At 36.3% G+C, this 57,671-nt stretch carries 50 protein-coding genes, 1 tRNA gene and 1 pseudogene (1 of these 52 running past the window's edge); 13 read left to right on the top strand and 39 right to left on the bottom strand.

Going from position 1 to position 57,671, the window contains the following annotated elements:
- Nucleotides 1–1,082: 1,082 nt before the first annotated feature.
- The 7 genes from BW946_RS14320 to BW946_RS14350 form a co-directional block, all read right to left on the bottom strand.
- Entirely contained in the window at nucleotides 1,083–1,409 is a 327-nt protein-coding gene (locus BW946_RS14320) for a VanZ family protein (protein WP_076596928.1), read from the bottom strand.
- A gap of 25 nt (nucleotides 1,410–1,434) precedes the next feature.
- The gene (gene gcvH, locus BW946_RS14325) at nucleotides 1,435–1,812 is read right to left on the bottom strand and encodes a glycine cleavage system protein GcvH (RefSeq protein ID WP_034695881.1); all 378 of its coding nucleotides are present in this window, start codon (nucleotides 1,810–1,812) and stop codon (nucleotides 1,435–1,437) included.
- A 107-nt stretch (nucleotides 1,813–1,919) separates the two neighbouring features.
- Nucleotides 1,920–8,951 (bottom strand): T9SS outer membrane translocon Sov/SprA, encoded by a 7,032-nt coding sequence (gene sprA, locus BW946_RS14330; protein WP_076596832.1) that lies wholly within the window; start codon nucleotides 8,949–8,951, stop codon nucleotides 1,920–1,922.
- Between the two features lie 57 nt (nucleotides 8,952–9,008).
- Nucleotides 9,009–9,593 carry a Holliday junction branch migration protein RuvA gene (gene ruvA / locus BW946_RS14335; RefSeq protein ID WP_076596833.1) on the bottom strand — a complete coding sequence of 195 codons (585 nt, stop codon included), beginning with the start codon at nucleotides 9,591–9,593 and terminating at the stop codon, nucleotides 9,009–9,011.
- Between the two features lie 226 nt (nucleotides 9,594–9,819).
- Complete coding sequence (locus BW946_RS14340) at nucleotides 9,820–12,108, bottom strand: NADP-dependent malic enzyme (protein ID WP_076596834.1); 2,289 nt, start codon at nucleotides 12,106–12,108, stop codon at nucleotides 9,820–9,822.
- Nucleotides 12,109–12,124: 16 nt separating this feature from the next.
- On the bottom strand, nucleotides 12,125–12,976 hold the full coding sequence (locus tag BW946_RS14345; protein WP_076596835.1) for an ATPase: 852 nt from the start codon (nucleotides 12,974–12,976) through the stop codon (nucleotides 12,125–12,127).
- A gap of 85 nt (nucleotides 12,977–13,061) precedes the next feature.
- Nucleotides 13,062–13,325: a hypothetical protein gene (locus tag BW946_RS14350; protein ID WP_076596836.1), complete on the bottom strand. Its 264-nt coding sequence runs from the start codon at nucleotides 13,323–13,325 to the stop codon at nucleotides 13,062–13,064.
- A gap of 362 nt (nucleotides 13,326–13,687) precedes the next feature.
- Here BW946_RS14350 and BW946_RS14355 point away from each other — a divergent pair, with 362 nt between their 5' ends.
- From BW946_RS14355 to BW946_RS21700, 8 genes and pseudogenes are all read left to right on the top strand, one after another.
- Nucleotides 13,688–14,146 carry a GtrA family protein gene (locus BW946_RS14355; RefSeq protein ID WP_076596837.1) on the top strand — a complete coding sequence of 153 codons (459 nt, stop codon included), beginning with the start codon at nucleotides 13,688–13,690 and terminating at the stop codon, nucleotides 14,144–14,146.
- A 3-nt stretch (nucleotides 14,147–14,149) separates the two neighbouring features.
- Nucleotides 14,150–14,887 carry a lysophospholipid acyltransferase family protein gene (locus tag BW946_RS14360; protein ID WP_083688885.1) on the top strand — a complete coding sequence of 246 codons (738 nt, stop codon included), beginning with the start codon at nucleotides 14,150–14,152 and terminating at the stop codon, nucleotides 14,885–14,887.
- A gap of 30 nt (nucleotides 14,888–14,917) precedes the next feature.
- Nucleotides 14,918–16,363 carry an MFS transporter gene (locus BW946_RS14365; RefSeq protein ID WP_076596838.1) on the top strand — a complete coding sequence of 482 codons (1,446 nt, stop codon included), beginning with the start codon at nucleotides 14,918–14,920 and terminating at the stop codon, nucleotides 16,361–16,363.
- A gap of 94 nt (nucleotides 16,364–16,457) precedes the next feature.
- The gene (locus BW946_RS14370) at nucleotides 16,458–17,417 is read left to right on the top strand and encodes a DUF3810 domain-containing protein (RefSeq protein WP_317043157.1); all 960 of its coding nucleotides are present in this window, start codon (nucleotides 16,458–16,460) and stop codon (nucleotides 17,415–17,417) included.
- Nucleotides 17,418–18,187: 770 nt separating this feature from the next.
- Nucleotides 18,188–19,702 (top strand): thioredoxin domain-containing protein, encoded by a 1,515-nt coding sequence (locus tag BW946_RS14375; RefSeq protein WP_076596840.1) that lies wholly within the window; start codon nucleotides 18,188–18,190, stop codon nucleotides 19,700–19,702.
- A 191-nt stretch (nucleotides 19,703–19,893) separates the two neighbouring features.
- Nucleotides 19,894–22,089 carry a peptidase domain-containing ABC transporter gene (locus tag BW946_RS14380; RefSeq protein WP_076596841.1) on the top strand — a complete coding sequence of 732 codons (2,196 nt, stop codon included), beginning with the start codon at nucleotides 19,894–19,896 and terminating at the stop codon, nucleotides 22,087–22,089.
- 163 nt (nucleotides 22,090–22,252) lie between these two features.
- The gene (locus BW946_RS14385) at nucleotides 22,253–23,551 is read left to right on the top strand and encodes an HlyD family secretion protein (RefSeq protein WP_076596842.1); all 1,299 of its coding nucleotides are present in this window, start codon (nucleotides 22,253–22,255) and stop codon (nucleotides 23,549–23,551) included.
- Between the two features lie 242 nt (nucleotides 23,552–23,793).
- A pseudogene (locus BW946_RS21700) lies at nucleotides 23,794–23,889 on the top strand (DDE transposase); the annotation flags it as partial.
- Nucleotides 23,890–23,999: 110 nt separating this feature from the next.
- Here the strand turns inward: BW946_RS21700 and BW946_RS14390 are convergent.
- From BW946_RS14390 to greA, 7 genes are all read right to left on the bottom strand, one after another.
- Nucleotides 24,000–24,073 (bottom strand) — tRNA-Met (locus BW946_RS14390).
- Between the two features lie 44 nt (nucleotides 24,074–24,117).
- Nucleotides 24,118–25,410: a TlpA family protein disulfide reductase gene (locus BW946_RS14395; RefSeq protein ID WP_076596843.1), complete on the bottom strand. Its 1,293-nt coding sequence runs from the start codon at nucleotides 25,408–25,410 to the stop codon at nucleotides 24,118–24,120.
- Nucleotides 25,411–25,471: 61 nt separating this feature from the next.
- Entirely contained in the window at nucleotides 25,472–25,702 is a 231-nt protein-coding gene (locus BW946_RS14400) for a signal peptidase (RefSeq protein WP_076596844.1), read from the bottom strand.
- Between the two features lie 5 nt (nucleotides 25,703–25,707).
- Complete coding sequence (locus tag BW946_RS14405; RefSeq protein WP_083688886.1) at nucleotides 25,708–27,675, bottom strand: T9SS type A sorting domain-containing protein; 1,968 nt, start codon at nucleotides 27,673–27,675, stop codon at nucleotides 25,708–25,710.
- 74 nt (nucleotides 27,676–27,749) lie between these two features.
- The gene (clpX, locus tag BW946_RS14410; protein ID WP_076596845.1) at nucleotides 27,750–28,937 is read right to left on the bottom strand and encodes an ATP-dependent Clp protease ATP-binding subunit ClpX; all 1,188 of its coding nucleotides are present in this window, start codon (nucleotides 28,935–28,937) and stop codon (nucleotides 27,750–27,752) included.
- A 66-nt stretch (nucleotides 28,938–29,003) separates the two neighbouring features.
- The gene (locus BW946_RS14415; RefSeq protein WP_076596846.1) at nucleotides 29,004–29,393 is read right to left on the bottom strand and encodes an HIT family protein; all 390 of its coding nucleotides are present in this window, start codon (nucleotides 29,391–29,393) and stop codon (nucleotides 29,004–29,006) included.
- Between the two features lie 57 nt (nucleotides 29,394–29,450).
- Nucleotides 29,451–29,921 carry a transcription elongation factor GreA gene (gene greA / locus BW946_RS14420; protein WP_076596847.1) on the bottom strand — a complete coding sequence of 157 codons (471 nt, stop codon included), beginning with the start codon at nucleotides 29,919–29,921 and terminating at the stop codon, nucleotides 29,451–29,453.
- A 109-nt stretch (nucleotides 29,922–30,030) separates the two neighbouring features.
- Here greA and BW946_RS14425 point away from each other — a divergent pair, with 109 nt between their 5' ends.
- The 3 genes from BW946_RS14425 (at nucleotide 30,031) to BW946_RS14435 (ending at nucleotide 32,873) form a co-directional block, all read left to right on the top strand.
- Nucleotides 30,031–30,486, top strand: a complete 456-nt coding sequence (locus tag BW946_RS14425) for a hypothetical protein (RefSeq protein ID WP_076596848.1) — start codon at nucleotides 30,031–30,033, stop codon at nucleotides 30,484–30,486.
- 9 nt (nucleotides 30,487–30,495) lie between these two features.
- Nucleotides 30,496–30,945: a D-aminoacyl-tRNA deacylase gene (gene dtd, locus BW946_RS14430; RefSeq protein WP_076596849.1), complete on the top strand. Its 450-nt coding sequence runs from the start codon at nucleotides 30,496–30,498 to the stop codon at nucleotides 30,943–30,945.
- Between the two features lie 269 nt (nucleotides 30,946–31,214).
- Complete coding sequence (locus BW946_RS14435) at nucleotides 31,215–32,873, top strand: S8 family peptidase (RefSeq protein ID WP_076596850.1); 1,659 nt, start codon at nucleotides 31,215–31,217, stop codon at nucleotides 32,871–32,873.
- A gap of 87 nt (nucleotides 32,874–32,960) precedes the next feature.
- Here the strand turns inward: BW946_RS14435 and BW946_RS14440 are convergent, their stop codons facing one another.
- From BW946_RS14440 to BW946_RS14505, 14 genes are all read right to left on the bottom strand, one after another.
- Nucleotides 32,961–33,473, bottom strand: coding sequence for a hypothetical protein (locus BW946_RS14440; protein WP_076596851.1), 513 nt, complete (start codon nucleotides 33,471–33,473; stop codon nucleotides 32,961–32,963).
- A gap of 60 nt (nucleotides 33,474–33,533) precedes the next feature.
- Nucleotides 33,534–34,073: a hypothetical protein gene (locus BW946_RS14445; protein WP_076596852.1), complete on the bottom strand. Its 540-nt coding sequence runs from the start codon at nucleotides 34,071–34,073 to the stop codon at nucleotides 33,534–33,536.
- 53 nt (nucleotides 34,074–34,126) lie between these two features.
- On the bottom strand, nucleotides 34,127–34,831 hold the full coding sequence (locus BW946_RS14450; RefSeq protein ID WP_076596853.1) for a DUF1361 domain-containing protein: 705 nt from the start codon (nucleotides 34,829–34,831) through the stop codon (nucleotides 34,127–34,129).
- A complete protein-coding gene (locus BW946_RS14455; RefSeq protein ID WP_076596854.1) occupies nucleotides 34,815–36,209 on the bottom strand; it encodes a DUF4153 domain-containing protein in 1,395 nt (464 codons plus the stop codon). Before BW946_RS14455 ends, BW946_RS14450 begins: the two co-directional genes overlap by 17 nt.
- A 20-nt stretch (nucleotides 36,210–36,229) precedes the next feature.
- Complete coding sequence (locus BW946_RS14460) at nucleotides 36,230–36,553, bottom strand: hypothetical protein (RefSeq protein WP_076596855.1); 324 nt, start codon at nucleotides 36,551–36,553, stop codon at nucleotides 36,230–36,232.
- A 9-nt stretch (nucleotides 36,554–36,562) separates the two neighbouring features.
- Nucleotides 36,563–37,048 carry a Coq4 family protein gene (locus BW946_RS14465; RefSeq protein ID WP_076596856.1) on the bottom strand — a complete coding sequence of 162 codons (486 nt, stop codon included), beginning with the start codon at nucleotides 37,046–37,048 and terminating at the stop codon, nucleotides 36,563–36,565.
- Between the two features lie 25 nt (nucleotides 37,049–37,073).
- Complete coding sequence (locus BW946_RS14470) at nucleotides 37,074–37,373, bottom strand: hypothetical protein (RefSeq protein WP_083688887.1); 300 nt, start codon at nucleotides 37,371–37,373, stop codon at nucleotides 37,074–37,076.
- A gap of 2 nt (nucleotides 37,374–37,375) precedes the next feature.
- Entirely contained in the window at nucleotides 37,376–38,215 is an 840-nt protein-coding gene (locus BW946_RS14475) for a metallophosphoesterase (protein ID WP_076596857.1), read from the bottom strand.
- A gap of 24 nt (nucleotides 38,216–38,239) precedes the next feature.
- A complete protein-coding gene (locus BW946_RS14480) occupies nucleotides 38,240–38,530 on the bottom strand; it encodes a hypothetical protein (protein ID WP_083688888.1) in 291 nt (96 codons plus the stop codon).
- A gap of 64 nt (nucleotides 38,531–38,594) precedes the next feature.
- On the bottom strand, nucleotides 38,595–38,885 hold the full coding sequence (locus BW946_RS14485; protein WP_076596858.1) for a winged helix-turn-helix domain-containing protein: 291 nt from the start codon (nucleotides 38,883–38,885) through the stop codon (nucleotides 38,595–38,597).
- 90 nt (nucleotides 38,886–38,975) lie between these two features.
- Entirely contained in the window at nucleotides 38,976–39,593 is a 618-nt protein-coding gene (locus BW946_RS14490; RefSeq protein WP_076596859.1) for a hypothetical protein, read from the bottom strand.
- A gap of 172 nt (nucleotides 39,594–39,765) precedes the next feature.
- On the bottom strand, nucleotides 39,766–41,265 hold the full coding sequence (locus BW946_RS14495) for a RagB/SusD family nutrient uptake outer membrane protein (protein WP_076596860.1): 1,500 nt from the start codon (nucleotides 41,263–41,265) through the stop codon (nucleotides 39,766–39,768).
- A gap of 11 nt (nucleotides 41,266–41,276) precedes the next feature.
- Nucleotides 41,277–44,225 carry a SusC/RagA family TonB-linked outer membrane protein gene (locus BW946_RS14500; RefSeq protein WP_076596933.1) on the bottom strand — a complete coding sequence of 983 codons (2,949 nt, stop codon included), beginning with the start codon at nucleotides 44,223–44,225 and terminating at the stop codon, nucleotides 41,277–41,279.
- Between the two features lie 421 nt (nucleotides 44,226–44,646).
- Nucleotides 44,647–45,411, bottom strand: a complete 765-nt coding sequence (locus BW946_RS14505) for an enoyl-CoA hydratase/isomerase family protein (RefSeq protein WP_076596861.1) — start codon at nucleotides 45,409–45,411, stop codon at nucleotides 44,647–44,649.
- A 255-nt stretch (nucleotides 45,412–45,666) separates the two neighbouring features.
- Here BW946_RS14505 and BW946_RS14510 point away from each other — a divergent pair, with 255 nt between their 5' ends.
- Nucleotides 45,667–46,218 carry a phage tail protein gene (locus tag BW946_RS14510; protein ID WP_076596862.1) on the top strand — a complete coding sequence of 184 codons (552 nt, stop codon included), beginning with the start codon at nucleotides 45,667–45,669 and terminating at the stop codon, nucleotides 46,216–46,218.
- A 36-nt stretch (nucleotides 46,219–46,254) separates the two neighbouring features.
- On the top strand, nucleotides 46,255–47,076 hold the full coding sequence (locus BW946_RS14515) for a T9SS type A sorting domain-containing protein (RefSeq protein ID WP_076596863.1): 822 nt from the start codon (nucleotides 46,255–46,257) through the stop codon (nucleotides 47,074–47,076).
- A gap of 89 nt (nucleotides 47,077–47,165) precedes the next feature.
- Here BW946_RS14515 and BW946_RS21085 read toward each other — a convergent pair whose 3' ends face one another.
- The 11 genes from BW946_RS21085 to BW946_RS14565 all read right to left on the bottom strand — a co-directional run.
- On the bottom strand, nucleotides 47,166–47,864 hold the full coding sequence (locus BW946_RS21085) for a hypothetical protein (protein WP_139326013.1): 699 nt from the start codon (nucleotides 47,862–47,864) through the stop codon (nucleotides 47,166–47,168).
- The gene (locus BW946_RS14520) at nucleotides 47,833–49,854 is read right to left on the bottom strand and encodes a DEAD/DEAH box helicase family protein (protein ID WP_083688890.1); all 2,022 of its coding nucleotides are present in this window, start codon (nucleotides 49,852–49,854) and stop codon (nucleotides 47,833–47,835) included. The genes BW946_RS21085 and BW946_RS14520 overlap by 32 nt, the downstream gene beginning before the upstream one ends.
- Nucleotides 49,855–49,974: 120 nt before the next feature.
- Nucleotides 49,975–50,601 (bottom strand): SMUG2 DNA glycosylase family protein, encoded by a 627-nt coding sequence (locus BW946_RS14525; RefSeq protein WP_076596864.1) that lies wholly within the window; start codon nucleotides 50,599–50,601, stop codon nucleotides 49,975–49,977.
- Nucleotides 50,602–50,742: 141 nt separating this feature from the next.
- Nucleotides 50,743–53,238, bottom strand: a complete 2,496-nt coding sequence (gene paaZ / locus BW946_RS14530) for a phenylacetic acid degradation bifunctional protein PaaZ (protein WP_076596865.1) — start codon at nucleotides 53,236–53,238, stop codon at nucleotides 50,743–50,745.
- An 8-nt stretch (nucleotides 53,239–53,246) separates the two neighbouring features.
- A complete protein-coding gene (locus BW946_RS14535; protein ID WP_076596866.1) occupies nucleotides 53,247–53,486 on the bottom strand; it encodes a hypothetical protein in 240 nt (79 codons plus the stop codon).
- A 47-nt stretch (nucleotides 53,487–53,533) separates the two neighbouring features.
- On the bottom strand, nucleotides 53,534–54,361 hold the full coding sequence (locus BW946_RS14540; RefSeq protein ID WP_076596867.1) for an alpha/beta hydrolase: 828 nt from the start codon (nucleotides 54,359–54,361) through the stop codon (nucleotides 53,534–53,536).
- Between the two features lie 68 nt (nucleotides 54,362–54,429).
- Nucleotides 54,430–54,996, bottom strand: coding sequence for a transposase (locus BW946_RS14545; protein ID WP_076596868.1), 567 nt, complete (start codon nucleotides 54,994–54,996; stop codon nucleotides 54,430–54,432).
- A gap of 91 nt (nucleotides 54,997–55,087) precedes the next feature.
- Entirely contained in the window at nucleotides 55,088–55,681 is a 594-nt protein-coding gene (locus BW946_RS14550; protein ID WP_076596869.1) for an acyltransferase, read from the bottom strand.
- Nucleotides 55,682–55,777: 96 nt separating this feature from the next.
- Complete coding sequence (pcaF, locus tag BW946_RS14555; RefSeq protein WP_076596870.1) at nucleotides 55,778–56,983, bottom strand: 3-oxoadipyl-CoA thiolase; 1,206 nt, start codon at nucleotides 56,981–56,983, stop codon at nucleotides 55,778–55,780.
- 89 nt (nucleotides 56,984–57,072) lie between these two features.
- Complete coding sequence (locus BW946_RS14560; protein WP_076596871.1) at nucleotides 57,073–57,486, bottom strand: PaaI family thioesterase; 414 nt, start codon at nucleotides 57,484–57,486, stop codon at nucleotides 57,073–57,075.
- A 9-nt stretch (nucleotides 57,487–57,495) separates the two neighbouring features.
- On the bottom strand, nucleotides 57,496–57,671 hold the 3' portion of the coding sequence (locus tag BW946_RS14565; protein ID WP_076596872.1) for a hypothetical protein. 133 nt of this gene lie beyond the right edge of the window; only the last 176 of its 309 coding nucleotides appear in the window; the start codon falls outside the window, past its right edge; it ends in the stop codon at nucleotides 57,496–57,498.

Here is a 57,671-nt window from a genome sequence, read left to right on the forward strand (position 1 = left end):
TTTTGAAGTAATATCGTTTATGCCCACCTAAAGGCTCTTCTGCGCTACTGATTCTCTCTCGTTTTCAGTGGGGCAAAGATAATAACTTATTACAACGCAAAACAAGTTTAGTTAACATAAATTTTACCGTTTCGTAATATTTAAACCTAAACAGCTGGATAGCAGGGAGAAAAATTTTAAACATTTGTTTGGAAGATCAGGTGGGTGGGTTGGAGGGTGGGAGCGTTGGAGGCTGGGAGACCCTTCGACTTCGCTCAGGGTGACAGAAGATGAGTTTAAGAGTAAGGAGTAAAGATATAGGATGCAGGATGGCGGGATTCGGGATATGAGATGTGGTTTTTTTGCGGTGTGGAAGATCAAATAAGGTATCTATAATAATAAGGTGCAGGTTGGAATTGAATTCAAATGGAGGGAGTATCTTTATTAAATGGGATTCATTAGACTAAGCTCAGGATTTTAGCCCACTCCTATTGAATAGTTATAATGAACCACAGATGACACAGATGGACACAGATAAGATGTTTGCTTTTATATTATATATAGAGTAATAGGATTTAGCTCCTATACCCATAATTAATTAAAATGCTTAGCCTCAGCTCTGCAGGACACGGCTAATACTAACTGCTAAAAAAAGTCTTAGATATTATCCTGTCATATTACTTCCTTTAAGGACTATCGTAAAGAAGTTGGGATTCCTGCAAAATGACACAATAGGAATAGGGATTCTTACTCATTACCCCGAAACCCACAACATTCATCATCCATCATCCATCATTTATCATTTATCATTTATAACTCCTCCCCTAGCCCTGATAGAAATGGTTACCCCGCAGCTTGCGTGGGAGAGTCGGTGGGTCGGAACGTGGGAGAACCTTCGACTTCGCTCAGGGCGACAGCCTGGGAGAGCGCTGGCGCGAGGAATAGGAATGGAGAGCAGGAAAAAGCTCCTAAAAAAAAAAGTTCGAGAGTAAGAGAGTAAGAGAGTAAGAGAGTGAGAGGGTTGAAGATAAAAGAGGGTAAGACGCCTGGTGATGGAAGAATAAAAAAAGAAATAGGAAATAGTGAGAGTGTTGAAAGGTGCTTTAAAAGAAACGTTTGATTAATAACTTATAGGTATAGTATCCTAATAAGCATCCAATGGTATCTGCTACGATATCCAGTGTTTCCATAGATCTGCCCAATCCCATTTCTTCCTGCAGGATTTCGGTAAGGAACGCATAGAGAAGGATGATCTGAAAAAAGTATGAGAATTTTATTTTGGGAAATGCGGCAATGAAAGAGAAACCCAAGGCTGCAAATATACTAAGATGCAATACCTTGTCAATACCGCTGAACATGAACCAGTATTCATGATTCTCTTCTCCTGGTTTGAGAAGCATATAAGTAAGAAATGCCCAATAAATGGGCAGTATCTTACTAAATATTTTTGAAATCTTATCCAATGATCGCTTTGTAATCATCCGCAGAAAGTAATTCTGACTGGTCTGCCCCATCAGCAATTTCCAATTTGATGATCCATCCGTCTCCATAAGGATCTGTATTTAACAGTTCAGGCTGATCTTCTAATTCTGAATTAAACTCGATAACCTTTCCTGCGATAGGTAAGAACAGATCCGAAACAGTTTTTACTGCTTCTACACTTCCGAAAACGTCTCCTCCATTAAGATCATCATCTACAGTATCTACATCAACGTAAACGATGTCTCCAAGTTCTCCTTGTGCGAAGTCTGTAATACCGATTGTAGCTACATTACCTTCGATCTTGATCCATTCGTGATCTTTCGTGTACTTTAATTCTGATGGTGTATTCATTTTTAAATTTTTATTTTGTACAAATGTATTCAAAAATATAGTAGCTTCAAATATCGGATATAAAAAAAGTCCTTCAAAACTGAAGGACTTTTATGTTTGTATTATTTTTAGAATCCACCTCCGGAATCTCCGAATGTAAATGTGGCTGAAATACCTGCTCTTACTGTAGACAGCGGGAATGCTGTGGAGATCTTGTATTTTGAGGTCATCTGTTCGTAGAACACTCTCAGATTCAGATTCTCGGAAACATTGTAGTCTGCTGAAAGTTTAATGTTCATCAATCTTTGTCCTCCGGTAACCTGTGCATCATTTAGCAGAATATTCATAATAGATGTTTTACTGTCTCTTAATGAAATATCTCCTCTGATGTTAAGGTCACTTCCTTTTCCTCTTGTTCCTCTTCCCCGGATATTGGCTGTTCCTAATCTGAAGTTTCGGACAATATATCCAAGCCTTACTACATATTCTGTATTGGCATCTTCGGTAAGCGTCTGGTTGACTAATCCCAGTACCATCATTCTGGTTTTGTTATACTGTATCCCGAACTGCATATTGTTTCTCATGGTAACATCTATCCCGAAAAGCGGTGAGAATGATTCTACATATCCAACCTGTGCGAATGTATACGGGTTAATCTTATCCCCTCCATCTTTGATCACATTACCTGCATTATCTACTGTCTGATAATATCCGTTCGGGTTACCGTGATAATCTACGTTACTCTGAATACCTGTTGCCGTATAGGTGGCGGTATAGGCATGTAAGATATCAAACTTCGTGAACTGCCCGCTGATCATCGGGATATTTTTCAATCCGGAATAGGTAATTCTCCAGTTTGGTAACGGGAATCCTGATTTTTTAGGATTGCCCATAGGCGTCACTGATTTTCCTTCCATCGCTGCTCTAAAGGCAGGAATCAATACATAGGCATTTCCAATGCTGTAATGCTTAGCAAATCCGTTGTTATCCAATACTGCTCCCGGATCTCCCAGTTGTTGAGAAAGCGCTCTCGCATTTTCTCTGATCGCCTGGTAAACTGCCTGCCCATCTTTAAATGATGTGCTAAGAAGCATCGTCGTATTGGAATACGTTGTCATCTCACTAGCAAATGTAAAGTCAGGATCAGAAACCCCACCATTGATATAGTTAAATCCTGTATGTGAGAAGTTACTGTTAAAGGTATGCAACACATTAAGATCTACTCTTAAATCGTTCATTGGCATCACCTGTAGGTCGGCTCTCAATTCTTTGGTCGACATTCTTACATAAGGATCTGTCATGTATTTAGAATCACTCACCCATCCGTTTTCCATTACTGTTCTTCTGATGTCAGCCTGTGATCCTAAAAGGAATCCTAGAGTTGGGCCACCCAATGTCTGTCCGTATCCATACCAGTTTGGCGCTGATATTAATCCCGGAAGTACTGTTCCATTCGTTTCGTTATAACTTACGTTTAACTGTTTGAAAGAAGTTAAGAAGAATGCAGCACTTTGGAGTGGAGTAAGCTTATTCTTAAATTTATATTTCTTATATCTGTATCTGTTTTTCTCCCACTGTTTGGCATACACATTATTCAGAGAGTCCATCTCCTGTTTGCGTTTCTGAAGTTTGGCATTTATATTCTTGAAATAGCTAAACTGCCCAAAAAACTTAGGAAGATCTGCTGAAGCTGTTGCCTGAATCACATTGGTATTCTGCCCCACAGATCCTAAACTTGTTGTTTGATTCTTGTTAGGGTCAAAAAATCCAGTCAACGAAGTAGATCTTGCAGCCCAGTTGTAAGTAAATCCATATCCTACTTCTGCATCAATGAAATCCAGATAAGGCAGGTACTGGAACGGCAGTTTATAATTCAGCTGTGCTCTGTGATTATACAATACCGGTCTTCCGGCTCTGAATACATTTCCGAAAATCGATTTGCTGTCCATCGAATTTACATCCAGATTGTCATTCAACGTTCTGGTTGCGGAGTTGATCTCCAGTTTTAATGATTTTGTGAAATTAAACCCTAAACCATACTGCCATCCAAAGAAGAAGTTTCTGTTTCTGATGGCATCGAAATTACTGTTCATATCACCATTAAGGATTGCTTCCACATTTCTGAACTCAAGCTCGTTGTAGTTTCTGTCGATTTCAGTTCTGAAAGAGATTCTTGTAGGAATTGGATTAATATTGAATTCTTTTACCCATCTCAGATACTTTGTCGATTTCGCCGTATCGCTGATCATCTTGTTGAAAGGCTTAAGTACCCACGGTTTAAAGGTGTAGTTATAATCAATATACCCTCTCAGATACTGTCTGTAATTTCTCTTGGTATAGATATCTCTGAAATAGTCATCGTTATATACTGCCGTTACTGAAACGTTTTCAATATCATAAAACTTAGGCTTTTTATTTGGATTTACTCTTTCTTTGTGCATGTTAACCACTCCTATACTTCTCTGCTGGGTATACGTTCTCGCTACTTTTTTCAACTGATCTTTGTTTGGAGCCTTATTGAATTCTACGTCGGTATCCAGAGGATTGTACTTTGGATCTTCAATCGTCTGCGAGTAAGAATAGTTTAAAGGAATTTTCACCCCTGTTTTTTCCGGAAGGAATTTATCTACATTAATCGCAGTATTAATACTGAATGCGGATTGTGTAGACTGTGTTCTTTCTGCCGGTTTTGAATCGATATTTCCAAAACCAACTGATGTATAGGAAGCATTAGCATTCACTGTTGCCAGATCTCCCATGTTAAAGTTTAAGCTGGCATTACCTGCATATCCTCCATCATTCTCAATTTCAGAAAGACGGATTTCGTTTACCCAAAGAACTCTTGTTATGGTAGAGCTTGTTCTTGGATCTGCATTCCTTACCCCAATCATAATGGTGGTAATATTTCCTAAACTTGGTCTCCCTTTAATATAAATATTTTTATAAGGTTCCTGATAGACAAGATCCATTGTTCTATTCGTGATTGCAACACCAGATTTGTCTCTTCTGATTTTAGCATCTACAAAGTTCTGAACATCAAAATCGACCTCATTTTCCATTGGCCAGATCTCCATAGGAGCAGTGGCTGTAGTAGGAGTCATTTTTAAAGATGATTCATACTCATAATAGTTATCTGTAGCATCACTTCCGAAACGAATAAAGAATTTTGTTTTCTCATCAATTCCAGTAATAACATTGGATGGATCGTGAGCGTGTACAAACAGCTTCAGCTTTTTGTACCTTCTCATATCCAATGTTGTATTTTTGAATACTCCTCTTGCCTCAGTTTTAAGCTCTTTCACTTTCATGTAAAGTGACGCCTCATTCTGTCTCTGCGCTCCTGCATTTCCACTCAATACCTGTCTGTCAATTCCCGGAGGCAATACATATGGAGGCTGGTTCAATGCATTTTCTTCAATATTTACACTTCCTATTTCAAAATTAGGATCTGTTACAGTTCCCGTTCCTTCGTCGGAATTCGGAACATTTGCACTGGCAATTTTGCTGGTATATTTTCTCCAGTCTGATCTTACAAGATCCATTGTTCCGAATCTCAACGTAGAGGTCTGATCAAATCCTGCCAGCATTAATCTTGCAAATCTTACATTATTCAATACAGATGGATCCGCTGTCCCTTCAGCTTTATCATAATTCGCCACAGGGATTCTAAACAGGTACCATTTCACATCTGCAGACTGTCCGTTCTGGAATGTTGCTTTTACTGTTTTTACATCTACAATATTATTCGACCCAAGTGACAAACTTGGCTGGTCAAGCTTTATAACATATTGGTTATAGTTTTCAGTCTGATCCAGGTTGTAATCTTTGTTGATATCTTCAGCATCCGGAGTTTGCGAAGCTACATTCAGAGAGTTTGCTTCTGAGTTTCCTTCAGGGTTTCTGAAATATTTATAACGTTCCACCACTGAAGCAGCCTGACTTCCTGTAAATTTATCAGAAAGATAGAATACGAAGTCATCCACTGCAGGGTCAGCAATATTGGTTACCGGGTTTACAAATGTATTTCCGAATCTCATCGCTTCCTGATCAGAAGTAAGACCATCATATCCGGCATCCTGTACTTTTCTATCCTCTCCTTCTGTAGAGAATGCATATAAGATTGGCGGCTGTTTTGGCTGTACTCCCCAGTTTGAGTTGGTTGTAGAAGATGGTGTACCTGGCGTTGGAAGCCCGTTTTCATACTGCATTTTTCCATCTTTCAATACATCTTCTGAAACGTTTCCTAAGTGAAGTAAAAGTTTTGGATCAGTACCCAGGGTTTTACCATCTGCGTAAGGGTCCATCATCCAGAATTCAACGTATTCAATGTTTGAAGTAACAAAGTTCGGAACGCTGATTGATCTCATAATTCCCGCCCATCTGCTTTGCGCCTGCTCTGTTAAAGGGTTAACATTATAAGGTCCTTTTTCTTTAGGGAAATAAGAGATATCAAAAGTATTGGTGAAAGTTTGTTCTCCTGCTACGAAATCTCTGTTATTATAAATCTCTGAATATTGTACTCTTCTGGAAGCGTGATTGGATACAGACTGCGGTGTAATTCCTGCAGGTGCTTTTCCTCCGACACCCCAGAATCTAGGGTCAATATTATACCATGTTAATAGTCCTCTTCCATATCCGCTTGTTAGATCATCATTGCCAGGTACTGTGTTAAATGGCGGTAATTTATTTTTTTCCGGTTTTGAAGCAAGGCTCCATGCTGCCGGTTCTTTTAATGATATTTTAGAAGTGGTTTGTTCAAAATCATCAATGTAAGACTGATTATTTGTCCCTTTATTCAAGCCAGGTAATAAGTATGCAGCTTCCATCTTGAAGTTTAAGTTGGATGGAGCTTCGGTTTTTACCATCGGAAGTTTATTGGTAAGTCTTGTCAGATAAGGAGCCTGATTGTTGTACATCAGGTTGATCCCTGCCATGGTATTGTTTACCGCTTCCTGCCCGAAGTTTACTTTCTGAGTTAATGGAGATTCTGAGTAATTGATCACCGTTCCTCCTAAGATAAAGTTTTCACTAAATCTTCTTTCTAAATTTAATCCTAAGAATCTTTTTCTTTGGGTATTAAATGTCAATTGGTTTTCCAGTGAAATATTGATTGCCTGTCCGGACTGTTTTACATTTTCATTAATGATCGTAACTGTACCAAGCATATAGTCTACCGTATAGTCTACACCTTCTGTAAGCTGTACTCCATTTGCAGCTACTTTTACTGATCCCTGAGGAACGTTTACTGCACCTAAAGATATACCCTGACCCTGAACACCTTTATAACGGCCTTCCATGGTATACCTCTGTGAAAGGTTACTGGCGGACGCTTGTAGTTTTTGTTTGGTATAAAGATCCTGAAAAACATATTGAGGATCACTTGTCCCTAATTTTGACTCCAGATACTTACCGAAAGGCTGCACTTTGGTAAAGATAACTCTTCCTGTTTCAGGTCTGATAGTAATCCCATTAACAAAGTCGAAAATACCATCTCCTTTGCTTCCGTCTTTATTATTCTGTATATCGCCGTTCATATTCAGACGGTCCCAATTGAATAATTTCAGTAAATTCTGATCTTTTACAGAAGTGTCCGGAAGATAGTTTACTTTACCTCCTGTTTTTGGATCTCTGTAATATACGTTAAGGATAAAGCCATCCGGAGATACCTGTCCCGCATCCATAGAATAGATATTTTTCATCATCAGATCCCACATCGGAGACTGAGTGTTCACTTTATTATTTACTCTCAATACCTTGGTGACCAGTACAGGGCTTTCTTCAGAAAATTCTCCTACTTTGTATACTTTATTACTGCCGTTAACCGTATAAGAGTAGGAAACGGCTAAAAGCTGCTGGTCATTAAGTTTCTGATTCAATGAAATATATCCCAACTGCGGCTGGTAGGTAAATTCATTACTGTTCAGCTTTCTGGCTTTTGTATTGTAAATGAATTGTTCTCCGTTATCGTAAGGAACGGGATCCCCAGGAAGCACCTGCCCCTGGAAAATAGTTCCATAGTTCTTACCTGCTTCTCTTGTTCCGGCTATTTTTGATACTTCATCATATAATCCGTTCAGTGAGTTATCCGGCAGCGTTACTCCGCCGGGGCCTTCGCCCAGATCCCTGATCCCAATGATACTTTTCTGGTAAGCCAGGTTACTGTTTCCCTGATCCAATACCCAGACTTCCATTCTGGTAATATTGATCGTGGAATTGATCTGCGGATAATTAAGCAGGGCATCATCATATTTGTTCAGGAAATAATGTCCTATAAAAAAGTGCTGGTTTTCTTCATAGTCAATGGCATTGATTTTAAAATTGTTCATCACACCACCTCCCTGTACTACAATATTACGAGCCTCTCCCTGTTGCTGGGAAAGGACTACCGTTCCAAATGTTTTTCCTAACTGGAATTCTGTTTTTACCCCGAACAGTGATTGTGAACCACGGATAAGGTTGGTTGAAAGCGGCATATTTACATTACCAAATTCAACTCTTTTGATGATTTTATCTTCTCCTCCTTCGTTGGGTTTATCTACATCTCCAAGACCTTTACTCTGAAGATCTTTCCAGCTTCCTTTGGCCTGCCATACAAGGTTCATTCTGTTTTCAAAAGCAAAGCCGCTCTGGGTATCATAATTGGCTTTTAACTGAAGATTTTCCCCTACTTTCCCTAATAATCCAAGCTGAATTCTCTGGTCGATATCAAAGGTAAAACTGGTCCTGTTCTGAGGCAGGATCATTGGGTTATCTATTTTCTGGTAAAGTCCTGCAAAATCCAGCGATGCGTATCCTGAAGGGATAATTTCAATTTTGTTGCCTCCGAAAATCGTCTCAAAAAGTTTGTTATTAATTAACAATGAAGGAATTAACCCCTTCTTCCTTGCATCAGATTTGTCTTTTCTGAAGAGAAGATTATATTTATCGGATTTCTCCTTATAATAAGCTTTTGTCTGGCTGGCGAGCATATATTCTTTATACTCTTCCGGAGACATGGCTGTAGGAGGACCTGTGATGGTATTTCCAATTTTAGGATATACATAGTACATCCCGGTTTTTATGTCGTAATAGGCTTCATACCTCGTAGGGTCGGCCACTTCATATTGTTTTCTTATGATCGCTGTATCTTTCTGTGCCTGTGCAAAAGCACTTACAGACATACACAGGAAAGACAGGAACAAAAATATGTTAAGATGCTTACTATTTGCCACCAAATGTTAAATGTTTTTTAAGATTTGTTTCACCAATTCTTCTACCGAGATGTTTGGATTTTGTTTTATGATTTTATCCGCAATCTTCTCGCTCGTTCGTTTAGGAATGCCTAAAACTTCTAATGCAGATAACGATTCTTCCTTGATTTTATTATCCGCCATCACAGAAATGTTAGCGTTTGGATCACTGTATTTCTGTACTTTATCTTTAAGATCTACGATAATCCTTTCGGCAGTTTTTGCACCAATTCCCTTTGCTTTTTGAATCAATGCACTGTTTCGGGAAAGGATCGCAGAAGCAATCTCATCAAGGCTCAATGTTGACAACAGAATCAATGCTGAAACGGCTCCTACTCCATTAACGCTTATTAACAGATTGAACATTTCTTTTTCTGAACGTGTGTTAAATCCAAAGAGAAGATGAGCATCTTCACGAATGATCTGCTGAATAAATAAAAAGGTCTGCTGATTCAAAACCAGCGTCTGTGAGGTCATCAAACTGATTCCCACGTAGTAACCAACTCCCTGAACATTGATAACAGCGTAAGTAGGCGTAAGTTCTTGAACAGTGCCTTGTAAAGAAAATATCATTATTAATTTTTAAAACTCCCAAATATAGCAATTTAAACTAATTAATGTTTTCATTTGATGTAGGAATGATTTTTAACTTAAATTTTAAATAAGAATTCAAGGAATTAACAGAAAAACAAAAGACTCCAAAATATGGAGTCTTTTTACTATCTGAACACGGTTTACAGTGTCATTTTTTAAATAAGAGAGATGGATTACTGTTTCCAGTTATGCCGCCCATTCTATATTACGATTTCTTTTCTCTTCTTTGGGCATCAAGAACAGCAATAGTAGCAAGGTTCACAATCTCATCAACGCTTGAACGCATCTGAAGTACATGTACCGGCTGCTTCAGTCCCATTAAGATCGGTCCGATTACCTGTGCTACTTTCATTCCTCTCAGAATTTTGTAAGAAAGGTTGGCACTTTCCAGATTCGGGAAGATGAAGGTATTGGCAGGAGTAGTTCCCAATTTAGAGAATGGATAATCGCTCAGATGATCTGCGTCCATAGCAAAATCCGGCTGAATTTCACCATCCACAATCATTTTAGGGAATTTTTCGTGAAGGATATTTACTGCTTTTGCTACTTTTTTAGAAGTTTCAGAAATGGCAGCAAAGTTTTCAAATCCAAGCATTGCAATTCTCGGTTCAATAGCAAAAGATTTTACTGTAAATTCTGCCATTTTAGCAATATTAACAAGATCTTCCGCGGTAGGATTCTGATTGATGGAAGTATCTGCAAAGAAAATAGGTTTCTTTTCAGACAGGATCATCATCATTGCCGCTACTTTATCTACTCCTTTATCTTTTTCGATCACTTCTAAAACAGGACGTAAAACGGAAGTATAGTTTTTAGAGAATCCTATAATAAGTCCATCCGTATCACCATGTTTCAGCATCAAAGGTCCGAAGTAATCTCTCTGGCGTACGTATCTTTTTGCTTTGTACTCGTTCATTCCTTTTCTCTGACGAAGTTTCCAAAGGGTTTCTCTGTATTTCTTTCTGTTTTCTTTCTGATCGTCATCACTTGGATCAATGATTGGAACATCCAGGGTAATTCCGTAACGCTCCATCTGCGCCTTGATGTATTTTTTATCACCCAAAAGGCTTGGATAGGCAATTCCTTCTTCATAAAGAATCTGAGCTGCTTTCAATACATTATATTCTTCAGCATTTCCAAGGGTAATTCTTTTCGGATTGGATTTCGCACGGCTCTGCATCATTCTTACCAACCTCTCATCTCTACCCATTCTGTCTAAAAGCTGGTGTTCGTATTCTTCAAAATCCGTAATGGTTTTTCTGGCCACACCACTTTCAATAGCTGCTTTTGCTACAGCACTTGATACTTTTGTGATCAGTCTGTTATCAAATGGTTTCGGAATGAAATATTCTCTTCCAAACTGAAGATTCTGAACATTGTATGCTAAAATTACAGCTTCCGGCACCGGTTCTTTTGCAAGATCAGCAATGGCGTGTACGGCAGCCAGTTTCATTTCTTCATTAATTGCGGTAGCCTGTACATCCAACGCACCACGGAAAATATAAGGGAATCCTAATACGTTGTTTACCTGATTAGGATAATCACTTCTTCCTGTAGCCATGATCACATCTTTACGGGTTTCAAGAGCAAGATCATAAGCAATTTCCGGATCAGGGTTAGCTAAAGCGAACACAATAGGGTTTTCGTTCATGTTCAACAGCATTTCCGGAGTCATCACGTTTCCTTTTGACAATCCAACAAAAACATCAGATCCTTTTAAAGCATCTTCCAATGTTTCAATATCTGTCTGAGCAATGAAATCTAATTTTTCCGGAGTAAGATTTTCTCTCTTATGGTTGATTACTCCTTTACTGTCACACATCAGTACGTTTTCTTTTTTCAATCCTAATGAAATATAAAGCTTGGTACATGCAATAGCTGCCGCACCCGCTCCGTTGACCACCATTTTCACTTTGGCAATATCTTTATTGGCAATCTGCAGAGCGTTGATCAATGCAGCCGCTGAGATAATGGCTGTTCCATGCTGGTCATCGTGCATCAAAGGAATATTTAATTCCTCTTTCAGTCTTTGTTCTATATAAAAAGCTTCAGGCGCTTTAATATCTTCAAGATTGATCCCACCAAAAGTAGGAGCAATGCCTTTTACGATTTCAATAAATTTGTCCGGATCTTTTTCATCGATCTCAATATCAAAAACGTTGATATCAGCAAAGATCTTAAATAATAGTCCTTTTCCTTCCATTACCGGTTTTGAAGCTTCAGCACCAATGTCTCCCAGACCAAGTACGGCAGTACCGTTAGAAATTACTGCTACCAGGTTTCCTTTTCCCGTATAATCATATACTGTTTCCGGCTTATCATGAATTTCCATACAAGGAACCGCTACTCCCGGAGAGTAAGCCAATGACAGATCTCTTTGAGAAGAGTGTGGCTTTGATGGGATTACTTCAATTTTTCCTTTGGGTTCTGCTTTATGATAATCCAGCGCGGCCTGGCTAAAGTTCTTTTCGTCACGATTGTTGTTACTTGACATAAAATTTTGTTTTTTGTTAAAGTATATATTTAATGTGGTAATCTACTAAGCTTTCAATTGGTTTCTGCACAACATGTCCCACATTTAAATTAAGTTCTGCAGCTACAGAACGTAGTGTATTTTCATAATAATAAGCGATGGAACCGATAAAATTAATCTCGGCGTCATGCGCTTCCTTATAAGGAAGAACCTGATATTCGAAGAAACTTTTCATTTCTTCAAACACCATGTCTTTGAAATAAGGATGGTCTTTTCTTTCGATTACAAATTTGGTAAAATTCGCCAGATATGCGTTGGGCCTTGGAGTATGATACATGTTTTTCAATGCATCTTCAACGGTAAGATGATAATCTGCTTCAAATTCTTTATGAAGATCTGCAGGCAGTTTTTTCATAAAGTATCTGCGTACCAACTGCTTTCCGATAGCACTGCCACTTCCTTCATCTCCGATCAGGAATCCCAGCGAAGGCAATTCTATCTTTACATTTTCACCGTCAAAAAAACAGGAATTAGATCCTGTGCCAAGAATGCACACGATTGCAGGTTTTCCGCTGTACGCTGCATAGGCTGCAGCCATCAGGTCTTCCTTTACTATAATCTCTGCTTTTCCAAAAACCTTTTTCAGCTCTTCTTCTATGGTTTCGCAGTTTTTTTTCACACCGCATCCTGAACCATAAAAAAAGACTTTGGTAATTGAATTCTTAACCGATATCAGATTGCTATTCTTCTGTATTTCAGGAGCGATCAGTTCTCTGTTGATAAAATTCGGATTGAACCCAATTGTTTCTGTTTTCAGAAAAACTTTCTTAAAGTCATCAAGTATTACCCAATCCGATTTAGTAGAACCACTATCTACAATAGCAACCATATTTTAGATTTTAATTTAAGCTTGCTAAATTATGAATTTATCTTCAATTAGCGTTTAAAAACAACCTGGAAGCTGTCTAAAATCATTAATGTTTGATTTGTGTTTTTTTTTCGTTGAATTGCAAAAGCCAGTCTTCTATTTCGTCTTCCAGATAGGAAGTCTGTAATACCATTGCATTGATAAAATCATCAGGTACTGCTTCTCCATTGGAGTTTTCAAGATTCCACAATTCGTTTGACATATTTTCATATTCTGAATACACTCTTTTGAAGCGGGAATTTTCTTTCTCAAGAGCCTCAATATTTTTCTGTTGAAGCTGGAATTTTCTGTATTTGTTTTGACGTTTCATACAAATATTATTATTAATTGGGTCATAAAAAATTGGAGTATATGCTCTTAACCGCGCACTACAAGATAGAAAAACCATCAACACAAAGAGTTGAAAATGAATTTATTATCAGGTCTTAATTACATCATTCTGAATATTAAAATTAGACATATTTTTTATTAAAAAAAATATTTTAACAACTTTTTTCAGTGTTTAACATATAGTTATAAATTTGCATATTCATATTGTGAAGCTATATAACTGTTGGGATTTCAAAACCATTATGAACAGAAGAAATTTTCTAAGATGTTTATCTGGTGAAAGATAAATCAACCCGGCAGGCTGCCCGATATGTACAAAGATTTTAGTTTTATACTTATTAAATGAAAGAAATACTCTTACGCCAGAAACAGGTTTTGTTCTTCATCATTGCAGGAGGGCTGAGTGCCATTGTAGAAATAGGCAGCTTTAAGATTTTCAGCACCTATCTTCCGCACTTCTTTGTAAAGGAGACCAACTTCTATGGAGTACATTATCCTTTAAGTAACATTTTTTCTACGAGCTGCGGGATTATTACCAATTACTTTCTGAGCATCTGGTTTGTATTTGAAAGAGGAAAACATTCCAAGAGAAAAGAGTTTGCTTATTTCATGGTAGTCTCTTTTTTTTCAACAGTACTCAGCTTAGGTTTTTTCCAAATATTTTACAGCTTCATATTTAAAGATAATATCAATTTATTTTTTTATACCTTAAGCCCGGAAATGATTAGTAAAATTGCAGCAATATTGCTGGTTTCCATTCTGAATTATTCGATAAAAAAGAAAGTAATTTTTAACGGTTAAGCTGTGACAAAAATTTTAAATTATCTCTGGAGATTCTGGCTGCTGCTGTTGGCATTTTTTCTGACGGTAAGTATCGGGATTCCGGTTTATATTTTATCCTTTAATAAAAAGCATTATAAATACGGCTATAAACTAGTCAGGGTCTGGTGTTTCGGTATGTTCTACGGAATGGGCTTCAGATATGACCTGATTAAGCTTTCGGAACAGGAAAAAGACAAAAATATCCCTTATGTTTTTATCTCCAACCATACATCCATCATGGATATTATGCTTGTATGCATTTTGTTTCCAGACCACCCGATATGTTTTGTAGGAAAAAAAGAGCTGGTGAAGATTCCTATTTTCGGAACCATATATAAAAGAATATGTGTAATGGTAGACAGAGCAAGTGCAAAAAGCCGTGCAGATGTATACCGCAGATGCGCCGAGAAGATGGAGGAAGGCAACAGTATTGCCATTTTTCCTGAAGGCGGTGTGCCTGACGACACTTCTATTATCCTGGATGATTTTAAGGACGGTGCATTTATGCTGTCTTCAAAACATCATTCTCCTATAGCTGTTTATACCTTTGTGGGACTCAAGGAAATGTTCCCTTTTGAAAACTCAAAAGGCTATCCGGGAAGAGTAAAGGTATACTTCAATGGAATCATTGAGCCTACGGATTCGCCAAAAGACTTAAAGGCAGAGGCTTATGATAAAATAAAAAAAAACTTAATCAGGTATTCCGTTGAAAGGAAATAGCTATATTTGTTTGTGAAATCTATAATAAATATGTCAAATTATTCTAAACAAACCAATTGGGCCCAATTCATTCCGTTGGTTACTGTATTCTTCTTTTGGGGATTTGTAGCAGCCAGTAATGATATTCTGATCCCTGTTTTTCAAAAAGCCTTCAATCTATCCCAAACGGAAAGTATGCTGGTACAGATATGCTTTTATGTAGCGTATACTGTAGGTTCTTTAATTTATATGCTTGTATCAAAGAGCCTTAAACAGGACTTGATTAATAAAATCGGATATAAAAACGGGCTTATTGTGGGGCTTCTGATTTCCGCATTGGGAACGTTATTATTCTATCCTGCCGCCAATATGCATTCTTTCCCTTTAATGATCTCCGGATTATTTATTGTAGGTTTAGGATTCTCTCTCCAGCAGATTGTTGCCAACCCACTTGCTATTGAAGTAGGTCCTACAGAAACAGGATCTCAGAGATTAACAATGGCTGGAGGAATCAACAACTTAGGAACTACCATTGGACCGCTTATTGTTGCATTTGCTATTTTCGGTTCTGCAAGTGCCGCCAATACAGAGGCGAGTATAGAAAGTGTAAAAATACCTTACCTTATATTAGGAGCAGCTTTTGCTTTGGTGGCTTTAATGCTTAAGTTTTCTTCACTTCCCGCAGTAACCCCAACGAATACTGAGAATACCGATGATACAACTCCGGGAGAGCACAGAACTTCGGCTTTCCAGTATCCTCAATTGGTTATGGGAATGATCGCCATTTTCGTCTATGTAGGAGTGGAAGTATCCACAGCGAGTAACCTTCCTGCTTATATGGAAAAAAATCTAGGATTTGAGACAAAAGATGTAGCACCTTATATCTCTTTATACTGGGCCTCCATGATGATTGGCCGTTGGACAGGTGCTGTAGAAGCATTTGACGTAAATGCAGGATTCAAAAAGATATTAAGATTCTTAGCTCCTTATCTTGCGTTCTGTCTATTTTTATTCGTAAACGCTATTGCGAACCACGATCTTTCTCCTTTCTATGTTTATGGATTTATCATCATTGCGATGATTATCTGTGATATCTTAAGTAAAGGAAACCCGGCAAGAATGCTTCTGATCTTCTCTCTGGCAGGGATTACAGCATTGGTTATCGGGATGTTCACTACCGGAATGGTATCTGTGTATGCATTTACGAGTGTGGGTCTTTTCTGTTCTACGCTATGGCCATGTATCTTTGCACTGGCTATCAACGGACTTGGAAAGCACACCAACCAGGGTTCAGGATACCTTATTATGATGATTATGGGTGGAGGTATTGTAAGCTTTATACAAGGTTATATTGCGGATATTACCAATATTCATTTCAGTTATATCGTAGGAGTTATTTGTTTTGCTTATCTTGCATTCTATGCGATCCGTGTAAGTGGGATTCTGAAAGCCCAGGGCATTGATCTGGATAAAGTATCTAAAGGTAATGGTCATTAATATAACAACAAACATATATAAGAAAAAGAGATTTTGGGCAGGTGTATTACTTGCCCAATTTCTTTTGTTTTATGGATTCTCAAAATCCAAAGTAATGATTTCTTTTTTTGAAATTTTTTTTGAACTTCAGAAAGAAGCTCATCAGATACTTTTCAGCTGGATTCCGTTTTCTATTGGAGATTTGATTTATATTATATTGGGAGGCTTTCTTCTATATTATTTAATTTCTATATTCAGGAAGCAGCGAAGAAACAATTCCATGATAAAGCTCCTGATCATCATTAATGTCTTTTATTTCATTTATCAGGTATTCTGGGGAATGCTCTATTTCCAGACTCCTATTATTAAAAAACTTTCGAGCCAGAAAGAACCGGATGTAGAAAAAGCAAGAAAACTGGCTCTTGTTTATCTTGAAAAATGCAAGGCGACACGACAGTTTGTACAGGAAGACAGCAAGGGAGTATTTATCATTACTAACCTCACCTCTATTGAAAAGGAAATTCTGTATCAACAGAAAAAGCTTCCTTCTTATATTTCGGATAAAAAAGCTCCTCAGATCCTGAACATTAAACCTAGTACCTTCAAAAATGTAATGAGTTTTACCGGAATTCTCGGATATTATAATCCTTTTACTGCAGAAGCTCAGTATAACTCTGAATTGCCTCATAGTTTCATTCCTTTCACTACTGCCCATGAAAGCTCTCACCAATTGGGTTTTGCCAGAGAACAGGAGGCCAATTTTGTAGGGTATTTATTAGGTATTCATTCCAGCAATCCGGAATTAAGATACAGTACTGAATTTTTCACTTTAAAAAGTCTTTTAAGATTTATTGCAGAGGAAGATCCTCATTTTGTAAAGAAGATCCTTCATCAGTATTCCCCTGCCATGAAAAGAGACCGTGCTTATGAAAAAAGTTTCGTTCTTCAGCATCAGGGATGGCTGGATGAGTTCTTTGGGTTTACTAATAATCTGTTTCTGAAAAGTAATCAGCAGGAAGGTTCTGTTACCTATTCTTACTTTATTGATCTGCTCTTAAATTACGAAAAAACATAAAAAAAGAATCGTATCAGGCGATACGATTCTAAAAACACAAATGATGAAAAAAAATTTATTACCTTGACTTGTTCCCTCATTCAAGGCGATGTAAAAGTACGACATATTTTATAAATACAAAAACATTTCTATCCTTTTTTAAAACTTTATGAAAAATTTATGATTTTTTAAGTTTTTTTGAGTTCATTTTATCTTGTCACAAATCATACAAAATAGCGGTATCCTATACTCAAAACAAGGTTAAAAGTCGTATAAGCTATGAAAAATTAAAAAAATAAAACATTTGTTTAAATAAAAAACATTTCAATTCCATCCCGTTTTACCTATTTTAAAAATTAGAGTTATCCCCTATATTGTATGAGATATTTCTAAAATTTCAAATTCAAAAAATCAAAATATATCCATCATTTTTTTAACTACTATTAAACCTGTTTTTATTCCAAAATTCGCAAAAGGAAGCTAAAGATATATTTCACCCCCGAAAACTCTCAAATATCATAATATTGAAATCAAAACAAGAGAATCTGTAATTCACATCAAAAAAGGTGGTTCCAGCTTGTAATAATACAAACAAACTCATACTTGGGAGATGAGATAAGACTGCTCATTATTAATATCAGTACTATACTACATCGTAAAACTCTAAATCTAATACAATAAAATACTGAAGATCAAATAAAATCTACCAATACCCGTTCATATCTCACTAATAAAGGAAAATATTTTTTGTATATTTAAAACATCTGTGTATTTTAGATAAAAATATTAATATGATTTTTGACAAACTAATTAACCATTTAAAACTCGATAAACAGGAATTTATCTTCCAGTTCAATTCCCATCCCAATTACCCATCTGCACTGGCATTTAGTGATACTCTGAACTTTATGGGAGTAAAAAATGATGCTTACGAACTAGACAAAGAATATTGGGACGAACTTCCGGAAGAATTTATTGCCATTGTTGAAAATTCATTTTCCCTGGTAAAAAAGTCAGGAAGCAATTATTCAGTATATTCAGAAAAAGCAAAGACCTTTGGTAAAGAAGAACTTTATAATAAGTCAACAGATTTCGTGCTTCTGTTTGAGAAAACAGAAAGTGCAGAAAGCAAACTGGTTTTCAATTTCAAACCGGTACTTTATATCATTTTTGCAGTTGTTCTTGCTTATTCTTTTATTAGCCAAACCATTTACGAAGCTCTATTTAACATTCTTTCATTAGCAGGAGTCTATATTTCTCTTGAAATTTTCAACCAGAAATTCGGAAATACTTCTACTGTGATCGGTAGTATATGTGGAGGCGGAGGTGCAGCAGCAAATCAGACAGCCAACTCATGTGATAAGATTATAAAACAGGATAAAACCAGTATTCTAGGGTTAAAATTTGCAGATTTTTCTCTGATCTATTTCGCAGGGCTTGCGGTATTGGGTCTTTTCTTACCAGCTACAGCGTATATCGTAAAAGGTTTTACATTCGTTTCCGTACTGGCAATAGGATATTCTCTGTATATCCAGGCATTTGTAGAAAAAACATTTTGCAGGGTATGTCTTTTAATTATTTCAATCCTTGCAGGACAAATTGTAATAAGCAGTTTATTTTTTGAGAATCTGTCTTTCAGTGTGGGAACTCTCTTATTAACTGTCATTCTGTGGACTCTTGTATTTTCTGCAGTTATTTATTTCAACACTCTTCTTGAGCAAAAAGAGGCACTGCAAAAATCAAATGCAAAAAATCTCAGATTCAAAAGAAACTATGAACTTTTCAAAAATCAGATGGAACAAAATCCAAAAATAGAATTTCAGGATACTGAAACTTTCGCCGTTGGAAAAAGAGATGCCAAGCTCCGTATTTCTATCGTTTCCAATCCATATTGTGGTTTCTGTAAAGATGCACATAAACTGATGGAAGGTCTTCTGGAAAAATATCCTGATGACATTTCATTGCAGATGAGATTCAATTACAGCCCGGACAGAGCTCCTGAAAAATACACGCAGCTTATTTCAGATTTAACTTATATTTACCATAATAAACCTGAAAAAGAATTTTTACATGCTGTAGAAGAATGGTTTGAGACTAAGGATGAAAGCAAAATCAATGCCCTTTCCGGCGGAAAAATAAACTCAGAAAATCTGAATCCGCTGGTAGAGATGTCTGTAGAAAACAGTAACGCAGGATTAAGCTTTACTCCTATCTTTATCATCAATGGATATCAGTTCCCGGATAAGTATGACCGTGAAGATATATCGTTCTTTATTGATGAATTAATAGAGGATGATGAGATTTAGTAAATAAATCTTCTTCATCTAAAAATTTCACTATCTTAGGAAAAACAAAATAACCATCTGAAAAGATGTAAAAGAATAGAAAAAACGGTGATCAATGGGACTATTTCCAGTTTACCATTTCATTGAATTATAATTGAATTAAAGCAAAAATGTCGTCATTCATTGACGGCATTTTATAATGAGTAGTAGTTTTGAAAAAAAAGTTTCCTTTTTATAAGCAACCAGATACCAAAGACTGTGGTCCTACATGCCTCAGAATCGTAAGTAAGTATTATGGTAAAAGTATATCCCTGCAGCAGATTCGTAACCTTTCCGAAACAACCCGTGAAGGAAGCAGCCTTCTTGGCCTTAGCGATGCCGCAGAAAATCTTGGATTCCGGTCCATGGGAGTCCAGATCGATTTCAATACCCTCGCAGAAGAAGTTCCTTTCCCATGTGTAGCGCATTGGAACAAAAATCATTTTGTTGTTGTATACAAAATCGACAAAAACAACAAAGTATATATTTCAGATCCCAGCTATGGACTGATCACTTATACCAGAGAAGAATTCATCAAATCCTGGATTGGAGAAAATGCCAAAGAAAATACAGAAGAAGGAATTGTCCTGATTCTTGAAACAACTCCTGCATTTTTCCAGACAGAGTTTGATGCTGAAGAAAGTAAGGCCAGCTTTACATTCCTTTCCAAGTATCTTTTCAAGTACAAGACACTAGTTATACAGCTTGCTATAGGACTTTTAGGAGGAAGTTTACTTTCCCTGATATTTCCTTTTCTTACCCAAAGTATTGTAGACGTTGGAATCCAGAACCAGGATATTAATTTTATCTATGTGGTTTTACTTGCACAGATCATGCTTTTTCTGGGAAGAATGGGAATTGAGACAATCCGAAGCTGGATTCTTCTTCACCTTTCAGCAAGAATTAATATTTCGATCATCTCCGATTTCTTTATCAAACTGATGAAACTTCCGATAAGTTTCTTTGATACCAGGATGACAGGAGATATTATGCAGAGAATTAATGATCATCACAGAATTGAACAGCTTCTTACCAGTTCTTCACTGAATACATTATTCTCACTGGTGAATCTTATTATTTTCAGTATTGTATTATTATTTTATGATTACAGACTTTTTATTGTTTATCTTGTAGGAGCTGTATTATATATCGGCTGGATTAGTTTTTTCCTGAAAAAAAGAAAAGAACTTGACTATAAGAGATTCTCTCAGGTATCTCAGGAACAGAGTAAAGTAATTGAGCTTATCAACGGTATGCAGGAAATCAAAATGCATAATGCTGAAAAACAAAAACGATGGGACTGGGAATTTCTACAGGTAAAACTTTTTAAAATCCGGATAAAATCCCTTTCATTAGAACAATGGCAATCTGTGGGAGGAAACTTTATCAATCAGATGAAAGATATTCTGGTGAGTTTTCTTTCTGCTAAACTTGTTTTAAGCGGAAACCTTACTTTGGGGATGATGCTTTCTGTTCAATATATCATTGGACAGTTAAACAGCCCGCTTCTTCAGCTTATCGACTTTATCAAGCAGACTCAGGATGCTAAGATTTCCCTTGAAAGGTTAGGAGAAATTCATGATAAAGATGATGAAGAAGATAAAAATGAACAGTATGCCACAGATGTTCCGAAACAAGATATCGAAATCAAAGATATGTCATTCAGATACATTGGTTCTGATGTCCCGGTTTTTGAAAATTTAAGCCTTACAATTCCTTATCAGCAGACAACAGCTATTGTTGGAGCCAGCGGAAGTGGAAAAACCACTTTATTGAAACTGTTGATGAAATTTTATGATCCTGACCAGGGTGAAATCAGAATCGGAAATACCAATATGAAAAATATTTCTCCAAGGTACTGGAGAGATCATTGCGGTGTAGTAATGCAGGAAGGATATGTTTTCAATGATACCATTGCCAATAATATTGCTGTAGGTGAAGATCATATCGATAAACAAAAACTGAGACGTGCTGTAGAAATCGCCAATATCAAGGATTTTATTGAAAGTCTTCCATTAAGTTATAATACGAAGATTGGAAATGAAGGAGTTGGAGTAAGTGGAGGCCAGAAGCAGAGACTTTTCATTGCAAGAGCAGTTTACAAATCTCCTGAATATATTTTATTTGATGAAGCCACCTCTGCATTGGATGCCAACAATGAGAAAGTAATTATGGAAAATCTTGAACAGTTCTTTAAAGGCAAAACAGCAGTAGTGATTGCCCACAGGCTTTCTACGGTAAGACATGCTGATAAAATCATTGTACTGGATCAGGGGAAAGTGGTAGAAGAAGGAAGTCACGCTGACCTGGTAGATTTAAGAGGAGAATATTACAGACTTGTAAGAAACCAGCTTGAATTAGGAAGTTAATGGTATATGCAAAATTTGAAAGTTTAAATTAAAATTAATAGTGAGAAATCCCAAATACCTACTGACTCAAGTATTTCAGCACTGGAATAGGTATGATGGAGGTTTTTCAATTATTTAAATTACATTCCCCCTGAAAAATGGGTGGAAATTTTACTACAGAACAATGAAAGAAGACGTTTTAGACAATATTGAACTGCGCTCAGAAAGCGTACAGGATATTCTTACCCAGCCACCGCATTGGATGATCCGCTGGGGAAACACTGTAATATTTATTATCCTCCTGTTGATTCTCTTAATGAGCTACATTATAAAATATCCGGAATTTGTACCGGCTCCTATTATTGTGACTTCCCAGAATCCGCCTGAGAAAATAGAAGCTCGAACCAGCTCCAAAATTGAAAAAATATTTATAAAAGATCATCAGCAAGTTAAAAAGAACGATGTTCTCATGGTGATGCAGTCTGCTGCTAATTATAAAGATATTTTAGAGCTTAAAAAACTGGTAGACTCAATCACACCTGATCAATTATATACCTTTCCAATTGCCCAGGCTTCAAGATTTAAACTGGGTGAATTGCAGGGTGAATATAACAGTTTCGCAAAAGCATTTCAGGATGAAGCTCTTTTTACAAGACTACAGCCTTACGCTCCTGAAAACCTCGCCGCCAATCAGAGCATTTCAGAATATAAAATAAGAATTGCTACTTTGAAACAGCAGAAAAGTCTGGAATCTATAAAATATGACCTGACAAAGAAAAACTTCAACAGATCTCAGGAACTATTTAATCAAGGGGTTATTTCAGCAATGGAACTTGAAAACGAAAAGATCAAATATCTTCAGGCTCAGCAAAATCTTGAGAATATTAAAATCTCCATATCACAAATGGATGAAGGAATCTCCAATCTGAATAAAACAAAAAGCGGAACTGCCATTAATACAGAAAAAGACAGAATTACCTACTCTTCACAAACCCTTCAGCTTCTTGAACAGCTTCGAAAATCTCTAAAGCAGTGGGAACTGAACTATCTTGTTATCTCATCCACGGATGGTGTTGCCAGCTTCCAGCAGTTCTTTGGTGAAAATCAGTTTGTAAAGGTAGGTGAACCCATCCTTTCTATTCTTCCTGAAAATAAAGAACAATTAGTGGGCAGAATGTCTGTTCCTACAACAAATTCAGGAAAAATAACTCCGGGTGAAAAAGTTCTGATTAAACTGGATAACTACCGATTCCAGGAATATGGTATCATCGAAGGAAAAGTACAAAACATATCTCTGATTCCTGATGATAAAGGAAATTACTATGTAGATGTAATTTTACCAAAAGGATTAAAAACAAGCTACAACAAGACACTTACATTTGACAAAGAATTGAGAGGCAGCGCAGAAATTGTAACACAGGATCTGCGACTGATTGAAAGATTCTTCTATCAGATCAGAAAGCTGCTTGGATATCAGGTTTAATAAACTTTTATGAAAAATTAAAACCGTTTTACAGATTTGTAAGCGGTTTTTTTATGCCTATATTCTAAAAATTGTTACTCAAAATTTATAAGACAGAAAAGTATACTTATTTACACATTTAATCCCTCATTAAAAGGGTTTTCACTGCTCAGACAGGTTGTCAACTGTTTCTTCAAAGAAAGGTATTAAAAAAGCCACTGCTGAAAAATAATAACCAAGTTTTTTCACGCCTGATCCCTTAATCCTTCAATGCGAAAATAAAAAACTTCAGAATGCAGCTCCGCGGTGTAAAAGACAAAGCATTCTTCTTATTCAGATTAGCTAAACTTTTTGCCTAGTCCCCAACTTTTGCGCTTGATCCCTTTTAAGCTTGATCCTTAAAAGATAAAGTGGCAATTTTTTTAAAAGTAAAAACCGCAATCATTAAATCAATGATTGCGGTTTATTGTAGCGAAGACGGGAATTGAACCCGTGACCTCAGGGTTATGAATCCTGCGCTCTAACCAACTGAGCTACCTCGCCGTTTTGGTGGTGCAAATATAGAAAATATTTCTTTACCTCCAAAATTATTTTAGCTTAAAATATTCTAAAACATCACCAACATGATCTGGTTTACTGATTATCTTATTGTTAGCATCTAAAATAAAATACGTGGGAGTTGCATGAATATTATACAAATCTGTGTAACTACTGTTCCATCCTCTCAATTCGGAATCATTCACCCAAGGAAATGCAGCAATTTTTTGGGTATATGAATTCTTATCCACATCTAAAGACAGCCCTATAATCTGAATATTTTTTGATTTCAGATCATTATATTTTTCCAAAAGTTTAGGAAGTTCACTTTCACAGTGTGAGCATGTAGATGACCAAAAGACAACCACCTTTTTATCTGCTTTAATATCGTGTAATGATTTTGCAGTGGTATTAACGGGTGACTGGAACTTATAATTAGGAAAAACAGCCCCCATTTCAATATTCGCATTGGATTTCAATGTGGAAGCAAGCCTATCAGTGATGGTACATTTAAGATTTTTGGCAAGAGACAGATATTTACTCTTATATTCATCCATCTGATAGACATCAAAAATATCAATCAATTCTGACAATACAGTCTGTCCTCTTGGAGTCTCTACTTTTAAACGATCTAACAACTTATCAACAGAAGCCGTAACATTGGTATTCCCCCCTGAATTCAGATATGCTACCAATACAGGTCTCAATAATGATGAGCTTTCAAGCATATCACCTGATTTATCCAGAAAGTTGATTATTTCTTCCTGATCTGCCTTTTTAGCTGAATCCGGTGAATTGGAAAGAAACTTGCTGTAATTCGTATTATAATAAGCAATAAACGGATGTTGTGCTGCATCAATTGAACCTGAAGTACCGGAAAGTCTTTCAATTTCTGTTTTCAAAGCTTTTCCAAAATCAGTATTGTCTTTGTAATATTCTTTGATCTGTGCTAAAGCCGGCAAAATAAGCTCTTTCTTTTGTGAACCTTCTTGTTGTTTACTCATCAGATTATTGGCTTCATCCAGATATGTAACATCCTTTACTTTACTATTCTGGATATCCAGTTTAATGCTGACATTTTTATTTTCAGAAATAAAGCTTACGGTATTATTAGAACCTGGAAAATAAACTTTCATCATCCCCATATAATGGTTGGGATATTTAAAAGTCCACGTACTATTCTTACTCTGTTCTTTGGTAACAATAATATCTTTTGATCCGTTTAGTGTATATAGAATGGCATCCTGGTCTTTAAAATCTGACGGAGTCTGAATTGTAACAGTAAATTGAGCCTGCAAAGCAAATGCAGCCAAAACCGCTGATAGCGTATAAATCTTTTTCATAGAGTAAAAATAAAAAAACTCTCCGACTAATCAGAGAGTTTAATATTATTTTAATAAAATTTTATGCTTTTACGCTCTTGTACTTTTTTGTAAAGTAAACAATAAATCCTATTGCCATGATACCCAGTACATATACATACATATCGATTGAGGATGCTGGTGCTCCCGGACCTCCACCTCCGGTTCCTGCCCTAGCTGCTGTTGCACCAGGTGTAGGCGGTATTTTCTCTGCATATGCAAATGATATCACAAAAAGCAAAAGAGCCGATACTAGTTTATTAATAGTTTTCATAGTTGTTATTTTAAGATTTTAGTGTTAATAATTACTCCTTTTTCAGAAACCACTTTTACAACATATGAACTTTTCACTGAACTATCAAGTTCAAGTACAAAATCCGTAGATGTATTTACTGCTTTCTTAGAGATAATAAGCTTACCACTCATATCATAAACTTCAATATCTGCTTTTTTCCAGCTTGGATCAAATCTAACTATATAATTGCTAATTGTAGGATTATAAACAACCACTGTTTTAGACAATGTACTATTAGTATCTTTAGTTATTAGCGTGCCTCTGTTAGGCTCTCCATAGTATAAGTTATAAATCTTAGAACCTACAGGAACTACAGCTCCTTGTTTAGCTTCTTGCGGGGTTCCGTTAGCAGATTTATAGTAGAAACCAATTCCTGAAGATAACTGATGTACTCCTGCAGGAATCAATTCAGCATTTTCTCTGATTTCAAATTTATAAGATGTAATTTTCTGACCTGCAGTACCATAATCAAAATTATCCATTACGATATCCTTTCCTAAAAAGTTATTTTCATTAGCTTCGTTAATGTATAACTTATATTGGCCAGAGTAATTAGGATCTTGTCCGCCATTTAAGGCTTCTTCATATGTAACAAGACTATTGCTGTTATCTGTAGCCGCCTGTATTGATGTTGCATTAGAAACCTGGTGACCTGTTGTAGCGTTTGGAGTAACTACGTAATATACTCTTGCTACTTCTTTACCATTAGCATCTAAACCAATTACACCTAATTGTTTTACAGTACCGCTATTAGTTTTAAATGCCGATTTACTTGCATTTACATTATAATCCGTACCAGCTGCTCTAGCGGTATTACTAAATCTTCTGAGAGTGTTAAAATTTAAGGTTTGAGGAGTATTATCTCTTAATTTCATAATGAAAACCCCCATCGGTTTTACGATCAAATTATTAACATCTCCTACCGGAATATGTGTGCTCACATCAAAGGTCATCGTAAGAGGATTCGTAAATGTACTTCCCACACCGGCAACATACTGAACAGTTCCGGGAGAATACTGAATTCCCCAAATATTACTGATAGCATTACCATCAGTAACTCCCCCATTTTCAACATATCCGATTCTTGACAAATCTAAATTCGTTAAAAAAGGATTTCCAAATTCGTAAATGTTCTTACCAAAGGTTCCAGCCCATAGACTGTTAGTTTCTTCAAACTGATCCCAAAGATAAGTATTGTACTTCTCATTATATGAGTTGGTGAAATTACCGTTTGTACCAAAGTTAACTCCATTACCTGCGTTAACTAGGTTGGCAGTCGCTAAAGTAGAATACGGCTTACCATTAATTGTGTAGACTCCACTTGCTGCAGGAGGATTACTAAGATCTAAATTATTGTTTTTTGATCCCAGCATATAATAACCATGAGCAGTAGCTACATTAGTAGTTGTTGCAACAGGTTTTGTATCTGATACAACTGTAGCATTATTCCACATAAAAATAGCATTACCAGAATATCTTACCCCACTGAAAGTTTTGTTTAATTCCGGAGAAAGAGATGATAATACTTTATCATTAAAAGGCAAAGCCATTTGCTGGTAAAAATCACCATTACCATGCTTAGCATTTCTATACTCTTTACTAACAATACCTGTAACATTAGATTGGGATAATCCGTCAACGTATAGCTGACCATACGTAGAAGTAGCAAAGGAAGCAGGGGTATTAAGTCTTAAGATTATATTTCCGCCATCAGTCTTATCAGCACCACTGGCATCAATTGTTTTTAAGAGATCCGTACCAGATCCTACAACCATGATATTTCCATGTACGTCCAAAAGACCATTACCTTTTGTTTGTACACCTCCACCACTATAAACTAGGGTGCCTTCGCTCACATACATATTAGCATTAGTGTCAACATGACATAATATCTGCGCCTGAACAGAATAACCAATTGCTAAAAGACCTATAGCAAATAAACTTTTTCTCATTGTATAAATTATTTGTGTGTTAATACAATCTTCACCCGCAAAGGTATTATTATTTTTCTTAAAAAAAAAATTTTTTATCTATTAATCAAAACATTATCTTCAGTTAGGATAATTTCTTTCTCCTCTCCTATTGAAAACATATAGTCTTCTAGAACTTTTTCGGTGGTACCTCTAAGGCCTCTAGCACCTAATCCTTTTTCAATAGTTTCCTCTACGATTCTTTCAATTGCTCCGTCTGTAATTACCAAATCTGTGCCATCCATTTTAAAAAGTTCCACAAATTGATTCACGATAGAGTTTTTAGGTTCCTTCATAATTCTTACCAACGTCTCTTTCGTGAGTTTATCAAGGTAAGTAATGATTGGAAATCTTCCTAAAAGTTCCGGAATTAATCCGAAAGTACGAAGATCAATCGCATTAATATTTGTTAATATATATTCGTCCTCGTCAGTTTTATTGATTTTTTCAGAGCTGAAACCAATTGCCTGCTTGTTCATTCTTCTTTCGATGATCTCCTTGATTCCGTCAAAAGCTCCTCCTGCAATAAATAAGATGTTCTGAGTATTGACCTGGATATATTTCTGATCCGGATGTTTTCTTCCTCCTTGTGGCGGAACATTCACAATACTTCCTTCCAGCAATTTCAGTAATCCCTGCTGTACGCCTTCTCCTGAAACGTCTCTTGTAATACTTGGATTGTCTGATTTTCTGGCAATCTTATCAATCTCATCAATGAAAACAATTCCTTTTTCAGCTTTTTCCACATCATAATCTGCTACCATCAGAAGTCTTGAAAGGATACTTTCGACATCTTCTCCTACATATCCTGCTTCTGTTAAAATAGTAGCATCCACAATACAGAAAGGAACATTAAGTTCTCTGGCAATTGTCTTTGCCAAAAGAGTTTTACCTGTTCCCGTCTCTCCTATCATGATAATATTTGACTTTTCAAGCTCCACTTCTCTGTTTTCGTCCTGAGCATGAAGCAATCTTTTATAGTGGTTATAAACAGCAATTGATAGCTGCTTTTTCGCCTGATCCTGTCCAATCACATACTGATCAAGGAATTCTTTGATCTCTTTCGGCTTTTTAAGCTCATCCATGCTGTTTGCAGGTGAATATCCTGTTTTTGATGCACCATCTTTTACAATAGCATGTGCCTGCTCTATACAATTTTCACAAATAAAACCATTCTGCCCAGAAATCAGCATCTGTACTTCATTTCTTTTTCTGCCACAGAAAGAACATTGGTTGGAATTCATATGATATAATATATGTATATGTTAAAGAAAATCGTAAAAAATTACTTTTTTACGATTTTCTGGTTGTTAAGAATTAATTATTGAGTGTTGAATCTCTGTATATTCTTCGTTCGTTAATTTTAATCTTTCATTTCTGAAATTCATGTCTTCCATCTTATTTAAAGGAATCAGATGGATGTGTGCATGAGGAACTTCAAGCCCAACCACTGCTACTCCTACTCTCACACATGGAACTGCAGTTTTGATCTTCTTGGCTACCTCTTGGGCAAATCCCCAAAGGTTTTTGTATTCTTCACTTTCAAGATCAAAAATCAAATCCACTTCTTTTTTAGGTACTACTAAAGTATGTCCCTTCACCAAAGGCATTGCGTCTAAGAATGCAATGAAGTCTTCATTTTCTGCAATCTTATAAGAGGGAATTTCGCCATTGATGATTTTTGTGAATATAGTGCTCATTTTATCAGAAGTTTGGGTTAGATATTTAGAAGGTTAGAAATAAAAGGGAATATCAGACTATAATGAGATGTCTAATACTTCAAAAGACAGTTTGTTTCCGTTTGGTAAAGTAATTTCAGCAACTTCACCAATAGCTTTTCCTAACAGCCCCTTTGCAATAGGTGTGTTCACAGAAATCTTTCCTGTCTTCAGATCGCTTTCGTTATCTGGTACCAATGTAAATACCTGCTCTTGCTTGGTAGCATTGTTTTTAAGTTTCACTGTCGTTAAGATGGAAACTTTTGAAGTATCTAATTGGCTTTCGTCTATAATTTTAGAAGTAGAAATTACGTCTTTCAGCTTGGAAATTCTCATTTCAAGCATCCCCTGAGCCTCTTTAGCCGCATCGTATTCTGCATTTTCAGACAAATCTCCTTTATCTCTTGCTTCTGCGATCTGCTGAGTAATTTTTGGTCTCTCTACAGTTTCCAACTGTTCCAGCTCAGCTTTCATTTTCTCCAGGCCCTCCTTAGTTACATAGCTTGCCATAATTTTCAAAATTTAGTTTTAGTATAAAAAAATAATCCGACATTTGCCGGACAATGTTTTCGTGTTGTAATCGTTTAACTTTTACAAATATATAAAAATTTAAATTGAAATGAAAAAAACTTTCTCAATCTTATCCATTTTCATTTTATTGATTTTCAGTAATTTAACCATAAACTCTTGTGGAAGCAGAGAAGATACGGTGAACTGCTTCCCCAATGTTCCTATCAATGTATCACTTAATCTAAACCTTCCTGCTTACTACGTTTTGAACAATATCAACGGCTGGATTTATGTGAATGAACAGCAATCTGGAACGAGAGGACTTATTATTGTTCGAACCGCAAACGGATTTAAAGTCTATGACAGGAATGCTCCACATATATGTCCTGATAATAACACCACTCTTGAGGTAAAAGACAATATTGCCATCATATGTCCGCAGGATGATACAAGATGGATCTTAAGTACGGGACAGCCGGAATCGGGAGCCAAAACTTCTCTGCCGCCTAAAACTTATCCTTACAGTTACGATGCCGCAAGTAAAATCTTAAATGTTTATTATTAAAAATATAAGATGAAGATCGTTATACAAAGAGTTTCTGAAGCCAGTGTAAGAGTAGAAGGAAAAATTGTTGGAGAAATCGGAAAAGGACTAATGCTGCTTGTAGGCATAGATGAAAATGATGAAAAGACAGATGCTGACTGGCTTGTACAAAAAGTTTTAAACCTGAGAATCTTTGGAGATGAAGATGACAAGCTTAATCTTTCTGTGAAAGATATTTCAGGAGAAATCCTTTGCATCAGTCAGTTTACATTGATTGCAGATTATAAAAAAGGCAACAGACCTTCTTTCATAAAGGCAGCAAAACCGGATAAAGCTGTACCGCTTTTTGATTATTTTAAGGAAGAAACAGCTAAATCGGGATTAAGAACCGAAAGCGGAATCTTCGGAGCTGATATGAAGGTTTCTCTTATCAATGACGGACCGGTTACCATTGTAATGGATTCCATTACCAAAAGCTAAGCGGAGAAGATAAAGGGGCAAAACATACGCAATACGTTTCAATTTATGAAGCGTATTTTTTTTGGTTAGTAAGCAGAAAAATATCTGTCATTACACCTCACAGGTTTTGAAAACCTGTGAGGTGTACCATTCATGAACAAAGAAATCCTTTATACAAAAGGGAGGAGTAAAAATTTAAAAAATAAATTCACAAAAATGTGATTTGTTTTTGTTTTATTATTATTTTTGATACAAATAAAAACTGATTTACAACCATTTAACAAAATTATATGAAAACAAAAACCACCCTTTTCGCATTATTTGCGTTCTGTTCTACGCTTTCTTTCGGGCAGGACAGCCAGTCTAAAATGGCTGATGATCAAAATTCAATTATTTATGTATGTTTTTCAAAAGGCATCAATTCAGAAAAAACAGCTTTCAGCAGAAATGCTGATCTGGAAAGATTTTCAAGAGAAAACCACATCACATTTAAGTATGATCTGGACTTTACAGACAGCAAACTTGATGAAATGGTCAGAAGCAGCAAAGCCATCGGTAATTCCGGAGAGTCTGTGGAAAAGCTGAAAAGAATCTATAAGGCTGATGTTCCTCTTCAGAATAAAGAAGCTTCAGAAAAAATCATTCATGCTCTTGAGAGATTTCCTGAAATAGAATATGTTTCCGTAATGAGTGCCGAACCTATCGAACCACCTTTGGTAAATGCTTTTGTGGCAACTCCTGATCTGGAAGGCCTGCAGACCTATCTGAATGACAATCCGGGAATTAACGCCAAATATGCATGGTCAAGAGGAATCACCGGACAGAATATCCGTGTGCGTGATGTAGAATATGGCTTCTATAAAACTCATGAGATGCTGTCTAACCAAAATTCAATACAACTTGAGTCCGGTTATTCTCCTAATGCAGGATTAGCCAATAATAATTACCGTGATCATGGAACTGCTGTGGTAAGTATTTTAGGTTCAGTAAAAGATAATACAGGACTTACCGGAGCTGCTTACAGTGCTTCTGAAATAAAAGGTTATATGGAATGGACCACCGTGGGATACAACCGGGCTTCTGCAGTGAGCAGATCTATTAATGCATCTCAGGCCGGAGATATTATTTTATATGAAATGCAGACTGGCGGAAAAGACGGTCAGTATTGTCCTGCGGAATATGATAAAGTAATCTGGGATCTTACCAAAGCCGCTACTGATTCTGGAATTATTATCATTGCAGCAGCAGGTAATGGAAACCAGAATCTGGATGATCCGTTTTATGCAGCCTATCTTGCAAGAGGAAACAGTGGTGCTATTATTGTAGGAGCAGGATCTCCTAATACTACCCATTCGAAATTAAGCTTCAGTACTTTTGGAAGCAGAGTGGATGTTCAGGGCTGGGGAAGCAGTGTGATGGCGGCAGGTTATGGATCTTATGCGAAATATGACAATGACAACAACAGAACTTATAATTATTTCAGCGGTACAAGTTCTGCAACACCGGTAGTTTCTTCTGCAGCTATTTTAATCCAGTCTTTTTATCGTCAGACTACAGGTCAGTATTTAACGCCTTCGGCAATGAAAAACCTTTTAATTTCAACGGGAATTCCTCAGGGAGGAACTGTAACAGGTCAAAAGATTGGCCCACTTCCTAATGTGAAGAATGCCATTCTTAAGCTGGAAAGTAAATTTGCAGCACCTGTTAAAACTTTATCTGCCTTAGAGGTTAAAATTTATCCTAATCCGTCCAGCAGTTCTATCGCTCTTAAAAGCAGTGAAAATAAAAAACTGGATGTAGAGATTATTAACCTTCAGGGACGAACTGTTATCAAAAATTCAGTTTTGCCAAATGAGAAAATTGACATCTCACAGCTGCCAGCAGGTCAGTATATTATTAACATCAATGAAGGCCAGAGAAGAGTTGTTGAGAAACTGACAAAACTCTAAATAAAAGATTTTTTTACCTATTTTGCTTCATATCAAACCCTCTTCCAGGATACTGAAAGAGGGTTTTTAATAGTATTTTTTATGTACTTATTTTGCAGGGACGCTGCTGAAATTAAGCGCCACTTTGATATTCATATCTGAAGAAGTCTGATTCTTCAGCTCATACACTGTTCTTACAGTTAATCCTGAACTTTTTACAATTTCATCCAGGAATCCTGTATCATTAAGATCAAGATTTAAGCTGGAAGAATTGCTAGAGATATTGGAACGTGAAGCCACCAATCTTTCTCCTGTTCCGCTAGAAGAAACGTATATTTTTACAGTTTTAAAGGCACTCAGATTCCCTCCTGAAGGAGATGCCACAGAGATTTTCGCGTCTGAAATTCTTACGTCTTTAATCTTTGCATTGTTATTTCCTCCGAACCATGTCTGTACATTGGTAGCTGTTGCAGTGGAAGAAACTTCTTTATCTGCAGGAACTCCCGTAGATACCAAAACATTAGTTGTGTATGGAAATGTATTCTGAACCAATGACTGTACGGTTCCGCAACTTACAAGTACAGCTGAGGCAGCCATTGCTGTTAGAACTATATTTTTCATAATTTAAAATTTTAAACTTCAGAGTTTAGTTTACAGAAATTGTACCAAATTGATTAAATATTATTCAACCGTTACTGTGAAACTTCCTTTGGTATTTCCTGAAGCCATATTACTTTTTCCGATAATCAGCCACACTTCACCTTGTCCGGGAGTATCATAAGTAATTTCTCTTCCAAAAGGTCCGTCATAGTTTCCGTTAGGAAGCCTGATTTGATTGAAACGAATATTAAAATCTTTCTCTTTTGTTGAAATTTTCGCTTTAATATTGGGACGGTCGTAACGGGTCAGCTTTAAGACTAAATCCTGATCATCTTTCGTAAACTCTTCTCCAATTGTAAAAGGGAGCTGGTTAGCATCCGCCGTTCTTATAATCTGACCATCTTTTTCATTTCTCATTACCCCTTTGCGTAAAACTTCCTTAGTGACCGGAGCATTGTTAATAATTGAATCTTTTTTTCTTAATGCTGCAGAATCTGCTTTTACTACAGAATCCGGCATTTCTGTTACCACTGTAGAATCTTTCTCCGGAACGTTTGCCACAGCAGGTTCTTTTTTACAGGCAACAATAATCAAAGGAATTAACAATAGGCTTTTTTTCATAATATTAATTTTAAAAGTGGATCAACATTTATTATGCTGAGCTCATTTAAATGCTAAAATTGTTCCATTCCGTTTAATGATTTATCTTCTGGCTGCAATTCTTTTTCATTATTGATTCCTGCCCATTTAAATGTAAAGTACATAAAGTTGAGCATAATTCCCATCAAAAGGGTGACGCCCCATGTTTTGGTATATTCCATGGGATAGATGAATCTTACCACAATATCTGAGAACAGACCAAAAGGATTGTTGAGTACATCCCAGCTGTTCCATCTCAAAAATCGGCCAAGATAAACCCCAAAGCTGCTCATGAAAAGGAAAAGCACAGTTACTCCATTGATAATATTTGTTTTTCCATAATCAGAAAGTCGTTTTTCAATATCATTAAGACTTATAAAACCACAGATCAGCCCCGTCCATGCATAGGAAAGAATCACAATCAGGTCATACCAGATTGGTATGCCATTTCTTGCTCTGAGATGAAAAAGATCCGTAAGAATGTAGGGAGAATTGGGGAAGAACAATATCCAGACTACTATAATAAAGATGAGTGAAATTGTACTTCTGATCCTAAAAGCAAGAATGAATGAACTTAATAATAAAGGAATCCACGCCAGAAAAAGATTCCAGTTGAGAAACAAAAATACTTTTGTATCACTGATATAATATCTGAAAGCAGAGAGACTGAAACAGAATATAGTCATCATTATCAACAATGCATTAATTTTAAATCCTGAGGATTCAATAAGGTTTTTCATGATCTTCTATATTTATGGTCTGATAATACAAAATCTTTAAAAGGAAGGTTTTGGATCTCTCATTTTTCACTTTATCCTGCAGAGTCTTTTTTAGTTTCTGATCATTTTTTTCATCTGCATATTTCAGGAGTGCTTTTTCACTGAAGCTAATAGAAGTTCGGTGATAATTAACCGCAAAATCTTTTCGTTTCATATTCTGGGAAGTGATAAAACCACCCCAGTTGAAATAGCTGCATACAAGAACGGTTGCATAAAAATACCAGATCATTGTATTAACAAGGAAAATGTTTCTTTTTTGCTTTTGAATTTTAATATAAGTCAAAACCAGGCCGATCAGTGATAAAAGAAGGAAAGCAAATACACCAAGTCTTTTATAGGTAAATGCATAATAAACAATATACTCATAGTTTTTAAGCGCTGCGGAAACAACAAGAACAGCATTGAGAAAAATCCATATTTTGGCTAATAGTTTCAGTGAACCTGCTTTTGAATCAAAATTAAATCCTGATTTAAAATAAAACATAATCACCAGAATTGCCATGACAATAGACATAATAACTGCGTTTACTCTTTCATGGGTTTCTTCTGAAAGCTGAACAGGTGTTTTTACGGCTTCATAAAACTGTTCATAATTGTAGGTAACAATAAAGAAAATCAATAGAATATTCAGCAAAACAAAAGAGATTACTCCACTCATTCTTTCTGCGTCAAGATCAAGAAAGGAATAAGTAGCTTTGGGAATCCGGGAATCTTTGCGGAAATCGTTATCCAGAACATGATTGTTTTTATAGATTAACTTTTCCACCGCATAATTCCAGTAATTAAAGGCAATAAAGAATCCTAACACAGAGAGACAGAATACCTGCCATAGATTAATATCCAGCTCATAATCTGTGAAAAGGGCTGCAAAATGGTCGCTTCCTGCAGAATATATCCCAAAGAAAACAGAAACCAGCACCAGCGGAATCAAAATGAAAGCCAATGTCTTTTGCCATATTCCTGAAAAGTTTTTCTTAGGCAGCCATTCATCAAAGCTAAAAAAACGACAGAAGGAAGTACAGCTATTCACGATAAAAACCGGAATTAAAAAGAGGATCTTCAGTCTTCTGTTCTTTGATTTGTATCCCAGCAAAAGCAGCGAACTCATCACAGCAATAAATGATGTAAAATCTCCAAACCAGGCAAATGCAATACTGGAAAGAATACTTGTTGCAAAAAGAACATAAAATATTCCTGTTTTATTTTTTGCAGGTGTCCTGAAAAGGGTTAATGCTGCGTAGACTATTCCCAAGATTCCAAGGTTTAGCCCTACATCCTGTTCATAAAAGACGATAACAAAGAGAATGGCTGTAAGAAATATATAATGATGTGTTTTCATGAGGTTAATTATTTAAAGATTTAAAAGGTTGAAAGATCTGAGAGATTTGAAAGAAATTCAAAGTATAAAACGAGGTAGATTAAAGCAACAGGAACATTGAGCAACAGAAGAAGTACAGAGTTTCCGTTCCTTTTCTTTCCGGAAATATCACTCAGATATTCCATCAATTCATATAAAATGATTAACAGATTCACTACTGCCGCGATCACCACATAGTAAAATCCGAATATCACGAGAAATTCAGCTTTTGTAATCCAAAATAAAAGCAGTAATAAGGTACCCAGCAAAAAGGAAATCAGAAACGTTTTTGCTCCCAGCGGACTGAATTTTATTTTTCTCATCATCTTTAAATTTTAATGGAGGATGGCTGTTTCTTTTTGTTGAATGAAGTCTTTCACATGTTCATAATTCTGCCATAGCAGTCCTTCAAAGTCCCAGTGATGAAAGGTTCTCATATTTTGTCCTTTTTTATATGCTTTGATATAAATTTTCACATATTCAGGAAGAATAATTGTTCCTAATACGATTGCGGCCAGAAGGTGCGCATTGAGTTTACCGTTTCCAAGCAACAGATACTGCATGGCAATTTCATCTTCAAAGTTGGTTCCGCAGCCGGTAATCAGATGGTGTACGTCATGATTTTCCATTTTGGGGATCATTGAAAAGCCATGTTTCCTGTAAAACTCTCCCAGTTTCCGGCCTAATGAATCTTCCTGAAATTCCAGCAGTTGCTTTTCATTGAGCTGCCACTGTCTTTTTTTCTTTTTAAAATATTTTCTGTATAATTTTTGCGTTTTATTGTACACAAAAAGCAGAAACTGAACGCGTATTTTTTTCATAATAGTATTGATATATTTATGAATGTTAATCGAAAAGGCTAAGACCTATAATAGTGTAAGTGTATGCGATGGGAATATTGGCTGTCAAAATGAATATGCCTATCATACATTCTTTAAATTTTGACGTATTTACAATACCATATGTCAAAAGTCCCAGTATACATAATAAGTTCACAGGCACTCCAAAAATGATTAGCAAATAGCCTGCACCGGCAAACCAGTCATTTTTTGTAATAAGTGCTCCTAAAAGACAGAGAGTTCCCACTGAAAAAAATACTCCGAATACGGCCTTACTTAGATTTATTATTTTTGAATCTTTCATCATTATTAAGTTTGAGTTAAGGTGAAAACAGTAATTTCCGGACGTACCATAAATCTTATCTGGAAAGAATGTCCTATAGCCCGATTGATGTAAAGCATTCTTCCATCTTCCAGATCTATTTCTCCCGACACATATTTTTTATTTTTTACAGGAAGAACCGGAGTAATAATACCGGGAATCCGACATTGCCCGCCATGAGTATGTCCGCTTAAAATCCATCCCTGATAGCTGTTCCAAATATCCAGATCACAGGCGTCTGGGTTGTGGCACAATACAATATTGGCTTTTGAGGAGTCATATTCACTCATCACATTTAAGGAATAGAAATTAGGCGACCAAAGGTCTTCAAGTCCTATAAAATTCAGTCCATGGATTTCCTCCTGAGCATTTCTCAGCACTGTAATACCTCTGTCTTTAAGAATTTCACAGATACTATCTGAGCATTCTATATCTTTCCAATTTTCACCATAATCATGGTTACCGAGGATTCCAAAAGTGCCTGACGTTCCCAAAACACAATTTTCCATTACAGTTTCAAGTGCTTTTTGTTCTTCTGGTGTTCCCTTGTTTACATAATCGCCAGTATACACTACAAAATCCGGCTTAAACTGTTGGGCTTTCTGAAAAGATTCAATCAGAAAATTCCAGTCGAAACGATTTCCCACATGCAGATCTGAAATCTGCATCAATTTCTTTCCTTCAAGAATCTTTGGCAAGTTTTTAACAGGAAGTTTTCTTTGTACAAATTCCACCCAAAAAGGTTCTATCTGCCACGAATACAATGCCGGGAAAGCACCTGCCAATGAAAGATAAGCTAGTCTTTTAATGAACTCTTTTCTAGTCATATTAAATACTGAATAAATCCGGCTTTAGCTTCCCGCAAACGGGCTTCCGAAAATCCCTACCGCCAGCTCGGCCCAGATCAAAGCAAGAGCCAGCAAAATAAAAATGCAGATCAGGACTTTGTGGCTTTGCTTTTTGATTTTATTTCGGACCAGGTTAATGAGAAAAGCTGCTGTAAAAAGTAAAGCTCCGGCTATCAGAAAATCTGAAGCTGACCAGTTTACTTCTTTAGAAAATAGATTTCCAGCCAAAGGAATACTGAGTAAAGCCAATGGAAGGACATAAATTGCGAGTGTTTTTTGTTTTTGTGTCATCATTTAATTTAATTTTACAATATAAAGTACTTTGTAATTCAAAGTTAATTTTTAAAAAAATATAAGACTATCGTCCCAATAATTTTTCAAGAGCATCCAAATGTTCGGTAAATGCCTGTCTTCCGCTTTGTGTAACGCGATAAGAGGTTTTAGGCTTCTTCCCGACAAATTCTTTTTTCACTTCTATATAACCAGCTTTCTCCAGAGCATTGCTATGGCTTGCAAGATTTCCGTCTGTAATTTCGAGCAGGCTTTTCATTTCAGAAAAATCAACCCAGTCGTTGACCATAAGAACGGACATAATCCCCAGTCTTACACGGCTTTCGAATTCTTTATTGAGCTGATTTATTTTGATCATTTTACTTTTTCTTATTTATTCTGCAGTCATTACCAAAGGCAATACTTATGCTAATTTTGCTATTGAATAGCAAAATTATATCCTCATCCATTATTTATATTTCTTATGCATGATCAATCCATAAACGATATGCAAAACTCCAAAACCAATAGCCCAGAACAGCAATCCCCATCCTAAAAAGAACAAAGAAACAAGTCCTAAAATAATTTCTAGATATCCTAAATACTTTACATCCGTTAATGTATATCGTTCTGCTGCTACCAGAGCCAATCCATAAAAAATAAGTGTAGCCGGAGCAATGAAAACAAAAAGATGATGATAAAGTAGAGCGAGACAAAAGACACCGCCTGCTACCAAAGGCACTGCAAAGGTAAACAAAAGTCTTTTTGTTATGGCATCCCAGATCTTCAAACCTTTCTTTTTGCTTTTATGGGCGGTAAAAATATAACCGCTAAGGACTGCAACAACCAAAATAATAGATCCAATCAGGACAAGTTCTTTCACTAAGGAAGGGCCTAAAATATTTCTGTCTCCATCAAAATAGCTGATTCCTTCTCTCTGAAAGACAAAATACACATATACAGCTCCAATAATTGCCGCTAACCCGGCCACAACTCCGGATAAGCCACTTAAAGAAATAAATCTGGAAGACCGTTCCATCATAGAACGAATGTGGGATAAGTCTTCGTGATAGTTTTTTGAACTCATAAAAAGAACTTTGAATTACAAAGTTAAAAATTATTTTCAATTCGCCAAGTTTTTATTTAAAATTTTGGAAATAATTTTTTGTTAAAAATCTCATCTTTGTGGTTACTTCTAGAAATAAAAAGAGAACCAAGCCATAGCCGGGTTCTCCATAATATATTAAAATTTGTACGTGTTATAATGGATTCTGAACAATCAATGGGTTAGCATTAATTTCAGTTCTTGGAATCAGGAATTCCCAACGTAGATCTGTATTAGCAACTGTCATTACGTTATTAGTAACTACAGAAGAATGATTGGCACCTGTTCTATCTAAGCCTTGATTTAATCTTTTCAGATCCAGGAATCTAAAACCTTCACCCCAAAATTCAAGCCTTCTACTGTTAAGAATTTCAGTGATATAAGCTGCTCCTGTTGTTGTAGCACCAGGATAAGAAGGATTTCTGTTTTTTGCAAATACATCAAAAACTGCTTTAGAACCAGCTTCGTTTCCTAATCTTGCTAAAGCTTCCGCTTCAATAAGATACATTTCTGCAGATCTCATATAAGGCACATCTACCCTGCTGTCTGCCTGGCTTGCTGCAAGGAACTTCTGTCCTGTATATGGAAATTTAGAATAGGTAGAAGGTAAACCAAGAGAATTATGGGCACCTGTTGGGTCAAAGTTTTTAGTTCTTATATCCGTGGATGGAAATGAAAGGAATAATTTACTGTTAATCGCTTTTGGAGCTTGACGAATATTAGTTGAGTTAAAGTTCCTTGACATATATGCTCCAAAATTTGAGAACGTATCTCCCTGATCCGCTATAATTGTAGCTCCCCACATCCATTCACCATTGCCTGCCAAATTATTAAAGCCTGCAGTATAAGTCGCATTATCCATCAATGGAAATCCTGTACGAGCGGATTGGGCCGCAGTTACTGCAGCTGCATAATTACCTTGCGTTAATGCTATTCTAGCTTTTAGTCCTAAAATCACTTTATCATTAAAATGAGATTTTGTAGCTCTTGTACTTCCAAGTCTGGCTGCAGCCTCATCAAGGTCTTTATTGATCTGAGTATATACTTCTTCTACCGTATTTCTTGCCAGAGGCACTTCATTAGCCAACAATCTGATCGGAACGCCAAGCTGAGTATTGTTCGTACCCGGCACATATCTTTTACCATAAATCTGAACCAGCATATAATAACAGAACGCTCTGAATGCATATGCTTCACCAATGGCTGTTTTAATAGTAGCTGCATCAGCTGCAGTAGATGCAGGAACTGATGGACCATTAGCAATAACCATATTTGCGTTTCTGATCAATGCATAATAAAACTGGTAAGGATAAAGATCATTGGAAGCATTATCATTTACCTGATCCTGCCATCTTACAGCTGAGACATACCAGCCATTTCCTGTAGATGGAAAAACAAGGTCATCTGCTAAAGCATCCATTATAATCATGATTCCGCCCTGACCATTCTGTCCTTGATCACTTTGTCTGTAATACATATCTCTATGCATCCCATTTACAATAGCCATAAGGTTGGCAGCACTTGAATAAGCCGCGTCCTCAGAGGCCGCAGTTGTAGGATCCGTTTCAAGATAATCACTCTCACATGAAACCGTTCCTGTAAAGACTGAAAGAACAACAGCCCATTTTATATATTGTTTTGCGATATTTTTCATTACTTAATTATTTAAAAAGATACATTAAATCCTATTGTTACTACTCTCGCCGGTGTATATCTGTTTGACGCAGTACCATTGAATGCCTGAGCAGGCTCCAATCCTTTTCTTGCTGTTTTGCTCCATAAGTTTTCACCTGAAACAAGGATTCTTAATCCTGAAACTCCCAGCTGAGATAAAGTTTCCGGAGTAAAGCTGTAACTTAAAGTAGCTTGTCTAAATGTAAGAAAATCTGAGCTTACCAGCCATCTTGATGAAGCAGCATTAGAACTTGTATATGTTGAAGAATTCAATGCCGGAATATCTGTGATTTGCCCAGGTGTTGTCCATCTGTCCAGAATATCAGTACTTAAAGCTCCTCCCTGTGAGTAACTAGACATCAAAGCAGCATAGTTGGAGTCATACGTTTTTCCACCTAACTGATAGGTAAACATTGCTGATAGTGACCATTGTTTATAGGTAATTGTAGTTCCAAAACTTCCAAACAAGTCAGGAATTGCTGTGCCAGAATAGTCATATTTTGCTTTATTGAAGTTGGTAGTAACTTTTTGTCCATTCACCGTTCTGATATCGGCAGCTGTTGTATTAGCATAAGCATCAGCAACCAGGAATAAAGGTGAACCATCCGCAGGATCTACCCCATACCATTGTCTTAACCAATAATCATACACTGAGTGTCCTACAGAAATTTTCTTAGTTCCATTGATAATTTCCGTTATCCCATTGGAAAGTTCTGTAATCTGATTTTTAAGTGTAGATGCATTGGCATTAATATTCCAGGTAAAATTTTGATTTTTAATGACATCTGCATTAATACTGAATTCAAATCCCCGGTTATACATAGTTCCTACATTTCGGCTAATTGTATTATCGGGAACACCTGAAGAAACCGGAACCGGAACCGGGAAAATCAGATCTTCAGTCACTCTGTTATAATATTCTAGAGACCCTGTAATTCTATTATTTAAAAAGCCAAAATCAATTCCTACATCTGTTTGTTTATTAGCTTCCCAGGTAATGGTAGGATCAGCCAAAAAGCCAAATAAGATCCCAGGCTCCTGGGCATTATTATATCCTAAAGTATATGTACTTTTATACATATAATAACTGTCTGTTCTGTCATTTCCTACTTCACCATATGATCCTCTCAATTTCAATTCACTGATAAGATTAGAATTACTTAAGAATTCTTCTCCTTTCAGCCTCCATCCTGCACCAATGGACCAGAATGAATCCCATCTTACATCTTTAGCAAATCTGGACGAACCGTCCCAACGGATAGATCCTGAAAGTAAGTATTTTGATTTGTAATCATAATTCAATCTTGAAAACACCCCTTCTTTTCTGTAGTTGTCTGTACGTGAAGTAAGTGATGATGGAGTCACAAAGTTGACCAACTCATCATTATCATCTACAATCTGACCTTTTTTATACCCATATAGGTACTCGTACATAAATTTATAGTTTTCATGCCCTAAAAGGAATTCAAAATTATGATCTCCAAATTTTCTTTTATAATTCAGGAGCTGATTCCATGTAAAGGTTTGTTCTGTAAAACTATATTTTTCTGCTGAGCCTCCTGGAGCTGCATCACCAATAATTTTATTTCCGTAGGTACTTCTTCTGTTATTTCTGATATCATACCCTACATTAGTAGACAAAGTAAGATAAGGGTCTACTTTGATTTCAGCATAGCCTCTGGAAATAATATAATAGTTTTTAGATAGATCCTTATTTAAAAGGGTTTCCTGAATTACGTTTCTTCCAGCTGCTGCATCGGCACCTCTGGCACTTCCAGCATCATAGACTATGTTCCCATCATTGTCATAAAGAGTAGCAAAAGTATTAGGATCATGAGCATAAGGACTGTAAATAGGTCCCATTGTTCTTGTCCATCTGTATGGGTTGATATAAGCAGAATTATTATCTACACCTTCTACCGAGTTATTTCCGTTAGAAGATACTCCACTGATACTACTTCCTAATTTCAACCAGCTTTTAACCTGAGAATCTACTTTTAATCTTGCCGTAAATCTTTCAAAATCTGATTTGATAAGATATCCGGTTTCGTTGGTATATCCTACGGAAGAAAAATAGGTTGTTGTATTACTTCCTCCACTGTAATTTAATTCATAATTCTGTCTGAATCCGGTATTCATCAATGGTTTTTGCCAATCTAGGTCTGTATATTTTAACTGAGCATTTGAGTTCAAAAGTCCATTGACAACTAATTGATTATCCGGAACATTAAAAACATTGGTTTTAAGAACACCTGAAATCAATTGTGCCGTAGCGTAAGCATTGGCATCCGCCAAACTAGTACTTGGTATAGAAGTCATTCTACCATTTCTTATTGATTCCCAAATAAGCGGATAATATTGATAAACATTCACTCTGTCATATTCCGGGATTGATCTTCCTACCGCTCCGGTACTCATACTAAAGTTGAATGCATCTTTTCCTTTTCTACCGGATTTGGTAGTGATCAAAACAACACCATTGGCTGCAGCAGAACCATACAAAGAAGTGGATGCAGCATCTTTCAGGATATTGAATGATGCAATATCATTGGGATTAATTGCTGCTAGAGAACCTGTATATATGGTACCATCTACTACATATAAAGGATTTGTTGTAATACCATAAGAACCTATTCCACGGATCTGAATACTTGGTGAACTTCCAGGCTGACCTGTACCTGTACTTACTTTCACACCGGCACTGGCACCATCCAACGCCTGCCCAATACTTGTTATTGGCCGATCAGCAAATTGTTTCGCTTTTACTTCAGTATTGGAGCCAACCATTGTTTCTCTTTTCTGGCTTCCGTAAGCAACCACCACAATTTCATCAATCTTAGTATCCTGCTGTATGGTGTCGCGCTTAGCCTTTTGGGCTTCTACCATGTGTCCTCCTACGAAGAACAACACTGCAGTACTTAATATTAACTTTACTTTCATATTTAACATATTTTAACAGTATGAACGCAAATATATGTAACAAAAATTAATAAAAGGATAACAAAAAGACAATTAAACAAATTAAATAGAAATAATTCATTATTTTAACCAATAATTCAATATTTATTAAAAATATAAGTTAAAATTTAGCTAATTTAGTTTTTAAAATATCAAACAATTATTTAAAACCTGTTAAAAAAATAAAAACATCAAACTAAAAAGATAGTTTTATTGATACTACAAGACAATTAACTAAAATAATACACAAATAATACAATTTAAAAAACACAATGAAAAATGCTAGATTTTTATTAAAAAAACATTAAAATCTAAGATTTTGATAAAGCATAAAAAAATCCGGAAAAGCAAACGCTTCCCGGATAATGTTTAAATAAAATACTTTTTTAAAACAATTAAAAAATTACTTTGCTCTTAACCTTTCTTTGATGGATTCAATATTTTTCTTAGCTGAGTCCTCAAGAATAAGACTTGCACTCATATGAATTCTTGCCGGCATTAGTTCATTGAAGTGATCTGTTCCTTCCCATGAAACCTTTTTAATTAATGACAAAGCATCACTGCTTCTTGAAGCTAAAGTCTTTAAAAATTTCTCCAGTTTATCATCCATTTCCTGAATACTATCAGAAACAGAATGATAAATATTATGCTGCTCAGCCCATTCTGCAGATCTGAAGTCTGCATCAATGGCCATTGCGGAGAATTGCGACTTCCCTATTTTTCTTTCAACATAAGGCCCAATTACAAAAGGTCCGATTCCAAGGTTGATTTCCGTAAGCGCCAGAGCTGAATCTTTAGTGGCAAAACAATAATCTGCTCCGCAGGCAATTCCAACTCCTCCACCGGTAGTTTTTCCCTGCACTCTTACCACTACAATTTTCCCACAGTTTCTCATTGCATTTAAAACTTTAGCAAAACCTCCGAAAAATTTTGTGGAAGCTTCCAGTTCCTCGATTGCTAAAAGCTCATCAAAACTTGCTCCTGCACAAAACGCTTTCTCACCTGCACTTTTTACTAAAATAGCTTTCACCTCTTCTTTTGCTCCTTCTTCAAGGATAGTTTCTGCCAGTTTTTCTAAAATTGCTCCCGGAAGAGAGTTGCTTTTTGGGGTTCCGAAACTGATTTCGGCAATATTATTTTTAATTTCTGATGCTACAAATTCGCTCATTTTTATTTTTATTGGATTCTTACAAAAATACGAAATACAGCTCGTTCAGAGAAACTTAAAATATAAATTTTCTTTTTGAATAAGCATACTTCAAGATGTTATTACGTAGAAATACGGAGTTTTAAATTTGGTATTTTCTACTCTAGTACCTCCTTGTTATTAATCGTTCCTTTGAACTGAGAATTAACAACCAAAAGGCGGAATCTGAAAAGCCTGTAAAAGAGTAAGAAATCTAAAACTAAAAAAAATATTATCATGGACGAGTACATTGGAATTGTAAAATTATTTGCAGGAAATTTTGCCCCTAGAGGATGGATGTTTTGCGATGGAAGTTTAATAAGCATCTCAAGAAATTCTGCCTTATTCTCTATTTTAGGAACAACTTATGGTGGAGACGGCATCACTACTTTTGCTCTGCCCAACTTAAAAGGGCGTATGGCTTTAGGCGCAGGAAATGTAAATGCCAACGAATATTATCCTTTGGGCGCAGTGTCAGGTACTACACAAAATACACTTTTAGCATCAAACCTTCCAAGCGTAGGGGCAGGGTTTCAGCTTAAAGTAGCGAATAAAAATGCCAATTCATCTACTCCAACGGCCACTTCAACAATTGCTATCTCAGGAACACAGGTGGGAAGAGATTTCAATGCAGTACCTAGTTTTGTGAATAATGCTAACCCTGATACGGTTATTAATAATCAAAGCATTAGCTTCATCGGCCAAAGCCAGCCTGTGAATAATATGCCGCCTTATCTTGGCTTAAATTATATCATTTGTGTGGAAGGTATTTACCCACCAAGGGATTAATAGCCATACAACAACCTAACATTTAAAACAAAAATCATGAAAAGCACTACTTTTTTAGCAATCTGTAGTCTGCTCATTTCAATTTTCTCATTCGGGCAGACCAGTACAGAACAATTTGAGACAGAATCGAACGCAAGTACAAGCTTCACCGATAATGGGGTTATATTCAATATCATTTCCCATACAAGCGTTTTCGATATTCAGGGAAATTTTCCCGGAACTGGCTGGAACGGAACAGCCAATGACAACAGATATATTGATAATTCCAATGATTCTCAATTTCCGCCATCATTTAGTATTAAGACCACGTCTAATCTGTTTAAAGTAAACAGATTCTGGATGTATCTTTCTGCATTGAACCTGGATCTGAATGTGGCAGGAACACTTACTGTAACCGGAAAATTAAGTGGAGTAACAAAATTTACTCAAACAAAAACTACCGGATTTGCTACAAGTTTAGGTACTACAAACGGATTCACTTTGATTGACTTGACCAATTTAAACGGGCAAAACTACTCAAACATTGTGATTGACGAGTTGCAGATCACCGCGAACGGAGCCTTCCGATATGTAGGTTTGGATGCTTTCACCTGGGTAAAAGACAGCAATCTGGTATTGGGAACTTCGGAAGCTAAAAGCACTAAAAAAGACTTGACTGTTTATCCTAATCCAACCAGCGGGCCAATTTCTATCACTACAGAAAAAGCCAGTGAAGCTAAAATCTACAGCCTGGACGGTAAAATGCTGAAGGCTGTACCAACTCAAAAGGGAAATAATGAAATCAATATTTCAGAACTTCCAAAAGGAGTTTACATTATTAAAACAGCAACAGAGTCTACCAAAGTAATTAAGAACTAACTTCAGAAAATTAATCATAAGTTCCACATTCCCATAAAGATTCTAATTCATGAATGACAAATCCCTTTCGACGAAGGGATTTTGTCATTTTATCGGGTCCATTTGTGAAGATGCTCTATCCTTCCGTTTCTATTGAGTAAAGCCTGGAATCTGAGTTTTAACAAAATTTCACGTCCTTCGATAGTTCTTGTAAAAACCAATTCAGATTTCCCTATCATTTTATCCCATAGCTTTTTAAAAAAATCTGCATTTTTTTTATTTTTTGCAAAAATCTCAGGTATTGGATAATACATATCTTTTTTCAGAAACAATAAACTTCTTTTATGTTTCAACAAATACCTTGGATTATCTATTTGTGACACCAACTCATGTAAAGTTTGTATAAACTGAGCATTTTCATACTGACTTCCTCCATCCAGATAACAAAATGCATTTTTATTTTTGTCTGATGAGCTTACAATTCTAAGTTTTTCAATAGAGGTACAGATTACTTTTTGATGAATTAAACCATATAAAATTATTTCAGCCAGGGAACTAAGCTGTCTTCCAACATCTTTACATCTTAAATATTGTTTTGTAGATCTGTATAGTTTCCCACCATATACAGCAACACCTGCAATTCCAAATAAGCCAACCAGCAGTGAAAAACTTTTTACAGATTTAATTTCATCAATATTCCGGAGAAGTCCCATCATAAGATCCTGACAGAATAACAATATGGAAGAAACTATTATCTTCGCAAAACTTCCACTCATTTTACCCAAATAATCCATCCGCATTTTCTCCATACCTGCCATATTGACTGACTGAGGGGACTTCTATTTCTTCTACCAAAACATTTCCTTTATCAAGGGCTGTTTTCCATCGCTGAGCAAGGGCAGTTCTATTTTTTGCCCATGCAAAAAATATCTGATTGATTTTTGGTAATTCTTCTTTACGTTCTATCGTTTTAATATTCAGCCGTTCAAAATTATTTTCTATGGTAGCCTCATCCTTGTAGGAAATCCCTACAAAGGTTTTAAATCTTTTCTGGATATTACTGAAGTCCTGTCCTCCATTGATATCATGAGAATCAAAACATACCATGTGCCAGATATTTCCAGTTTTGTTTACATTATCTTTATCTGTTCTTATCACTCTTCCCCTCATCTGATTAGAGAGTACAAAAGAACTTACAAAACTAGCCAGCACAAGGCTGTTGATTTTGGGAGCATCCCAACCTTCTCCCAACAAAGACTTGGTTCCAATTAAGATCTGGATTCCTCCACATTGAAAAATCTCGGTTATTATTTGTACCACGTCATGTTTTATCTGATCTGAGAGACTGATTATCAAATAATCCTGATCATAGTACAAAGGAGAAAAAGACACTCCCGAAATACTTTTCCTGAAACAAAATTGCTCAAACATATCTTTAGCACTCACTGGAATGATAACCAAACTGCCTGTAAGAATTCCGATCTTTTTATGCTGGAAATTTTCTCTTCTTAATTTTTCAAATATTGGAACGGCTCCTATTTTATCGAGGTTTAATGTATTCTGAGTTTCAGTAACCAAATATTCTTTTCTTATAAAGTCTGTAAGGATTACCATTCTGAGATCTTCTTTAAGAACTGAAAATTCAAAATCTGCAATTTCTTTTATCCCCTGAAGTTTTCCAATACTTGAGTTAAGAATCTGATTAACATTTTTACTATTATAAAAACTGACTGTCCTCTGCTCAAGAAATCCTGCTCTTCTGAGTCTGTTGCCAAGGTCTGTCCGATGTTCTTCATATTTTTTAAAATTAACTTCATCCAGTACGAGGTAAAAATCAAGAAGCTCTTCCATCCAGAAGAAATCGAACCCGGGAACATATTTTTGCTGGTCTCCAATGATATTAAAATGAATATCCGAAATCTCTTTTCCTCTGAAATGAAGATAAACAAGCCCGGAGGTATAAGATGATATATTTTCATAAATCCATTCCAGATGTACAGCAGGGTTCAGATAAACAGGATGTAGCTCAAGGGCTTCCAGTAGCGTATCATCATTTTGAACTTCTTCAAAAAACATGGCAGCCTGATGGTGATGATATTCAATTTTTTTCTCTTCCTCTTTTGAAGGTGAAGTAAAATAAACCAAATCCTGATGAGGGCAAAGATCTCCTTCAATCATCAATTCAGGAACAGAAATTTCTACATCAATAGGACCATTTAACTGAATATATTTTTGCCATTCGGCACCGGAGACATCAAAAGGAGGGGTTGCAGTGAGAGCAACTATGGTAGGACTAATTCTATTTTTCAATTCCAATAGACTTCTCCACCATGCATTTTTCAAATGATGCGCTTCATCCAGAATAAGAGTGCCTACTTTTTGCTTCTCGAGCTTTTTAATAATTTCCGCAACTGAGATTCTTGAAGATTTTTTTATCTGATCTTCGTCGTCTTCATCAGTTCCATAAGCAGAGTGAATTCCCTGATAAGTTGTAACAGTTATAATTCCTGGATTTTTAATGTCAGAAGATATCCATTCAGGGATATTTTCCGTATCCAGAAAGAGTTCACAAAACCTCTGAATCCATTGGTTCTTGATGGCTAAGGTAGGAGCAACAATCAATGCAGGCTTATCAAGTCTCAGCATTATTTCTAATCCCAAAACCGTTTTCCCAGAACCTGGAGGAGCAGAAATATGGAGATGACCATTCTTTAAATGCTCATTCATGTTGTCTAAAATTTTCTTCTGATAAGTTCGCCAGCGGTATTTAAAAGTTGCCTTTTCAGGAAAAACATTCATAAGCACAATTTAATAAAAAACCAGATAAACAATAATAGAAAATTATAGGTTCTGAATATTTCATCCTTTTAATGATATAATATACTTATCTATATAAATCTGTTTTTCTTTGGATTTATACTATTGGATATAGCGTGGATGCTCCAGAACTGTCATTTTATCAAACAGTTTTGCTTCTTTGTTTAGTTTTGAAATAAAACCGGCATTCTTTTTACCAAGAATAAAAACTTCTGATACATCAAGATTGAGACTGATATGTTTCTTCAAAGATTCAATCATAAAATCCTTTACAGCTTCGAATAATTTTTTATCGTCATAATAATTAGCATTAAGCCAGCCATTTTTTGTTTTTCTAACGATAGCCAGTGGAAATGGAGAATTGATATAAATATCTTTATAGAAAAGATCAGCACCTCCATAGTTTTCAATCATATCATAGATGAAAACGGAAGAAATTTCATGAGTATGGGCAGATTCCATTTTGATTCCGCAGACACTTTCCAATCTTTTTGTATCGGTAAACGGGACTCCGGTTACTCCAGCTCCATGACGGCCTGGATTGATTCCGATAATAAATTTTCTTCGGGATGAATCATTATAATATTTATGATAAAACGTCTGCATTACCATTAATGTTTCAGGGTTTTCCAGATACGGATTCAGAACATCAAAACCTTCAGGTAAATTTCCTGTATAACTCAGGTTTTCATTGAACTTTATAACATGGTCTGCAAAAGTTTTGCTCATAAAATCATTTTCTATTGTAAATAAACAACATTCCCATTTGCACTATCCATGTCAAGGTTTAAAACCTTGACATGGATAAAATCTATCAAAAAATCCCTTTCATTTGATGAAAGGGACTCTAAATTTATATTTTATTTTGAATTAAATCAATCCAAATTGTTGGAAGTGGTGTGTAAAATGCTTTTTGTGCATCAGTTCCCACATTTCTTTATTCAGTTTTCCGAAAACGTAATTCATGTGTTCTGCCTGTGGATTTTCTTTGTAATAAATCACAAATTTCTTCAGGTTATCCATGAATGACAGTTTTGCAGCTTCCAGGTTTTTGTGTCTTGGTTCAGGAAGTGAACCATCCTGCGGAAGGAACGGAGCGGTGAATTCTTTTGGCATTGCTCTGTGGTTGTATAGTGAGTCCTGCCATTTTTCAAGATGTTCCTCCGGGGTGAAGCATTTATCTGCTTCAGGCTCTCCAAAACTTACCAATAAAGCCTGCTCAAGATGTTCTATCATCTGCTGCGGAGACATTTTTCCCCAAAGTGCAGCAGTATTTTCCGTTAAACTGTTTACTATTTTCTGAACATTTTTCACATTCAGGTCGATGAAAGGTGATTGTTTTGCGACCAATGTTAAGATTGTTGCCACGCAAACCACCTCATCCCTTTGGTTTACAACCTCAACCAGCCACTTTACAACACCGGAAGGAATGTTTCTCCCCTTTACTCCTCTGTTGATTTTTTCTTTTGCTGTTAAATACACTGTGATGGTATCTCCGGCGTATACAGGTTTGAAGAAACTGCAGTCTTCTAATCCGTAATTGGCAATAACAGGTCCTTTTTTACCAGAAACAAATAATCCTGCTGCTGCTGAAAGGATGAAATATCCGTGAGCAACTGTTTTATCAAAAATAGTACCTGTTAAACTTGTAGCGTCTGTATGGGCATAGAAATGGTCCCATGAAACATTGGAAAAGTTGACGATATCTGCATCAGTAACTGTTCTTCCTGCTGTTTCTAAGGAGTCTCCTACTTCCACTTCCTCAAAATATTTCTGGAAAGGATGCTTGTCTGAGAATTTTTTCTCTGCTCCCTGCTGATAAATCTTAGTGATTGCTTTCAGTACATCCGGAGATCCCTGGATTGCTGTTTTCTGTAGGAAGAAATGAAGACCGCTCAGTCCGCCCATTTCCTCACCGCCACCTGCTCTACCAGGACCTCCGTGCATCAGTGTCGGAAGTGGAGAACCATGACCAGTGCTTTCCTTGGCATTATCTCTGTTCAGGACAAAGATTCTTCCGTGCTGGGAAGCCATTTTCCATGAAGTTTCAGCGATAAAGTTCTCGTCATGAGAAACAATAGATCCCACTAAACTTCCTTTTCCTCTTTTTGCCAATGCAGCAGCTTCCTCAGCATCTTTATACGGCATTAATGTAGATACCGGTCCGAAAGCTTCTACATCGTGGGAGATATTTTTTTCGAAAGGCTTGTCGTTCAGGAATAGTTTCGGACTCATAAATGCTCCATTTTCGTAGTTAGCATCTACCAGTTCATGTTTCCCGTCATAGACAAGTTCTGTTTCTGATTTTAATAGATTTACTTTTCTCAGAACTTCTTCGTACTGCTGTCTTCCTACCAAAGATCCCATTTTGGTTTCCCTGCTTAATGGGTTTCCGATTTTCGTCTGATCCAAAGCTTTAGACAAAGCATTCTGAACGTCACCAATTAAGTGTTCGGGAACGATAATTCTTCTGATAGCCGTACATTTCTGCCCTGCTTTTGTCGTCATTTCGTTACGAACTTCTTTGATGAATAAATCGAATTCAGGAGTTCCCGGTTTGGCTTCCAATCCAAGGATAGAACAGTTCAGTGAATCTGCTTCCATATTGAAACGAACGGCATTTCCTGCGATAGATGGCAGTGATTTTAATTTTCTACCTGTGTGAGCAGAACCGGTAAATAAAACAGAGTCTCCATCCTGTACATAATCTAAAATATTTTCTGGTTCTCCGCAAACTAACTGCACAGCACCTTCAGGCAATATTCCACTTTCAATCATATCCTGAAATACCGCATTGGTAAGATAAGATCCGAAAGGAGATGGTTTTACAATAGAAGGAACACCAGCTAATAAGGAGGTGGATAATTTTTCCAACATACCCCACACCGGAAAGTTGTAAGCGTTGATCTGTACAGAAACCCCTTCACTTGGTGTTAAAATATGAGTCCCCAGGAAAGTTCCGTTAGCGGAGATCTTCTGAGTGTCTCCATCTACCCAGAATGAAGTATTAGGAAGCATTCTTTTTGCCAATCCGGAATAGGTAAAGAAAGTTCCGAAACCTCCTTCAATATCCACCCATGAATCCACATGGGTAGCCCCTGTTTTGTATGATAAGTCGTAGTATTTTTTCTTTCTTTCCAGTAAATAAAGTGCTACTTTTTTCAGCATTTCTCCACGATCATAGAAAGTCATTGAAGAAAGGTTTTTGTATCCTACAGTTCTTCCGTAGTCAAGAGCCTGTTCAAAATTAAGTCCTTCTGTATCGGAAACAGCTACCTGTTCCCCTGTAACGGCATTGTACAAAGGGATTCCGCTTCCGGTACCTTCTACCCATTGTCCGTAGATATAGTTTTTTAACTTTTCCATATAGTTTTTTACTTTTTGCTTAGATTAATCTTTTTAATAAAGTTTCTAATAATCAAATAAGGGATAAAAAGCGCCAGCCAGCCATCTAAAATGATGACAATTTCAACAAATAAATTATAGAAATAATCTTTACGCTCTAGCTTAGCAATTACCTCATCTGATTCAACATGTTCCAAAGCATCTGAAATTCCTATTGATTCTTTTACAAAGTGAAAACCTAACGTATTCACAATGATGATCGTAATCAATACTAGAATCCAATATTTTTTCAGAATCTTTATCAATTGAAACTGATTTATTTCGGTTCCTGATAGGGAAACATTTTCACTAATCCTTCATATAAACTTCTGTGAAGAATGGTTGCATGATTGTCTGTTTCCATCATTTTATACTCTAATGTCCAGTTTTTCTTTCCTGTCTTTTTCAAAATACTGTAGAAAGCCTCAGCTTCTTTTATCATTATCTGATGTTCTCCTTTTCCTACAGAGACATAAACAAACTTTTTCGTATCCGGAGATTTTGAAAGCAGTTGGGAAGCCTGTTTTAAAAGGCTTTCATTATCCCACCATAAGCTTGGACTGATGATAAAATAGTTATTGAACATTTCCGGTTTTTTCAAAAGGATTTCTGTTGCCAGAAGCCCTCCCAAAGACTGACCGAAAAGGTACTTATCCGTTGTTTTAAACTGACTTTCCACGTAAGGTTTTAATTCTTTTTCAAGGAATTCAATAAACTTATCAGAATGCCCTGTTGTAGGATAATCTTTCTGCAAGTCTTTTAAATCCGTATGAAAGGTATAATCTCTTTTTCTGTCTATATTAGCAACTCCCACCACAATGGTTTCCGGCATGGAATACATCAGATTAAAGAATTGTATTAACCCTGTCACGTGAATAAAATCTTCGTTCATGCTTCCATCTAACAAATAGATCACCGGGTATGATTTTGTTTTATCAAATCCTTGTGGAAGATAAATATTCAGCGTTCTGTCTTCATTTAAGGTTTTGGACTTAATGGTCCTCACTTCTCCTATTGTAAGCGGTTTTGATGTAACCGTCTGTGCTGAGAGCGTACACCCCACCGTAAACATCATGCTGCATGCAAGCGCAATTTTTTTAATCATATTTAATTTTTTAACCCTAACGGTTTTTAAAAACCAGTTAGGGTTGATTATTAGCAATTATTCAAAATTTAAAAATCACATTCAACAGTCGACTTATGATAATTTCTAAAAATTTCTAGCGAATCAAAATACTGCATGATTTCCTTTCTATTCAATTTACTTTCTTTTTCAGGATTTACATATGAATTATATGAAGAATTCTTCCATTGATCAATTTTATTTACAAATCCGTGATTAATCGGATTATTATGGATGTAATGGAGAACTTTCAATAAATATTTCTCATCTGATATTTTCTTTCGTTTTACCGCATTCAGAAAAAGAGCCCCTTTTCTATTATATTTTTTGTTATAAGCTTTAGCATAAGCATTCAATAAATTACCAAAATGCTTCATTAAAAACTGATGCTCATTTTCAATACTCGCATCATTAAAATCCTTAAATCTCAATAAAAAATGAAAATGATTAGGTAATAAACAATAGGCATAGATATCAGCGACCGGAAGAATATATTTTTCTACCTTTTCCAGAAAAAAATGATAATTTGATGGCACACGAAAAATAACTTCAGTCCCGTTTACATGAGAGAAAACGTGATATACACCTTCAAATTCAAAATTTTCTGTATTAATCATTTTAAATCTGGTATTTTAAATTTTAAACCAAACGGGTTTTAAAAACCCGTTTGGTTTAATGATCAACAATTATTAAAAATAAGTTATACTATTATTTTATATCATCCCAGATGCTGTAATCCACAATTTTGGTTGGGATCTGCTGAATATATTCCGTAAAAGGCTCACAAGGCAGAATAGCTTCTTTTCCTTCTCTTGCCAGCTCCTGATATAATTTTGTTCCTTCTGTTTTCCAGTGAATCATTTCGTCAGAAACATCACGGATAATCTTTGCAGGGCTTCCTACCACCAGTTTTCTTGGTTCACATCTGAAATTGGCTGGTACAAAAGCGAGTGCTCCGACAATACTTTCATCACCGATATAAGCTTTGTCCATTACCACAGAATTCATTCCGATCAGACAGTTTTTTCCAATGTGTCCGGAATGGATGATTGCTCCATGTCCGATGTGTGCGGATTCTTCCAATATGGTTTCTATATTCGGGAAAACATGAAGCGTACAGTTTTCCTGTACGTTGGCTCCATCTTTAATAATAATTTTTCCCCAATCGCCTCGAATGACTGCGTTGGGACCGATATATACTTCTTCACCTATTTCTACATTTCCGATAATCACTGCCTGCGGATGAATGTAGGCAGAGGGTTTTATAATGGGACGAATCCCGTGGTATGAGTAGATGTTCATATTTTTTAATTTGAAAATATGAGAATGAGATAATTTGAAAATTAATAATGTCTTTCAACATTTTCAAATTCTCAAATTGACTCACTTTCAAATTCATTATACTTTTTCAATCACCATCGCATACCCCTGTCCGACACCGATACAAAGGGTACACAATGCATATTTTTTATCCTGCTTCTGAAGTTCCATTGCAGCAGAACCTACGATTCTTGCTCCGGAAACTCCCAATGGGTGGCCGATTGCAATTGCACCTCCGTTCGGGTTTATTCTTGCATCATCATCTTTTAACCCTAAGCTTCTTGTTACCGCCAGTGCCTGTGCAGCAAATGCTTCGTTGAGTTCAATGATGTCCATATCTTCCAGAGAAAGGTTTAATCTTTTCAATAGCTTTTGGGTAGCTTCTACAGGTCCGATTCCCATGATTCTTGGCTCAACACCTGCTACGGAAGATCCCAGAATTTTTGCTTTTGGTTTTAAACCATATTTTTTTACAGCTTCTTCACTTGCTAAAATCAAAGCAGCTGCACCATCATTCATTCCTGAAGCATTTCCTGCCGTTACGGTTCCTTCTTTTCTGAAAGCCGGACGAAGTTTTGCCAATCCTTCCATAGATGAGGTTGGTTTAATGAATTCATCTTTTTCAAAAACAATAGGATCGCCTTTTCTCTGAGGAATTTCAACTTTTACAATCTCTTCTGCCAGTCTTCCGCTTTCCTGAGCTTTTGTAGCTTTCTGCTGAGACCAAAGGGCAAATTTATCCTGATCTTCTCTGTTGATCTGGTGAATATCTGCTAAATTTTCTGCAGTTTCTCCCATTCCGTCTACCCCATACATTTCTTTCATTTTTGGGTTGATGAAACGCCATCCAAAAGTAGTATCAAACATCTGGCTGTCTCTACCAAAAGCTGCACTTGGCTTGGACATTACATAAGGAGAACGTGTCATATGTTCTACTCCTCCTGCAATATAAATTTCTCCTTCTCCTGCTGCAATGGAACGGAATGCATTGGCTACCGCCGACATTCCTGAAGCACAAAGTCTGTTGACTGTCTCGCCACCGATTTTGTAAGGAAGACCAGCTAATAAAAGTCCCATTCTTGCAACGTTTCTGTTATCTTCACCTGCCTGATTGGCACATCCGAAAATAACATCCTCAATTTCCTCTACAGGAACTTCAGGATTTCTTGCTACTACTTCTTTGATTACAATAGCGGCTAAATCATCTGCTCTTACTTCTGATAATCCTCCCTGCAGTTTTGAAATGGGAGTTCTGACATAGTCTATGATGTATACGTTGTTCATTTTTATTTGCTTTAGGCTTTAAGCTATATGCAGTAGGCTCTATCAGCTTCAAAAAAGCATACTGCCTATTGCTTCAAGCTTACTGTTTATTATAATTCTGTTACTTTTTTTCCGATTTTGTAGACTGTTCCTACAAATTTTGCAATCAGTTCTTCATTCTGGTTGGTAATTTTAATGTCATAAACAGCCGTTTTTCTGGTTTCATTTACCAAAATGCTTTCTGCTCTGAAAGTATCACCTTCTTTTCCTGCTTTGGTAAAGTTGATGATACAGTTTAACGCAACGGCAGCGTCTCCGGTATTGTTGGAAGAAAATGCCAGCGCAGAGTCTGCAAACGCAAAGGTAACTCCGCCATGAACCGTTTTCAGCCCGTTCAGCATTTCCTTTCTGACTGGCATTTCTATTAAACAGTAATTTTCTTTTACTTCAATCATTTTGATATTCATCCACTGGGAAAAAAAATCCTGATTGAACATATAATCTGCAACTTGTCTTGGGTTCATTTCTATTAATTATATGTTTGTTATTTCTTCATACAGCTCATCGGATAATCTGTCGTAAACACTCATGGTTTTCCCCAGAATGATCTGCTCGTATGAAAGTCTTTCTGAATCTGATGAATTTTCAGAGGGATAGGATGCATTTAGATCAATCCCGTTTTCGTTCGCCAATCTTTTGATCAACTCTT

Source organism: Chryseobacterium sp. RU33C (assembly GCF_900156015.1).
Taxonomy (GTDB): Bacteria; Bacteroidota; Bacteroidia; order Flavobacteriales; family Weeksellaceae; genus Chryseobacterium; species Chryseobacterium candidae.

Bases quoted from the DNA above. Each gene is read 5' to 3' on its own strand.
- gcvH (WP_034695881.1), bottom strand. From the start codon at position 1,812: ATGAATACACCATCAGAATTAAAGTACACGAAAGATCACGAATGGATC.
- sprA (WP_076596832.1), bottom strand. From the start codon at position 8,951: ATGTCTGTAAGTGCTTTTGCACAGGCACAGAAAGATACAGCGATCATA.
- ruvA (WP_076596833.1), bottom strand. From the start codon at position 9,593: ATGATATTTTCTTTACAAGGCACTGTTCAAGAACTTACGCCTACTTAC.
- BW946_RS14340 (WP_076596834.1), bottom strand. From the start codon at position 12,108: ATGTCAAGTAACAACAATCGTGACGAAAAGAACTTTAGCCAGGCCGCG.
- BW946_RS14345 (WP_076596835.1), bottom strand. From the start codon at position 12,976: ATGGTTGCTATTGTAGATAGTGGTTCTACTAAATCGGATTGGGTAATA.
- BW946_RS14350 (WP_076596836.1), bottom strand. From the start codon at position 13,325: ATGAAACGTCAAAACAAATACAGAAAATTCCAGCTTCAACAGAAAAAT.
- BW946_RS14355 (WP_076596837.1), top strand. From the start codon at position 13,688: ATGAAAGAAATACTCTTACGCCAGAAACAGGTTTTGTTCTTCATCATT.
- BW946_RS14365 (WP_076596838.1), top strand. From the start codon at position 14,918: ATGTCAAATTATTCTAAACAAACCAATTGGGCCCAATTCATTCCGTTG.
- BW946_RS14370 (WP_317043157.1), top strand. From the start codon at position 16,458: ATGATTTCTTTTTTTGAAATTTTTTTTGAACTTCAGAAAGAAGCTCAT.
- BW946_RS14375 (WP_076596840.1), top strand. From the start codon at position 18,188: ATGATTTTTGACAAACTAATTAACCATTTAAAACTCGATAAACAGGAA.
- BW946_RS14385 (WP_076596842.1), top strand. From the start codon at position 22,253: ATGAAAGAAGACGTTTTAGACAATATTGAACTGCGCTCAGAAAGCGTA.
- BW946_RS14395 (WP_076596843.1), bottom strand. From the start codon at position 25,410: ATGAAAAAGATTTATACGCTATCAGCGGTTTTGGCTGCATTTGCTTTG.
- BW946_RS14400 (WP_076596844.1), bottom strand. From the start codon at position 25,702: ATGAAAACTATTAATAAACTAGTATCGGCTCTTTTGCTTTTTGTGATA.
- BW946_RS14405 (WP_083688886.1), bottom strand. From the start codon at position 27,675: ATGAGAAAAAGTTTATTTGCTATAGGTCTTTTAGCAATTGGTTATTCT.
- clpX (WP_076596845.1), bottom strand. From the start codon at position 28,937: ATGAATTCCAACCAATGTTCTTTCTGTGGCAGAAAAAGAAATGAAGTA.
- BW946_RS14415 (WP_076596846.1), bottom strand. From the start codon at position 29,393: ATGAGCACTATATTCACAAAAATCATCAATGGCGAAATTCCCTCTTAT.
- greA (WP_076596847.1), bottom strand. From the start codon at position 29,921: ATGGCAAGCTATGTAACTAAGGAGGGCCTGGAGAAAATGAAAGCTGAG.
- BW946_RS14425 (WP_076596848.1), top strand. From the start codon at position 30,031: ATGAAAAAAACTTTCTCAATCTTATCCATTTTCATTTTATTGATTTTC.
- dtd (WP_076596849.1), top strand. From the start codon at position 30,496: ATGAAGATCGTTATACAAAGAGTTTCTGAAGCCAGTGTAAGAGTAGAA.
- BW946_RS14435 (WP_076596850.1), top strand. From the start codon at position 31,215: ATGAAAACAAAAACCACCCTTTTCGCATTATTTGCGTTCTGTTCTACG.
- BW946_RS14440 (WP_076596851.1), bottom strand. From the start codon at position 33,473: ATGAAAAATATAGTTCTAACAGCAATGGCTGCCTCAGCTGTACTTGTA.
- BW946_RS14445 (WP_076596852.1), bottom strand. From the start codon at position 34,073: ATGAAAAAAAGCCTATTGTTAATTCCTTTGATTATTGTTGCCTGTAAA.
- BW946_RS14450 (WP_076596853.1), bottom strand. From the start codon at position 34,831: ATGAAAAACCTTATTGAATCCTCAGGATTTAAAATTAATGCATTGTTG.
- BW946_RS14455 (WP_076596854.1), bottom strand. From the start codon at position 36,209: ATGAAAACACATCATTATATATTTCTTACAGCCATTCTCTTTGTTATC.
- BW946_RS14460 (WP_076596855.1), bottom strand. From the start codon at position 36,553: ATGATGAGAAAAATAAAATTCAGTCCGCTGGGAGCAAAAACGTTTCTG.
- BW946_RS14465 (WP_076596856.1), bottom strand. From the start codon at position 37,048: ATGAAAAAAATACGCGTTCAGTTTCTGCTTTTTGTGTACAATAAAACG.
- BW946_RS14470 (WP_083688887.1), bottom strand. From the start codon at position 37,373: ATGATGAAAGATTCAAAAATAATAAATCTAAGTAAGGCCGTATTCGGA.
- BW946_RS14475 (WP_076596857.1), bottom strand. From the start codon at position 38,215: ATGACTAGAAAAGAGTTCATTAAAAGACTAGCTTATCTTTCATTGGCA.
- BW946_RS14480 (WP_083688888.1), bottom strand. From the start codon at position 38,530: ATGATGACACAAAAACAAAAAACACTCGCAATTTATGTCCTTCCATTG.
- BW946_RS14485 (WP_076596858.1), bottom strand. From the start codon at position 38,885: ATGATCAAAATAAATCAGCTCAATAAAGAATTCGAAAGCCGTGTAAGA.
- BW946_RS14490 (WP_076596859.1), bottom strand. From the start codon at position 39,593: ATGAGTTCAAAAAACTATCACGAAGACTTATCCCACATTCGTTCTATG.
- BW946_RS14495 (WP_076596860.1), bottom strand. From the start codon at position 41,265: ATGAAAAATATCGCAAAACAATATATAAAATGGGCTGTTGTTCTTTCA.
- BW946_RS14500 (WP_076596933.1), bottom strand. From the start codon at position 44,225: ATGAAAGTAAAGTTAATATTAAGTACTGCAGTGTTGTTCTTCGTAGGA.
- BW946_RS14505 (WP_076596861.1), bottom strand. From the start codon at position 45,411: ATGAGCGAATTTGTAGCATCAGAAATTAAAAATAATATTGCCGAAATC.
- BW946_RS14510 (WP_076596862.1), top strand. From the start codon at position 45,667: ATGGACGAGTACATTGGAATTGTAAAATTATTTGCAGGAAATTTTGCC.
- BW946_RS14515 (WP_076596863.1), top strand. From the start codon at position 46,255: ATGAAAAGCACTACTTTTTTAGCAATCTGTAGTCTGCTCATTTCAATT.
- BW946_RS21085 (WP_139326013.1), bottom strand. From the start codon at position 47,864: ATGGAGAAAATGCGGATGGATTATTTGGGTAAAATGAGTGGAAGTTTT.
- BW946_RS14520 (WP_083688890.1), bottom strand. From the start codon at position 49,854: ATGAATGTTTTTCCTGAAAAGGCAACTTTTAAATACCGCTGGCGAACT.
- BW946_RS14525 (WP_076596864.1), bottom strand. From the start codon at position 50,601: ATGAGCAAAACTTTTGCAGACCATGTTATAAAGTTCAATGAAAACCTG.
- paaZ (WP_076596865.1), bottom strand. From the start codon at position 53,238: ATGGAAAAGTTAAAAAACTATATCTACGGACAATGGGTAGAAGGTACC.
- BW946_RS14540 (WP_076596867.1), bottom strand. From the start codon at position 54,361: ATGATTAAAAAAATTGCGCTTGCATGCAGCATGATGTTTACGGTGGGG.
- BW946_RS14545 (WP_076596868.1), bottom strand. From the start codon at position 54,996: ATGATTAATACAGAAAATTTTGAATTTGAAGGTGTATATCACGTTTTC.
- BW946_RS14550 (WP_076596869.1), bottom strand. From the start codon at position 55,681: ATGAACATCTACTCATACCACGGGATTCGTCCCATTATAAAACCCTCT.
- pcaF (WP_076596870.1), bottom strand. From the start codon at position 56,983: ATGAACAACGTATACATCATAGACTATGTCAGAACTCCCATTTCAAAA.
- BW946_RS14560 (WP_076596871.1), bottom strand. From the start codon at position 57,486: ATGAACCCAAGACAAGTTGCAGATTATATGTTCAATCAGGATTTTTTT.